This is a genomic window from Pseudomonas sp. QS1027 (assembly GCF_002814235.1).
GTDB lineage: Bacteria > Pseudomonadota > Gammaproteobacteria > Pseudomonadales > Pseudomonadaceae > Aquipseudomonas.
In genome coordinates this window covers 1-57671 of record NZ_PHSU01000033.1, presented here as the reverse complement: position 1 = coordinate 57671, position 57671 = coordinate 1, and the positions used below count along the sequence as shown (strand labels likewise).

Here is a 57671-nt window from a genome sequence, read left to right as displayed (position 1 = left end):
TGATGCTGACCACCGGCGAACACTCGGTCAGCCCGTAGCCTTCGATGATCGGCACGCCGGTCACCTCTTTCCAGCGCCGGGCCACGGCAGTGTGGGTGGCCATGCCGCCGGCAATCGCCAGCTTCAGATCGGAAAAGTCGCGGCCACGGAATTCCGCGTTTTCCAACAGCCCGTTGAACAGGGTATTGACCCCGACAATGCCGCTGAACTTCTCCTTGCGCAGGATCATCTGGACCCGCTTCACGTCACGGGGGTTGGCGATCAGGATATTGCGCCCGCCCAGACACATGAACATCAGGCAGTTCACTGTCAGCGACAGCACGTGATACAGCGGCAGCAGGGTGACGTTGGTCTCCTGCTGGCTCTCATCCAGCTGATTGCCGACCCAGGCCTTGGCCTGCATCAGGTTGGCGAGGATATTACGGTGGGTGAGCATCGCCCCCTTGGCATCACCCGTGGTGCCGCCGGTGTATTGCAGGAAGGCGATGTCCTCGTGGGCCAGCTTGACCTTCCTGGCCTTCATCCTCATCGCCTGCTTCATCATTTGTGGAAAGCGGATCGAGCCCGGCAGATGGAAACGCGGTACCTGTTTCTGGACATGCCGCAGCACAAAATTCAAGGCCGCGCCCTTGAACGTCCCCACCAGGTCACCGATCGCCGCCACCACGACGTTCTTCAGCGCGCTGCCGGGCAGCGCCTGTTCCAGGGTGTGGGCGAAGTTCTCGAAGATCACCACGGTCTCGGCCCCGCTGTCCTTGAGCAGATGCCGGAGTTCGTGGGCGGTATACAGCGGGTTGACGTTGACCACCACCGCGCCCACCAGCAAGGTGCCGAACAGGCAGATCGGGTATTGCAGGCAGTTGGGCATCATCAGTGCCACGCGATCGCCCTTCTCCACCCCGCGGGACTGCAGCCAGGCGGCGAAGGCAAAGGCGCGCTGTTCCCATTCGACATAGCCCATCTCGGTGCCGATGCTGACGTAGGCGACGCGCTCGCGGTACTTCTCCATATGCTCGAGAAACACCTCGCGCAGTGATGGATAACGGTCGATCTCGGTTTCGATATCGGCGGGAACCCCCGGCAGGTAGGCGCTCAACCAGATGCGCTGGTCGATGCTGTGCAGGTTTGCGACGCTCATGGCACTCTCCTTGTTGTTATTTTATTTTTCGACGATGGCGGTCACACCCAGCCCGCCGGCGGCACATACAGAGATCAGTCCACGGCCCTGGCCGCGCTCGTCAATCGCCTTGGCCAGGGTGGCCAGCAAGCGCCCACCGGTGGCGGCAAACGGATGCCCGCAGGCCAGGGACCCGCCATTGACATTGAGCTTGCTGCGGTCGATCGAGCCCAATGCCGCCTCCAGGCCGAGGCGCTCGCGGCAATAGTCGGGGTCTTCCCAGGCCTTCAGGGTGCAGAGCACCTGGGCGGCAAAGGCTTCGTGGATCTCGTAGAAGTCGAAGTCCTGCAAGCCCAGGCCTTCACGGGCGAGCATCCGTGGCACGGCGTAGGCCGGCGCCATCAGCAGGCCCTCGGTGCCATCGACAAAATTCACCGCCGCGGTTTCGCCGGTGCGCAGGTAAGCCAGCACCCGCTGGTTGTTCGCCTGCGCCCATTCCTCGCTCGCCAGCAGGACCACCGAGGCGCCATCGGTCAGTGGCGTCGAGTTGCCGGCGGTCAGGGTGCCGTTGCGTTTGTCGTAAGCCGGGCCCAGGCCGGCGAGCTTCTCCAGGCTGGCGTCGGCACGCAGGTTGTTATCGCGTTTCAACCCGCGATAGGGGCTGATCAGGTCATCGAAGAAACCCCGTTTGTAGGCGGCATCGAGGTGTTGGTGGCTGCTCAGCGCCAGTTCGTCCTGGGCCAGTCGGCGGATCTGCCAGCGCTTGGCCATCTCCTCGCAATGCTCACCCATGGACAACCCGGTGCGTGGTTCACCGTTACGCGGCAGCAGCGGTTTGAAGAACATCCCCGGACGCACCCCGAGCAGGCTGCGCAGCTTGTCGCCCAGGCTCTTGGAGCGGTTGGCCCGCAGGAGGATCTGGCGCAGGGCTTCGTTGATCGCGATGGGCGCGTCCGAGGTGGTATCGGCGCCGCCGGCAATGCCCACGTCGATCTGCCCCAGGGCAATCTTGTTGGCCACCAGCAACGCCGCCTCAAGGCCGGTGCCACAGGCTTGCTGCACATCGTAGGCCGGGGTCTGTGGCGACAAGGTGGTGGACAACAGGGACTCCCGGGCCAGGTTGAAATCCCGCGAGTGCTTGATCACCGCCCCGGCGGCGAATTCCCCCAGGCGCTTGCCCTCGAGACCGTGGCGATCGATCAGGCCCTGCAAGGCCGCCACCAGCAGGTCCTGGTTGCTGTCCTGGCTGTAGACCGTATTGGAACGGGCAAACGGAATGCGATTGCCGCCAAGAATGGCGACCCGGCGCACCGGCGCCGGGTTGAAAGCATAGCTACTCATGACTGATCTCCGCCGATAAAGAGTCCGCGCATATGCGGCTTGTCGCCTGCCGCGTTGCGCACTTCGAATTCATGGCGCGTGCCGGTCGGCGGGACCTTCCACAGCGTCGCGCTGCCGGGCAGGAAGATCGGCAGTTTGAACTCGCAAGCCAGTTCCGCGGCGGCCAACGGCCGCGGTGGTTGTTGCGCCGCCAGTGCCCGGCCCAGGGTCCACATGCCGTGGGCAATAGGCCGCCGGAATCCGAACAGGCGCGCCCCCAGCCAGGAGATATGGATCGGGTTGTAATCGCCGCAGATCCGCGCAAAACGCCGTCCCAGGTTCGCCGGCAAGGACCAGCGCTGGGTCCGCACCAGGGCCGTTTCGTCCAGTTCGAGGACGCCCTGCCAAGGCTCGCCCAGTGGGGAACTGACCCCGCGACGCAGATACAGGCTTTCGCTTTCCCAGACCAGGCCGCCACCACCTTTGGCCCGAGTCACGATCAGCACCGCCTGGCCCTTGGGGTGCGCCACCCAACGCTCGCAATGCACTTCCAGGCGCAAGGCCTGCCCGGCTTCCAGGCGTTGGTACTGGCGAATGCGATTGGCCAGATGGACCATCCCGCTGGCCGGCCAGGGAAAGGCCGGACTGGTCAGCAACAGCAGGTGCAGAGGCAAGGCCAGGTTATGGGGAAACGACAGCGGCACTCCGTGCTCGGGGCGAAAACCACAGGCACGGGCATAGCGGGCAATGTCCGCCTCTACCAACTCTACCGCCGGCCGCACCAGTCGCTCGTCGGACAAGCGCGGTGGGCCTTCGAGCTTGGGCTTGCGCAAGCTGCGCAGGCCGGCCCAGAGCAGGCGGGGTCCGGAAGGCGGCGGATCGATGAGACGAATGGAGGAGTCGGTTTTCATCATTCAGGCCCCCAGCAGGCTTTGCCCGCAGACGCGGACCACCTGTCCCGTGATCCCGCCGGAGGCCGGATGCGCCAGCCAGGCAATGGTCTGGGCGACGTCCTCGGGCTGTCCACCCTGGGCCAGGGAGTTCATCCGTCGTCCCGCCTCACGGATCAGCAACGGGACTTTCGCGGTCATCTGCGTCTCGATAAACCCCGGTGCCACCGCGTTGACCGTGACCTGCTGGCGCGCCGCCAACGGCGCCAGGCCCTGCACCAGGCCGATCACACCGGCCTTGGAGGTGGCGTAGTTGCTTTGCCCCAGGTTGCCGGCGATGCCGGAAATAGACGACACCCCGATAATCCGCCCGCCGGGGTTGATCGCCTGCCCCTCGAGCAAGGCCGTGCTCAAGCGCAACGGAGCCTCCAGGTTCACCGCCAGGACCTTGCGCCAGGCGGCTTCGGTCATTTTCGCCAGGGTCTTGTCCTGGGTGATGCCGGCGTTGTGCACGACGATATCGAAGGCGCCCTGCTCGCCAGCGAATGCCAGCAGTCGCTCGGCCGTCTGCGGCGCGGTGATGTCCAGGGCCAGCGCAGTGCCCCCGAAGGACGCCGCCACGCTCTGCAACTCGGCCTCCACGGCGGGAATATCCAGGCAGACGACCTGGGCGCCCTCACCCGCCAACACCTGGGCGATGGCCAGGCCGATGCCGCGACAAGCCCCGGTCACCAGGGCACGTTTCCCGGTCAGCGGTTTGTCCCAGAGGATATCCCTGGGCACATCCACCGGCTCGGCGATCCGCACCACCTGGCCAGAGACAAAGGCGGAACGCCGGGACAGGAAGAAACGCAGGCTGCTGTCCATTTCCGCCTCGGCCCCCGGCTCGACATACAGCAGTTGCGCAGTGATCGCCCGCCGCAGCTCCTTGCCCAGGGACCGCACGAAACCCTCCAGGGCGCGCTGTGCCACCGTCTGGCCGAGCGATGTGCAGTGCTCCGGCGGCGTACCGAGGACCAGCACCCGGCCGTGGGCACTCAGGCGCCGGACATTGGCGTGGAAGAAGCGGTACAGCTCGTCCAGTTGCTGCACATCGCCCAGGCCGCTGGCATCGAATACCAGCCCCCGGACCTTGACCGTGGACGGCGCATCGATGCTCGCCGGAACCGCGGCCACGGTCTCGGTGGCGGCGAAGATCCGTTGCAGCTCGCCCGACAGGCGCCCCGAAGACCCTGCTGCCAGCACCACCGGATTGAGCAGGTTGCCTGCCTGCCCCTGGCGATAGCGTTGCAACGGCAGCGGTTGCGGCAGGCCCAGGGTCCGAGCCAGCCAGTGACCCCAGGGGGTATTGACGAATGAAAGGTAACCGTCAGCCATGAATAGATTCCGATAAAAACCCGAGAAAGATCATTAAACCGGGTTGCCCGCGGCCACCCGACGCTTGCCCAGGCTCTTGTCCGCCTGATCGATATGCGCCTGGCGCCGCTGCAACGCCTCCAACAGACCAAAGTCCTGGGGAAAATCATCCACCTGGATCGCATGGTCGGCATACTCAACATAGCGCCCGAGCAGCTCGCCCTCCTCACCGCTGATCAGTTGCGCGGCCAGGGCCTTGCTCCGCCAGGGAGTAAACGCCTCGCGGGAGATCGGCAATGGCGCGAGCAGCCCTTGGCGCACGGCCGGTTTCAGGCGGGCCTCGATCAGGTCCACCTGGGGCAGCAGTCGGAACGCCAGTTCACCATAGGCCAACTTGTCGATATCCGGCTGCGGCATATAGGAGTCGGCCAACAGCCGGTCGCGGCTCTCGCCAGGGGTTTGCACCAGTTCGGCGACTTCCGCCAGCAACCGGTCGGAAGGTTTGCGCAAGGTAATGCCGAACGGAAACGCCAGGCCGCGAATCACCCGGCTGGCGGCTTTCGAAGGATAGTTGTCGAGGGTTTCACTCAAGGCTTCATAGGCACGCCACAAGGCATCCTGGGCCGCCCAGTGCACCAGCGGCAGGTCCGCCCGCGGCCGGCCGTCGTCGTCGAAGCGCTTGAGGATGCAAGACAGGATATAGAGCTGCGAAAGAATATCGCCGAGTCGTCCGGTGATGCTTTCCTTGCGTTTCAGCGCCCCGCCCAGCACGCCCATGGAAATATCCGAGACCAGCGCCAGCACCACCGACAGGCGTTCAATCTGCCGATAGTAAGGGGCCAGTGCCGGTTCGGTTTGCGCCGGGGCCTTGAGCAGCCGGCCCGCCGTCAACCCGTGCACCACGGCCCGGACGGTATTGGCCAGGACAAAGCCGATATGCCCGAACATCGCCCTGTCGAAGGCTTCCAGCCCCTCGGGGCCCTGGCGACGGGCCGCCTCCATTTCACGCAGCACATAGGGATGGCAGCGAATCAGCCCCTGGCCATAGATGATCAGGCAGCGGGTCATGATATTCGCGCCCTCCACCGTGATGGCAATCGGGCTTTGCTGGTAGGCCCGGGCCAGGAAGTTGTTCGGCCCCATGCAGATGCCCTTGCCGGCGGCGATGTCCATACCGTCGTTGACAATGGCCCGGGCCCGCTCGGTCACGTGGTACTTGGCGATGGCGGAAATCACCGAAGGTTTCTCGCCGGCATCCAGGGCCGCCACCGAAACCTTGCGCACCGCATCACAGGCATACAGATGCCCGGCCATGCGCGCCAGTGGCGCCTGCACCCCCTCGAACTTGCCGATGGGCAGGCCGAACTGCTTGCGCATCGCCGCATAGGCCGTGGTCCCGCGCACGGCGACCTTGCCCAGGCCGACATTCGCCGAGGGCAGCGAAATCGCCCGGCCGGCGGCCAGGCACTCCATCAGCATGCGCCAGCCATTGCCGACCTGCTCGCGACCGCCGATCACCCACTCCAGGGGAATAAAGACATTCTTGCCCTGGGTCGGCCCGTTCTGGAACACCGCATTGAGTGGCCAGTGCCGCCGACCATGCTGCACCCCCGGATGGGACGTGGGGATCAGCGCGCAGGTAATCCCCAGGCTGCCCGGACTGCCCAGCAGGCCGTCGGGGTCTTCGGCGCGGAACGCCAGGCCGAGCACCGTGGCAATCGGCCCCAGGGTGATATAGCGCTTGTCCCAGGTCACGCTGAAACCCAGCACTTCCTGGCCTTCGAAAGTGCCCTTGCAGACCACCCCGACATCGGGAATCGCCCCGGCGTCGGAACCGGCGTAGGGGCTGGTGAGGGCGAAACAGGGAATGTCCTCGCCACGGGCCAGGCGCGGCAGATAGTACTGGCGCTGGGCCTCGGTGCCGTAATGCAGGAGCAGTTCGGCCGGGCCCAGGGAATTGGGCACCATCACCGAGATCGCCGCCGCCGAACAGCGGGTCGAGAGCTTCATCACCACCTGGGAATGGGCATAGTGGGAGAAGCCTTTGCCGCCGTATTGGCGGGGAATGATCATGCCGAGAAAGCCGGCCTCCTTGGTGTACTGCCAGGCCTGGGGCGACAGGTCCTGCCAGACCTGGGTGGTTTCCCAGTCATTGGCCATGTCGCAGAGGGTTTCCACCTCGTTGTCGAGGAAGGCTTGTTCCTCCGCGCTCAAACGCGCTGGCGCGGCGCCCAGCAGGCGCTGCCAATTCGGTTTGCCGCTGAACAGCTCGGCGTCCCACCAGACGGTCCCGGACTCGATCGCCGCGCGTTCGGTATCGGACATGGCTGGCATGATCTGGCGGAACAGGCCCAGGGCCCGACGCGAGAGCAAGGCCCGACGCAAGGGTCTGACCGCCAGCACCACGGCCGGGGCCAGGAGCAACAGAACGCCGATGGCGGTGCCCAGTGGCCCGACCACGCCGAACAGATAACCGCCGGCCAGCCACACCAGCACGCCCGCCAACCACAGGCCCGCGGACGCCTGCCGATACCTCAGGGCCAAGGCCCCCGCCACAGCCAGCAACAACCAGAAAGTCATGAGCACACCTCTTTGAACAGTCAGGGGAAACCACGGGCACCGATCGTGAATGGCGCCTTGGGCCAGCCATCGCCACGACGACCCATTGGCTCTACCTTACAAAGAATAGGCATTATTTAAAATTATTTTTTAAAATAAATATTTAATTGTTTTGAGTGAACAGGACACGATGGCCAGGCGACACCCACAAAAAAGCCCGACCTGATTGCTCAGGTCGGGCTCTTCAGAAGACTGCCCGGATCAGGCCGTCACAGGTATCAGACCTTGACGATCCAACCCGCCGGGGCTTCGACGTCACCGGTCTGCACGCCGGTCAGTTCGCTGTAAAGGCGCTGGGTCACCGGACCGACTTCAGTCTCGCTGTGGAACACGTGCAGCTTGCCGTTGTACTCGATGCCGCCGATCGGCGTGATCACCGCGGCAGTACCGCAGGCACCGGCTTCCTTGAAGTCGGCGATCTTGTCGATCAGCACATCGCCTTCGATGACCTTCAGGCCCAGGCGCGATTCGGCCAGTTCGATCAGCGACAGACGGGTGATACCCGGCAAGACCGAAGGCGACTTCGGCGTGACGAATTCGTTGTTGTGGGTGATGCCGAAGAAGTTGGCCGAACCGACTTCCTCGATCTTCGAATGGGTCAGCGGGTCCAGGTAGATGCTGTCGGCGAAGCCGCGCTTCTTGGCCTCGGCACCCGGCATCAGGCTGGCGGCATAGTTGCCACCGACCTTGGCCGCGCCGGTGCCTTGCGGAGCGGCACGGTCATAGCTGGAGATCACGAAGTTGTGTGGCTTCATGCCGCCCTTGAAGTAAGCGCCGACCGGGATGCAGAAGATCGAGAAGATGAACTCGGGGGCGGTACGCACGCCGATGTTGTCACCCACGCCGATCACGAACGGGCGCAGGTACAGCGCGCCGCCGGTGCCGTAAGGCGGGATGAAACGTTCGTTGGCGCGGACCACCTGCTTGCAGGCTTCGATAAACACATCGGTCGGTACGTGCGGCATCAGCAGGCGCGAACAGCTGCGCTGCATGCGCGCGGCGTTCTGGTCAGGACGGAACAGGTTGATCGAACCGTCCTTGCAACGGTAGGCCTTCATGCCTTCGAAGCACTGTTGGCCGTAATGCAGCGCGGTCGAACCTTCGCTGATATGCAGGACGTTGTCTTCGGTCAGCGCACCGTTGTCCCACTCACCGTTACGGTAGTACGACAGGTAGCGCTTGTCGGTCTTGACGTAATCGAAACCCAGCTTGTCCCAGTTAATGCTTTCCTGACCCATGGCACCCTCAATCATCTGATAACCGCCTGAATCGCTCAGGCTTATGACATTTTTTTCGCAGGCAACCACAATACTCTATTCAGACAGGAAATCGCAGCCTGGACGACGTGCATGTCCTACATGCGTTTATGCCCGGTCGGGTGTGACAGAGGCTCTTCCCTGAGCCCCCTGCCCCTTCAGTGAGTCGCCATCAGTGACTGATGCACACCGAAACCGGCCATCACCCCGGCCGCCGAGGCCAGTGTGGCGTTATGCATGGGGCTGGCCGCGTCACCGGCGGCAAACACCCCCGGCACACTCGTTTCCTTGCGCTCGTCGACCCGCAGATAAGCGCCCTGGGGACCCTCGTCGAACAGGCAGCCCAGTTGCTCCGCCAGCGAGCTGGCCATATGGGTTTTCGGCCCGGTGAACAGCGCCTCGACCTCGATCAGCCGACCGTCACTCAAACGTACCGCCTCAAGTGCCGGCGCCTGACCCAGCAACTCGATCACCGGGGTCCGTTCGATCCGCACGCCGCGCGCTTGCAGATGGGCCAGTTGCTCGGCATCGGGCTCGTGGATGCCCTGGGTGAAATACACCGTCGGGCCCCAATCCGGGATCATACCGGCCTGGTGCGCGGAAAGCGGCATGGTGGCCAGCACTCCCAAAGACAGGTCACGGACTTCATAACCATGGCAGTACGGACAATGCAGCACCGTGCTGCCCCAACGTTCCTGCAGGCCGGGAATCGCCGGCAATTCATCGCGCAAACCGGTGGCCAGGATCAAGCGGGCCGCCCACTCTTCCCGTCCATCGGCCAGCACCACGCCAAACCCGGCGTCGACCTGGCGGGCCGAGACCACCTCCCCTTGCACGAATTCGACGGTTGGATAGCGCAACAACTGACGCAACGCCTCGTCCCGAATCGCCTGAGGTGACTGACCGTCCTGGCCGAGAAAGCCATGGGCCGTCGCCGCGAACCGATTACGCGGCCGACCGGAATCGATCAACAACACCCGCTGACGGGCCCGGGCCAACTGCATGGCCGCCGACAACCCGGCAAAGCTGGCACCGACCACCACGACAAAATGCGACATGAGCAGGATTCCTTGTAGATTGAACTCACGAAACCTTATAAGTTACGTAACACCTCCGCGTCAACTCCCGTAACTCATCTTGTTACGGAGAGTCGGTTTTGCTATATCTGCCACCTGAATACGCTGAAACGAAGAACTCAATGCGCAACGACAGTCGCCTCTCCCGCATGCTGCATGTGCTGATCCATATGGATCAGCACATGCAGCGCACCACCTCCGAGACCATCGCGCAGATGCTGCGCACCAACCCGGTGGTGGTCCGTCGGACCATGGCCGGGCTGCGGGATCACGGTTATGTGCACTCGGAAAAAGGCCACGGCGGCGGCTGGACCCTGTCCCGGCCCCTGAGTGAAATCACCTTGCTGGATATCCATCGGGCCCTTGGCGCGCCCGAGGTGTTTGCCATGGGCCTGTCGCGGGAAGAACCGCAGTGCCTGGTGGAACAGGCGGTCAACGCCCGCCTCACCGATGTCCTGCAGGAGGCCGAAGCGTTGCTGATCACGCGCCTGGGGCAAGTGACCCTGGCCGAGCTGGCGAGTGATTTCGACCGGCGCCTGGCGCAGAAACGCCTGGAAAACCCCGATCTGGAAATCCTGCATGGGCTACCGACCCTGGAGAAATCATGAGCAACACTGAATTGCAGGTGACCGACCTGCTGGAAGGCGACGGCAAGGCCGTGGTCAAGGGCGCGCTGATCACCACGCACTACCGCGGCACGCTCGAGGATGGCAGCGAGTTCGACTCGTCCCACAGCCGTGGCAAACCGTTCCAGTGCGTGATCGGCAGCGGCCGGGTGATCAAGGGCTGGGACATCGGCCTGATGGGAATGAAAGTCGGTGGCAAGCGCCGGTTGTTCGTGCCAGCGCACCTGGCCTATGGCGAGCGTGGCATGGGCTCGCTCGTCGCACCGGGTGCCGACCTGACCTTTGAAATCGAGTTGCTGGAAGTGCTGACGCGGGACGACTGAACACACCTGCGTCTATCCTTGAGCTTCGATCACGACGACGTGCCCGGCCCCGCCCTATCACCGCCGTGCCAGTCGCTCGATAACCGGAGATGTCCCCATGCCCGATCCGCAGGTCAGCGCGGCCCTGGAAACGCTCTTGCCACTGATGGCCGAGCAGCCCTTTCTGGTGCTCACCGGTGCCGGTATCAGCACCTCTTCCGGCATCCCGGACTACCGCGACAGCGACGGCGTGCGCAGGGGTAAACCGCCGATGATGATCCAGGAGTTCCTCGGCTCGCCTCAGGCCCGGCGTCGCTACTGGGCCCGGGCCATGCTCGGTTGGCCACGGGTGCGCATGGCCCGGCCGAATGCCGCCCACCGGGCGTTGGCCAGCCTGCAGGCGCAACATCACCTCAGCGGCCTGATCACCCAGAACGTCGACACCTTGCATGAGCAGGCCGGCAGTCACGATGTAATCGAACTGCATGGCAGCCTGCACAAGGTCCTGTGCCTGGATTGCGGCGCCCGTCTGGAGCGCGATGCCGTCCAGCTCATGCTGGAGGCGCAGAACCCTTATCTCGCGGGGGTCGAGGCGGTCCAGGCGCCCGACGGCGACACCCTGCTGGACGCCGCCTTCGAGTCGCGCTTTCAAGTGCCCCGCTGCCCGCAGTGCGATGGCGATCGCTTGAAACCCGACGTGGTGTTCTTCGGTGAAAACGTCGCCCCGCTTACCGCCGCCAGGGCCCTGGCCAAGGCCGAGCAGGCGGCGGGGTTGCTGGTGATCGGTTCGTCGCTGATGGCCTATTCGGCCTTCCGGCTGTGCAAGCTGATGGCCGAGCGCGGCAAGCCACTGATCGCCATCAACCTGGGCAAGACCCGCGCCGACGAGTTGCTCGACTTCAAGTTCGCAGCCTCGTGCGAACAGTTGCTGCCGCTGCTGGCCGAGCGCCTGGGCTGATCAGCAACGGATGGGCAGTGCCTCGATCAGCGCCTGGGTCGAGCGAACCCGGGCAATGCGCGGCATGACCTTTTCCATGGAGAAACGATGGGTGTCTTCGCCAAGGCCCGCACAAGCGTCCTCGGCAATCACCACGGCGTAGTTGTGGTGCCAGGCATCCCGGGCGGTGGACTCGACGCCGGAGTTGCTGGCGATACCGCAGACAATCACAGTGGTAATCCCGCGACGACGCAATTGCAGGTCCAGCTCGGTGCCGTAGAAGGCGCTCCAGCTGCGCTTGGTGATCTGCACTGGTGCATTCAAAGCGGCGATCGCAGGGGTCAGCAGCGCCCAGTCTTCCGGCAGCCCACCCGGTGGCACGGCCATCGGCATATCCACCGGCTGATTGAGTTTGTCAGCGTAGTCGCTGGCGAAACCCACACGCACGGCGACCACCAAACCACCCGCCTGGGTCAGGTGTTCACCAAGCCGCGCGGCCCGTTCGGCGACGGCTTGCGAGGTGTGAGGCGCAACCGGCATGGCCATGATCCCCTGCTGCAGATCGATGATCACGAGGGCACAGGTACGAGGATCGAGCGTAAGCGACATGATGATCTCCTGATCGACGAGCGTCGGCTTGCGCAACCAGGCAAGCACGAACGGCGAAGCTGTGGTTAGAATATGAGGATAGCCTCACAATCAGGATATGAGGATGCCCTCACAAACTTCAAGTAAAAAAAATGTCAGCATCCACACGCCGCGCCTGGAACGCGGCAAGCAGCGCGTGGCCGAGCTGATGGCGGCCGCCGCCCGGGTCTTTGCCGAGCAGGGTTATGACGCGGCGACCATGACCGAAGTGGCCGCCCAGGCCCAGGCGTCGATTGGCTCGCTGTACCAATACTTCCCCACCAAGGCGTTGCTGGCCCAGGCCCTCCACGGCGCGCAACTGGAGGTGCTGCGGGGCCGGCTCGAAAGCCTGGCGCAACAGGCAGCCGGCCTGAGCCCACGGCAGATAGCCGAGCGGATACTGGAGGAGTTGTCGCTCTTTCTGGAGGAAAATCCGGCGTTCATCGCCCTGGCCGAACGGCGCGATATCGACAAGAAAGCCAAGGCCGCAACGCGTTCAGGCTTGCTCTCGCTGCTGACCGGGCTGCTGGCCCAGGCACAACCGCCACTGCCGGCCGAGCGCCACGCACTGACGGCGGTGATGCTGCTGGAGCTGATGAAAATCGCCGTATCGCTCAAGGCCCGCGAGTCCGCCGAGATCGCCGAGGGCGTCGTCCAGACATTCAAAAACATGCTGGGCCAACATCTGGACTCACTGTAGAAACTGCCGAAGATCCTTCGGCAGTTCCCCTGTGCTTCCTGGGTGAGAGTGCGCTGCGATCTTCTTATGCCGACGGAATGGTCAGGCCCTTGATCACCGCCGGGCGCGCTACGAACTGCTCCAGGGCGCGGGTCACATGGGGAAAATCCTGGATGCCGACCAGGTCACCGGCTTCGTAGAAACCGATCAGGTTACGAATCCACGGGAAGGTGGCGATATCGGCGATGCTGTAGTCGTCGCCCATGATCCAGCGGCGGCTTTCCAGGCGTTGGTCAAGCACACCCAGCAGGCGCTTGCTCTCGGCGACGTAACGGTCGCGCGGGCGCTTGTCCTCGTAGTCCTTGCCGGCGAATTTATTGAAGAACCCGAGTTGGCCGAACATCGGCCCGATACCGCCCATCTGGAACATCACCCACTGGATGGTTTCATAGCGCCGCGCCAGGTCCTTGGACATGAAACGCCCGGTTTTCTCGGCCAGGTAGATCAGGATCGCCCCGGACTCGAACAACGGCAGCGGCTGGCCGTCGGGACCATTGGGGTCGATGATGGCCGGGATCTTGTTGTTGGGGTTCAACGCCATGAATTCCGGCGTCAGCTGGTCATTGGTAGAGAAACTGACCAGGTGTGCTTCATAGGGCAGGCCCAGCTCTTCGAGCAGGATCGAGACCTTGACGCCGTTGGGCGTAGGCAACGAATAGAGCTGGAGACGGTCTGGATGTTGTGCAGGCCATTTATGCGTGATGGTGAACTCGGAAAGATCAGTCATGAAAAGCTTCCAGCAAGCGATAGGGAATGCGGCAACGGGTCAGGACCTTCCACCCGTCCGGGCGCTGATTATAGGCACAGCCGATGGCCGTGCCTGTAGCGCCGGGCATGAGATTTTTCTGCGCGATGAACCGTTAACCACTGAAACAGAGAGGATGTCATGTATCTGAAAATCCTGACCTTGCCATTGATGGCAGCAGCGTTCCTGAGCTTGGCGGGCTGCTCGACGCCCACCGTGGTGACCTTGCAGAACGGCACCGAGTACATCACCAGGGACAAACCCCAAACCCACTCCGCCGATGGTTTCTATGAGTTCAAGGATATTTCCGGCAAAGAGGTGCGGGTCAAGGCGTCCGATGTGGCGACGGTCAAGCCGAAGGATTGACACCGAGAGCCGGGCTTACTTGTAGATATCGGCTGGTCTTGAGGGCCTCTTCGCGGGCAAGCTCCGCTCCCACATTAGATTTGCGCCGGGCACAGGTTTCAGGCTCGACGCGGACATTGTGGGAGCGGAGCTTGCCCGCGAAGAGGCCAGCACAGGCGCCCCACATCCAGACCTCAGCGAAAATCCCGGCTGCGCACGGTGATATCCGCGAGCATCGAACCCAGGTCGCTCAAGCGTCCGGCAATCACATGCCGTACGTCGCCCTCGGTTTCCAGGCGCCCATCGACTTTCAGCAACTGCGCGCCCACCAGCACTTGCCGCTGCCGTTCGGCCAGGTCGCGCCAGACCACCACATTGACGTTGCCGAACTCGTCCTCAAGGGTGACAAAGGTCACCCCGCTGGCCGTGCCTGGTCGCTGGCGCCCGGTGACCAGACCGACAATGCTCACCGACCGCCCATGTTCGACCTCCAGCAGTTCCCGAGAACTGCGACAGCGCATCCCTTTCAATTGCCCGCGCAACAACGCCAACGGATGCGGCCCCAGGGTCGTGCCGAGACTGGCGTAATCCGCTTGCAGGTCCTCGCCGACACTCGGGCACGGCAAGGCCACCGGGGTTTCGGCTTGCCTCGACAACCCGGCAAACAGCCCAAGCTGCGCCTCGACCCCGGCCACCTCCCAACGCGCCTGATAACGGTCACCCGCCAGGCCCTGCAAGGCACCGGCATCGGCCAGCAGTTCCTGGGCCCGGGTATCCAGTTGTGCCCGCTCGCCGAGGTCGGCGATATCCTCGAAAGCTCCAACCCCACGGGCCGCTTCGATCCGCCGCGCATCCTCCTCGCGAAACCCACGAACCATCCGCAAGCCCAGGCGCAGCGCCGGCTGCGGGCCATCGGTCGGCTCCAGGCTGCATTCCCAATCACTGGCCCGCACATCCACCGGGCGAATCTGCAGGTGGTGACGCCGGGCATCCTGAAGGATCTGGTCCGGGCTGTAGAAGCCCATCGGCCAGCTGTTGATCAGCGCACAGGCGAACGCCGCCGGTTCATGGCACTTCAGCCAGCAACTGGCGTAGGTCAGCAAGGCAAAGCTGGCGGCATGGGATTCGGGAAACCCGTAGCTGCCAAAGCCCTTGATCTGCTCGAAGATCTGCGCGGCGAACTCCGGCGCATAGCCGTTCTTCGCCATGCCCTCGGCCAGTCGCAGGCGGTGCGGTTCAAGCCCGCCATGGCGTTTCCAGGCGGCCATGGAACGGCGCAACTGATCGGCCTCCCCCGGGGTGTAGTCCGCCGCCACCACCGCGATCTGCATGACCTGTTCCTGAAACAGCGGCACCCCCAGGGTGCGTTTCAGGACCTCTTCCAGCTCCGGCGACGGGTAGGTCGCAAGCTCCTCCTTGTTTCGCCGCCGCAGGTACGGGTGCACCATGCCGCCCTGGATCGGCCCCGGCCGGACAATCGCCACTTCGATCACCAGGTCGTAGAAATTCTTCGGCTTGAGCCGTGGCAGCATCGACATCTGCGCCCGCGACTCGATCTGGAACACGCCGATGGTGTCGGCCCGGCCGATCATGTCGTAGGTCGGCTTATCGTCCGGCGGCAGGCTCGCCAGGGTCCAGCGCGGGCCGCCGCGATACTGCTGCACCAGGTCGAAACAGCGACGCAGCGCGCTGAGCATGCCCAGGGCCAGGACATCGACCTTGAGCAACCCGACCTTGTCCAGGTCGTCCTTGTCCCACTGGATAATCGTCCGTTCGGCCATAGCGGCGTTTTCCACCGGGACCAGGGTCTCCAGCGGTTGCTCGGAAATCACGAAACCACCCGGATGCTGGGACAGGTGCCGGGGAAAACCGATCAGTTGCCGGGTCAGGCCGAGTACCCGGCGCAGCACCGGGCTGTCGGGATCGAAGCCGCTTTCGCGCAGGCGTTCCGCCGCCGGCGGCTCATCGCTCCAGTGACCGCAGGCATCGGCCAGGGCATTGATCTGATCCGGCGGCAGGCCCAGCGCCTTGGCCACATCCCGCACCGCCCCCGCACCGTGATAGGTGCTGACCACCGCCGTCAACGCCGCCCGGTTCCGGCCATAACGCCGGAATACGTATTGCAGCACCTCTTCGCGGCGATCGTGTTCGAAGTCGACATCGATATCCGGTGGCTCGTTGCGCTCGCGGGAGAGGAAGCGCTCGAACAGCATGTTGGTGCGATCCGGGTTCAACTCGGTGACCCCCAGGGCATAACAGACCACCGAGTTTGCCGCCGAACCACGCCCCTGGCAGAGAATGCCCTGCCTGCGGGCGAAGTCGACGATATCCTGCACCGTCAGGAAATAACTGTCGTACTCCAGCTCGGCGATCAGCTTCAGTTCGTTTTCGATCAGGTCCCGAGCCCGGGAGCTGATCCCTTCCGGCCAGCGTCGATGAATCCCCTCCTCCGTCAGATGCCGCAGCCAGGACGTCGGGGTCTGCCCTTGCGGCACCAGCTCACGGGGATACTGGTAGCGCAGTTGGCCGAGATCGAAGGTACAACGCCGGGCAATGACCTGGGTCTCGCTGAGCAAGGCCGCCGGATAAATCCCGCGCAAGGCCTCAAGACTGCGCAGATGCCGCTCGCCATTGGCATGCAGTTGCTGCCCGGCATCGGCCACCCGGGTGTGCAGGCGTATGGCGGTCATGGTGTCTTGCAGGGCACGACGGGCCCGCACATGCATATGCACATCGCCGCTGGCTACAGCGGGAATCTCCAGTGCGCCGGCCAGGGCCAGCAAGCGCGCCAAACGTCTCTTATCGTCCTGGCCGCAATGCAACTCCACCGCCAGCCATAGCCGTTCGGGAAAACACTCGCGCAACCAGCGGCCATCGGCTTCGCTAATGCTCTGTTCAGGCAGCCACAACGCCAGCAACCCCGGCAGCTCCTGCTCGAAGTCCGCCCGCAGTAGCTGATAGCAGCCTTTTTCCGCACGACGCCGGGCCTGGGTGATCAATCGGCAAAGAGCCTGGTAACCCAGCAGGTCTTCCACCAGCAAGACTACCCGAGGCCCATTCTCGATCCGCATTTCACTGCCGATGATCAGCGGCAGGCCGCTGTCCTGAGCGGCTTGCCAGGCCCGGACAATCCCCGCCAGGGTGCATTCATCGGTAATCGCCAGGGCTTGATAGCCCTGCTCCTTGGCCCGCTCGAACAGTTCATGGGCGCTGGAAGCCCCGCGCTGGAAACTGAAGTTCGACAGGCAATGCAGCTCGGCGTATTCGCCACTCATGCGAACCAGCCCTGCAACAGCAAGGGGCCGCTTTCCCCCACCGTGCGATAGGCCCAGGCGTGGCGACCGGTACGGGTCTCGATCAGGTAATAATCGCGGCGCACATCCGCGCCGTCCCACCAGCCCGACTCGATCCGCTCCGGTCCCAGCAGGACCCGCGCCGCCTGCTCGGGCAATGGCAATGGCGCCTTTAGCAACCAACCGGGGCGCAATGGTCCCGCGGCAGCCAGTGGCTCGGCGGTGCTCGCCGGCAACGGCTGCCAGGCGCATTCGGGGCGGTGATCGGCCTGGAAACGCAGGCCCTGCACCGCGTCATCGCCCAATCGGGCACGCAGGCGTTCGCGCAGTTGCTCCCAGGGCAAGGATTGCTGTGGACGCTCGTCGAAGAGTTCGCGGTGCTGCGGGACAAAGGCCGGCAGGTCCTCGGCCTCCAGGCGAAAACCACGTACCGCCGACTCGACCTGGACCTGCTCCAGCCGCCCACGGGCCAGTTCGAAGAGCATCGAAGGATCACGCTCGGCACTCAGCAGGCCGACCTTGATCCGTGTGTCCGCGAACCCGGCATGCTCCAGGATCAGTTCAAAGCTCTGCACACCGCTGTCACGCCCACAGAGAAACGCCGACAAGTCCCCGGTCAGGCGGCGCAAGGGAAACAGCAAGGCCTGGTTCGAGGTCACGTCGAAATTCAGTTCGATCCGCGCCGCGAAGCGATCCGGCGGCAGGTAGAACGCCAGGGCCAGCGGCCGCTCGCCGAGCAAGGTATCGAGGTGCTTGAGCAATGACGCCTCGAAGCGCCGCGCCAGGCTATGCCGGGGCAAGGCCAGCACTTGCTCCAGGGTCCGCAGGCCCATGCGCGACAAGGCCGTGGCCGCCTCTTTTTCCAGCCCGACCCGGTCGATCGGCATCTGCCCCAGGGCCTGGCGCAAGGCTCCGTTGTCCGCCAGGGCCAGGCCGTCGTAGGCATTGGCCAGGACCCGGGCCGCCGCCGGATTGGGTGCGACGACTATCCGATGACGAAAGCCCAGACCGGTCAGCTCTGCGCGCAAGCGCGCTTCCAATTGCGGCCAGGGTCCGAACAGGCCCAGGCTGGATTCGATCTCGAACAACAAGGCCCGCGGATACCGCAGGCTGACCTGGGAGCTGAAGCGATAGGCCCAGGCGGCAAGCAACTGCTGCCACTGTTCGATTTCGGCGGGATCGTATTCGGCGCTGGCGAAGGCCTTGGTCAAGGCATGGGCGGCGGTCAGCGATTGCCCGGGACGCAGGCCCAAGGCCCGCGCCGACGCATTCACCGCCTGCACCACCCGGCGTTGCGGCGAGCCTGTCAGCAGCGCCAGCGGCGCTTCCGGTTCAGGGGTTCGCCGCAATACCCCGTCCAGGGCCAATTGCGGAAAAACAATACAGACCCACCGCATACCCGCCTCAATGCCCGGTGCTGAAGGCAATCGGTGTCGAATGGGCCAACCCGCCCCGGCACTTGAGCACCCGCAACTGTGCGGGCCGGCCCTCGACGGCAATCCGCAGGGCCGCCGGCGACGGGTTGATCGCCTCTTCCAGCGAGCGATAGGCGAAGGCCAGGGTCTGGCCGGTTTCCGCCGCCACCTGCAAACGCCGCAAGGCCCGGTCATCGGCCTGTTGCGGCCAGCACAGGACCGCGCCGCAACTGCCGGAACGCAGGCACTGTTCAGCCGCCCACAAGGCATCGCGCGGTGCCGCCTGGATCACCGACAACTGTCGCAGGTCCACCCCCGCGCTCAACCACGCCTGGGGATAGGGCACGTGGGGCGGCGCCACCAGGACGATCCGCTCACCCCGCGCCGATAACCGTGCCAGGGTCGGCCAGACCAGTTGCAATTCACCGACACCTTCCCCGGCGATAAGGATTTCCGTCAGCGCTGCCGGCGGCCAGCCACCGCCGGGCAAGGCCGCGTCGAGGGTCGCGTGGCCGCTGGGCTGGCGATCGGACTGCGGCTCGGCCGCCCGGCCTTTCCACACCCGCCGCTCGTCGAGCAGCGTGTCCAGGGCCACCACCGCGCCCCTCATGCCGGCCGTACCAGACCGCAGAACACGCCTTCGATGGACAGCTCCTGATGCTCGGGATCGACAACGATAGGTTCATAGGCCGGGTTGCGCGGCAACAGGCGGATGCCCGTGGCCGTCCGCTCGAAGCGCTTGATGGTGACCTCGCCCTCCAGCCGGGCCACGACGATCTGGCCGTTGCGCACCTCGCCCGTGCGGCGTACCGCCACCAGGTCACCGTCGAGAATGCCATCGCCGATCATCGAATCGCCCTGCACCTGCAGCAGGTAATCCGGGGCGCGGGAAAACAGCGCGGGGTCGAGCAGCAAGCGGCGATGCTCCTGGGCATCGACATCGATCGGCCGGCCCGCCGCCACCCGGCCCAGCAGCGGGATATCCAGCAACGCCGCCCGGGGTGCCTGGTCGAGCAGGCGGATGCCCCGCGCCTGATGGGCGTTGACCTCGATAAAACCGCCCTCGGCCAAAGCCACCACGTGCTTGCGCGCCACGCTGCGGGAGGCGAAACCAAAGGCCTCGGCGATCTCGGCAAGGCTCGGGGGCTGGCCGTTACGCACGATGCGCTCGCGGATAAAGGTCAGGATGGCGGAACGGCGGGGGCTTAAAGTCGTCATGGAGTACATTTGTACTCCTGTGGGATTTACCTGACAAGAGCCGCCAGTCGAGATACAGGCCTGCGCACCACCGTCTCGTGAAAGCCAATGGCCATGCCCGGTCGACAGAATAGGTATTCACTCTTTATGTACGAATAAAACTACAGCACTATCTCACCCATGAAACATTGAAAACCTGCCCTACAGCAACAACTAACTTTTTTCAAAATCCACCCCATTCAAACTTTCAGAAATTCAATAATTGCATATTGAAAAATGAAATCATCTTGCTATATTCACTCGGGCTTCCCCCATTGAAACAGCCCCCCGACCTGCTTCTCTATAAAGGTTTCAACCGTTATCCGGAGACCGCCATGCCCCATTCCAATACCCAGCATCAGGAACGTCTCGCCGTCATTTTGAATCGAGCAATAAGTGACGAATCATTCGCCGCGCAGTTGCATATGAACCCAACCAACGCCGGCAAAGACCTGGACCTGACCCTGCGGATCGACGAGGTGGTGGCGCTCAAGGGCCTGGACCTCGCCCAACTGGCAGCGGCCTCGAAAGCCCTGCGCAGCCCTCTCGCGGGGCGTGCCACCTTCGACCAGCAACAGGTTCGAACGGATTAGGCCCGCGCCAGCGTCCGAGTTATATCACCCGGGTGAGTATCATGAAGTTCTTGTGACACTCGATTGAACAAGCACCCCACGAACAGCCATTGATTCTCGCCGTTATCCGAACACGGCCAACACTTAAAACCCTGACATCTCTCTTTCTTGAAGGAGGGTTATTGCGCGCTCGTCATTCATCGAGTTATATCCCGAGGACACCGACATGACCACCCAACTGCAATCCCAGCTCGACGAACTTTTCCAGTACAACACTTTTTTACCCGATGCCACCCCGGACCGTTTTCACCGTTTGCTCGATCGGCTCAGCCAACAGCGCTACAGCACCTTCGCCGCACTCTATGCCGAATGTTTCCAGCGTTTCGAGGGCAGCCCCAGGCTCAATCCGTTTTTCTCCAGTGCGGTGCACCTGATCCTGCTGCCGGTCGCCCAGCGTCGCCTGATCATCAACGACCCGGTGTTCCAGATCTGGATGGCCCTGGCGTTTCAACATGCCAACGCGGTACTGACCGAACAGGCGGACGACACCGCGGCCCTGCAGGACATGCTCCTGGAGTTGCCGGCGGTGCTGCAACGCATCACCCAGACGGCGGTCGATCACAAGTATTCGAACCATCCACCGATCCGGCGCTTCAACGTCGATCCCCTGATCGCCGCCGCGACACCGCCCAGCTATGAGTTCCCCGAAGACGAAAGCACCCGCAAGCACCTGGAGCGCAGTGGTTACTCCCTGCATTTCTTCCGCGACGTGGTCAGCGTCGCCCTGTCGCGCATCGCCAATACCTGGCCGGCCTGCTACGAGCAGTTCCGGCACCTGGTCAAGCTGATCTGCTACCTGCCCGACGGGGCCTTCCGCAGTTGTTCGGCGGCGCGCTACACCGGCGTTATCCTGCTTTCGGCCAAGGACCACTCGATTCTTGAAATCGAAGAATCCCTGGTCCATGAAACCACCCACCAACTGCTGTACAGCCTGGTCGAGGTCTGCCCGATCATTGATGAGCGGCGCGCCGAGGAACGCCTGTTCAGCCTGCCCTGGTCCGGCCTGCAGCGCGACCTCCATGGTTATGTCCATGCGTTCTTCGCCGCGCTCGCCCAGGTCAAATACCTGGAGCGCGTGCGCCAGCGCCCGGCCTCGGAAATGCAACGGGCCGAAGAGCGGATGCTCGACATCCTGCGGGGCCTGATCAAGGCCCTGCCGGAGATTGAGAGCTGCGAGGCGTTCACGCCCCGGGGCCGGACCCTCATGGACAATCTTGCCCAGGAGGTGCACGCCCTGCACAGTCGCCATGCCGGCCTGCTGAGCCGCTCGAGCGCGACCACGGACAGCCAGTCGACCATGGGCATGGCCGTGTAAAAACCAGGGTGGGCGGGGAGCCTAGTTGGGATCGAGCAACCCGCCCGTCCAGTTGTGCGACACCCGGCTGCCGGTGAATTTCGCCACCACCGAACCTTGCGCTATCAGGCGGTCCCGGTGGCGGGTGACCAGTCGCCCGACCTGGGCCGCGTGGAGGATCACTTCGGAAGCGGCATCCCCGGGACGCCCCACGATCCGCGCGAAACGCTGCCCTTCCTCGACGAAATCACCCAGCTCTTTCTCGAAGACCAGGACCCCGGGCCGGGGCGCGAGAATCGTCTCCATATGCCCCATCTCCACCGCCTGCACCGGCCAGTCCGTCAGCGCCGGCGCCTCGTCGATCACCCCGACGGCACACAGCCAGGCATACAGGCCATCGGCATCCTGCCGGGCCAGGTGATCGCTGACATCGCCCTGGCCACGCAACTCCAGGGTGGCGGCAAAACGTTGCGCGGTATCCCCCTCACGGAGCCAGGGGGCGATGAGGGTTTCCTCGAAGGAACCGTCGCCGCCGTCATCCCAGATGATCGCCAGGTCCATCTTCAGCGCCGCCGCCAGCGCCTGGCCCTTGGGCCAGAACGCACGGTGGATATAGACATAGGGCAACGCTTCGTCGTCGGTGTGCAGGTCGAGCACCAGATCCGCCGTGGCCGCCAGTTCCACCAGGCATTTTTGCCAGTGCTGGACATTGGTCGCCGGCCGTATCAACGCCTGCGACTGGTCGAATGACCGATTGAAATTCTGCCCGGTGCCCTCATGAAACCGCCCGAGAATCCGCCCATGGCGGAACTGCCCGATGCCCAGCGGGTTGGCCTGGGGCACCACGGTCACACGGCCCTTGAGGCGCCCCTCGGACTCGGCTTGCTGAAGGCGGGGCATCAGCAGGTGCAGCACCAGCATGCCGGCGATTTCATCGGCATGAACCCCGGCCTGCAAATGCACTTTCGGCCCCTCGCCGCTGCCCTCGAAACGCCAGGCGCCGACCTTCAGGTCCTCACCGTTATTGCCCCGAACACTGAACGAAATATCCCGCGCCATAACCTTGCCCTCCCCTTGTAAACGTTGAAAATCAATCCATCGTCAGCCTCGACAGTGGAAATTGAACGTACGTTCAACTAAGCTCGCCAACCTGGCCTCGAACCCAAGGATTCCCGTGAGCACCGACACCCGAAAATTTCGCCGCGCCGAACCCGACGAACGTCGCGACCTGCTGATCGCCGCCGCCCTGCGCTGCCTGGCCCGGGACGGCCATGCCGGCATTTCCGTACGGCGTATCGCCACCGAGGCCGGCGTCTCCGTCGGCCTGCTCAACCACCATTTCGGCAGCATCGATGCGCTGATCGCCGACACCTACCACAAGCTCGCCAGCGAACTGACCAGCACCCTGCTCGAAGAGGTCCGCCAGGCCGGCAGCGCCGCGCAAAAGCTTGAGGCCTTCCTGGTCGGCTCCTTCTCGCCACGGATCATGGACCCGCAATTGCTCGGGGTCTGGGTGGTGTTCTGGAGCCTGATCCGCCACTCCGAACACGTCAGCCAGTCCCATGAAAAAAGCTACCGCGCCTACCTCGAGCTGATCCGCCAACTGCTCGATGACCTGGCCAGCGCCGAAGGCTTCACGATCCACGACAGCCGCCTGGCCGCCATCGGCCTATCGGCGATGCTCGACGGACTCTGGCTCGAGTGGTGCCTCAACCCCGAGACCTTCAGTCCCGCCAACGGGCTGCACATCTGCCGCTGCTGGGTAAAGGGGTTGCGTCACGGAGCATTCGGCACCGACGACGTCCTGTGAAGCGTGACGGCCGAAGACCATCGCCAGGGTGCCGCTGAGGGCGATCAGCCCGGCACCGATAATCAGCGACACGTCCATCAACGTGCCCCAGATCAGGCTCGAGAGCAGGAACGCCCAGATCAGCCCGGTGTACTCGAACGGCGCCAGCAGGGTCGCGGTGGCCCGCTGGAAACTGGCGAACAGCAGGAACTGGCCGATGCCGCCCACCAGCCCCGCGCCGAGCATCCCCAGCCAGGCCGGGGTCGATGGCGGTGTGTGGGTCCAGGGCAGCGCCACGGCCATGCAGATGACAAACACCACGTTGGTGATCAGCATCTGTTCCAGCACCGAGGTCTGTTCGTCCACCTGCCGCAGCTGGATGTAGGTAAAGGCCCAGCACAGCGCCGCCAGCAGCGTCAGCACGATGGGCCAGGGGTCGGTCATGTTGCTCGGGCGACAGGCGATCATCACGCCGACAAAACCGATGATCAGGGTGAACCATTGCCAGCCCGTGGCGCGCTCCTTGAGGATCAGCGCCGCCAACACCGTGACCATGATCGGTGCGGAAAAATACAGGGTGGTCATCTCCGCCAGGGTCAGGTCCCGCGCCGCCGTGTAGTACAGCAGCCAGGCGACGATCGAGAGCAACCCGCGGACCACCAGCAGGCATCGGCTCGGCGACCGCCAGGCACGCCGCACCAGGCGCAAGCGCCCGGCCAGCAGGCAGGCCGCGACCACCACCAGGCCGCGCCAGAACAGCACGGTGATCACCGAATAATCCGCCACCAGCCACTTGATGGCGGCGTCCTGCAGGGCCAGGAAGGCATAGCCCAGCGTGCACAGGCCAATGCCCTGCAACGAACGGTCAACCCGTGGCGTATGGTTCATCACACCGACCTGCGCATCGGCGTTCCGCGCCGTTCGGCGAAGGCAAACAGTGCCTCGATCAGGAATGTCAGGCAGACATAGACCCCGGCCACCAGCAGCAACGGCTGGTAGACCTGCAACGTCTGCGCCCGGACCACGTTGGCCGCTCCCAGCAGGTCGATCACCGCAATGGTCGAAGCCAGCGCCGTGGACTTGAGCAGCATCACCGTCTCCCCGGCCAGGGTCGGCAGCAACAAGCGCATGGCCCGCGGCAGGCGCACCCGCAACAGCGACTGGCGCGGGGTCATGCCAAAGGCCGAGGCCGCTTCCATTTCGCCCTTGGGCACCGCCAGCAAGCCACCGCGAATCACTTCACCGAGATAGGCGCCCACCGACAGCACCAGGGCGAACACGATGTACCAGTAGCCGTCCCGCAGGTAAGGCCAGAGAAAGCTGCCGCGCATCAACGGAAACTGCGCGAACAGGCTGCCCAGCCCGTAGTAGAAGATGTAGATCTGGATCAGCAGCGGCGTCCCGCGCAGCACGCTGGTGTAGAACAGGCTGGCCTTGGCGACCAGGCGGTTTTTCGACATCCGGGCCAAGGCCACCAGCACCGCCAGCCCGAAGCCCAGCACGCTGGAAATCAGCAACAGGCTGATGGTCGTTTGCAAGCCACGGCCCAACAACGCCGCGTATTCGAGTGTCCACTCTGGAATCATTTCATTCACTCAGCCAAAGGCATCCAGCGACGGATCCGTCGCTCAAGCCGTCCCGACAGGTAGTTGGACACCAGCGTCACCGCGTAATACAGCGCGGCAGCCGTGAGGTAGAACAACAGGTAGTGGCGCGTCGATCCCGCGCCCTGCTTGGCGGTGTACAACAGCTCGTTGGTGCCGACCACGCTGATCAGCGCACTGTCCTTGATCAGGTTGATCCACAGGTTGGCCATCCCGGCCATGGCGTAGGGCGCCATGATCGGCAAGGTGACCCGGCGGAACAGACCGAAACCGCTCAGGCCGAAGGCCTTCGCCGCTTCGATCTGACCGAAGGGAATCGCCTGGATCGCCGCGCGGAAAATCTCCGAGGCGTAAGCGCCCTGGACCAGCCCCAGAACCAGGATCGCCGCCAGCGGGCCGCTGACATTCAGCGCGTCATAACCGAGCTGGGCCATCAGCGAGTTGAGCAGCATGGAACCGACGTAGTACAGCAACAGGATCAGCAACAACTCCGGAACCGCCCGGAACAACGTGGTGTAGCCGCGCATCAGCGCCGCGATCGGTTTCGGCGCGCCCAGCTTGAGGCAGGCCACCACCAATCCGATGAACAGCCCGACCGCAAAGGCCCCGGCTGAAATCTGCAGGGTCATCCAGAGCCCTTTCAACAGCGCACTGCCCCATCCCTGTTCGCTGAAATCGATCAATTCGAACATTGCTGGCTCTCCAGTCGGTGGTCTTGAAAGCGCCACCTCAGTCTGTAGGAGCAGGGCTTGCCCGCGAAGCTTCTGGCGCCCTCAAGGGCCCCTTCGCGGGCAAGCCCTGCTCCTACAGGTTCTGCGTTTTCCGTAGGTTGTGTGTTTAGCCCGGGCCGAACAGCATCACCGTCAGAACGCAGGTTTCACACTGGTACCGAAGTAGCTCTGGGAGAGATCGTCGTAGTCCTTGCTCGCCAGCAAGGTCTTGATCGCCTTGTCGAGACGCGCCTTGAGGTCGGTGTCTTCCTTGCGCAGGCCGGCGCCCACGCCCTTGCCGAAGATCGGGTCATAGGGCACCGCGCCCAGGTAGGCCAGGTCCTTGGCATCCGGGGTCTTGACGAAGGCCGTCATGGCCGTGCCGTCCGCCATCATCAGGTCGATACGCCCGGCAATCAGGTCGGCGTTGGCCGAGTCCTGGGTGTCGTAGTACTTCACGTCGGCGATTTTCTCGTAGTAGGCCTTCAGGTAGCTGGCGCTCACGGTGGAGTTCTGCACGCCGATGATCTTGCCCTTGAGGTCATCCGGATACTTCTTCACCGAAGCGCCCTTGGGCCCGACAATCGCGATCACCGAGTCGTAGTAGGCCTTGCTGAAGGCGATCTGCTTTTCACGCTCCTCGGTCACCGACATGGAGGAGAAGATCACGTCGATCTTCTTCGCCAGCAGCGACGGGATGATCCCGTCCCAGGCCACTTCCTTGATCTCGCACTCGGCTTTCATTTCACTGCACAGCTTGTGGATCAGGTCGACTTCAAAACCCTTCCACTCACCGTTGGGCTGTTTCTCGGTGTACGGCGGATAGGGTTCGGCCGCGACCGCGAAGCGGATGGGCGCGGCCTGGGCCGCACTCATGCCGGCCAGCAGGACACAGGCCACGCCCGTCAACCAGTTTGCCAAACGTCGATTTCCCATGATGTTGTCCCGTCTTTTTATGTTGCGTTAGCGAGTCTGATGAGCGTTGACGAATTGTCGGCAACGCTCGCTGCGTGGGTGTACGAACACTTCATCCGGCGAACCGGTTTCCTCGATCAGCCCTTGATGCAGAAAGGCGACTTTGGAAGAGACATCGCGTGCGAAGGCCATCTCATGGGTCACCAGGATCATGGTCCGGCCTTCTTCGGCGAGGGAGCGGATCACCCGCAGCACTTCCCCGACCAGTTCCGGGTCGAGTGCCGAGGTGGGTTCATCGAACAGCATGACCTTGGGCCGCATGGCCAGGGCCCGGGCGATGGCCACCCGTTGTTGCTGTCCCCCGGAGAGAAACGCCGGGTACTCGTTGCGCTTGGCCGCGAGGCCCACGCGCTCAAGCAAGGCTTCGGCCCGTTCAATGGCCTCGGCCCGACTCTCGCGCAGGACCTGGGTCGGCGCCTCGATGAGGTTTTCCAGCACCGTGCGATGGGGCCAGAGGTTGAAGTTCTGGAACACCATGCCCAGGCTGGAACGAATGCGCACCAGCTGCTTGGCGTCGGCCACCAGCGGTGCGCCGGGGCGGTCGAAATTCAGGTGGATGCTTTCACCGTCCACCAGGATGCGACCCTGGTCCGGCACTTCGAGCATGTTGATGCAGCGCAGCAAGGTGCTCTTGCCCGAGCCGCTGGCGCCGATCAGCGAAATCACCTCGCCCTCGCGGGCCGTCAGGGAGACGCCCTTGAGCACCTCGATATTGCCGAAGCGTTTGTGCAGACGGTCGACCTCGATCATGGTCTTGGTCGCGGCAGGCTCGGCGACGCTGTCAACCGTCACGCCATTGATCAGCGGCCGCGGGGGTTCGCCCTTGAGCACCCGGACAAACTCGCGGATACGCTGGCAGGCCTGGACCAGGCGCTCTTCACCGAGGGTGAAGGAGATCCGTACAAAGCCTTGCGCCGGTTCACCGAAGGCCGCCGCATCGAGCACCGAGACCCCGGCTTCGCGAAACAGCCGCCAGGCGAATTCCAGGGAGGTCAGGCCGGTCTCGCGCACGTCCACCAGCACGAACATGCCGGCATCCGGTTTGCGTACGGTAATGCCCGGACAATCGGACAAACCCGCCACCACCAGATCACGGCGGCGCCGATAGATCTCGCTCATCCCCCGGGTCACTTCGTCATGGGCCAGCACCGCCTTGAGCGCGGCCTCCATGACAAACCCCGGCAAGCCGTAAAGCATGCTCAACACCAGGTTTTCGGCATGGGCGACCAGGACCGGGTCGGCGATGATCCAGCCAATCCGCCAGCCGGTCATGGCGTGGGACTTGGACAGGCTGCCGACGGTCACGCAGCGTTCGGCCATGCCCGGCAGCGCCGCCAGGCTGACATGCTCGCGCTCGAACGCGAGGCTTTCATAGACCTCGTCGACCACCACCCAGAGGTCATGGGCGATGGCCAGGTCAGCGATGCCTTGCAGCTCTTCGCGGCTGAGCACCACGCCGGTGGGGTTGTTCGGGTTGGAGAAAAAGATCGCCCGGGTGCGTGGTGTGATGGCCTTGGCCAACCGCGCGGCATCGAGGCGAAAACCGGCGTCCGCCGCGCACGGCACCCGCACCAGGGTCGCGCCGGAGGCCTTGAGGGTGGCCTCGTAGGTCACGTACATCGGGTCCAGGGCAATCACCTCGTCACCGGCACTGAGCAGGCACAACGAAGTGATGAACAAGGCATTTTGCGCACCGGCCACGGTGATGACGTTTTCAGCTTGCAGCGGGCGCTCCAGGCGCTGGCTGTAGCGTGCGGCGATGGCTTCGCGCAAGGCCAGGCGACCGGCGATTTCGGTGTAGTGGGTGTCGCCTTCGCGAAGCGCCTGGATGGCCGCCTCGGTAATGAAATCGGGGGTGGGAAAGTCCGGGTCGCCGACGCTGAGGATGATCACATCCTCGCCACGGCGCTGGGCTTCGAACGCCGCGTGATGAATGTCCCAGGCGGCCACACCGTCACCCGAGATCCGCTCAACAAAAGGTGAAAACCGCATGCCAGTGCCTCGTTCGAATTTGAAGAAACGCAAGCCCGCAACCCGCCGGGATGGAGCCAACATAGACGAAGCTGAACAGTCGTTCAATAGTAAAAACCGGTCAGCTTCGTGTTCAGCACAAACAGGTCGTTTTCACGACAGTCGCGCCGTTTTTCAGCACTGGATCGCCTTGGTTTCGACGAATTCCGCCAGCCCTTCCTCACCCCATTCACGACCATTGCCCGATTGCTTGTAGCCACCGAACGGAGCGCGGTAGTTGAAGGCCGCGCCGTTGACGAAGCACTGGCCGGCGCGCAACCCGCGCGCCAGTTCCAGGGCCCGGGCCGGGGTGCCAGCCCAGACCGCGCTGGACAAACCGAAGGGTGATTCGTTGGCCAGGCGCACGGCCTGTTCCTCGTCTTCGTAGGGCACCAGGCAGAGCACCGGGCCGAAGATCTCTTCCTGGGCGATGCGCATGCCGTTATCGACCTCGGCAAACAGCGTGGGGCGCACGTAGAAGCCGCGCTCCAGTCCGCTTGGCAACGCGGCACCGCCACTCAACAGCCGGGCACCCTCCTGCTGGCCGACGCGGATGTAATCGAGCACGGTGCGGCGCTGGGATGCCGAGCACATGGGTCCGAGAAAGCTCTGTGGGTCCAGTGGATCGCCGACCTTGAGGCTTTCGCTTTCGGCCCGCGCCAGTTCCAGCGCCTCGGCGTAGCGACTGCGGGGAATCAGCATGCGGGTCAAGGCGGTGCAGGTCTGCCCGGAGTTGATCATCACGTCCTGCACGCCATGGCGCACGGCGGCGCCGAGGTCGGCATCGGCGGTGATCAGAAACGGTGACTTGCCCCCCAGCTCCAGGCACACCCGCTTGACCGTCGGTGCGGCGGCCATCGACACCCTTACACCGGCGGCGGTCGAGCCGGTGAACGAGACCATATCCACGTCCGGGTGCCGGGCCAGGGCTTCGCCGACCTTGGCGCCAGGGCCGCTGACCAGGTTGAAGACCCCGGCCGGCAGGCCGATGGCGTCGATCATTTCGGCCAGCAGGAAAGCATGCAGCGGGGTTTCCTGGCTCGGCTTGACCACCACCGTGCAGCCTGCCGCGAGGGCCGGTGCGAGCTTGCCGATCAGTTGATGCAGCGGGTAATTCCACGGGTTGATAAAAGCGCAGACGCCCACCGCCTCGCGAATCACCAGGGAGTTGCCGACTTCGCGTTGCTGCTCCATCAGGGCGGCGATTTCGGCGTAGCTGAGCAGGCCTTCCAGCGGACCGTCGACCTGGACCGACTGGCACCATTGCACCGGCATGCCGAGTTCGGCGGTGATCAGCGCGGCCATTTCTCCCGCGCGGGCCTTGAGTTGCTGGCCCAGGGCGCGGATATAGCCGGCACGCTCACTGGCCGGGGTTCGCGACCAGTTGGAAAAGGCCCGGCGCGCTGCAGTGACAGCGCGTTCGACGTCACGTTCATCGCCGAGGGGGACTTGTCCGGTGACGGTTTCGGTGGCCGGGTTGATCACTTCGGCGACGCCGCTGCCATGGGGGACGACCCAGTCGCCGTTGATATAAAGATGGGTGTAGGTGGTCATTGTTATTGTTTTCCATCATCAGGGGGATGTGGTTTACAGGTGGAGTTTCAACGAGCGCAGGCGTGCTTCAGTTCGATCAGGGTCACACCGGCATGGCCAAAACCCGTCCGCAGATCACGCTCCAGTTCATCCAGGCTCTGCGGCTCACACACGCGGCAACCAAACGCCCGGGCCAGCAGGGCGAAATCCGGATTGCGCGGCAACACCCCCACCGGCTCGATATCCAGGCTGAGCATGTCGTCACGGATCTGCCCAAGGGCATCGTTGTTCCACAGCAGCACCACCAGCGGGCTGTCCAACTCCTCGACCGCCGTCGCCAGTTCCTGAACCGTGTAGAGAAAACCGCCGTCGCCCACCAGCACCAAACCTGGCCGTTGCGGGGCACCGAACTTGGCCCCGATCCCCGCCGGCAGTCCATAACCCAGGGTGCCGTAGCCGGTGGGATGCAACCAACTGCGCGGGGCCCGGCTGGCAAAGGCGTAGTTGCCCGTGTACGCCAGTTGAGTCATGTCGCTGCTGATACAGGTATTGGCCGGCATCACCGCCGCGATGCGATCGAGAATCTGCTGATGGATCGTCTGCAACGGACCGTGGCCGGCGCGCACAGCCGCGCGCAAGGCCGCCACTGCCTTGACCGATTCATGGGAATCCCGGGCCTGCGCCGGCAGGCGCTCGAGCAAGTCAGCCAGGGTCTGCTGCGCATCCCCCTGCAACGCCACGGCACAGGGATAAAAGTCGTTGAATTTGCGCGAGTCGATATCGACCCGGATCACCTCGCCGCTCAACGGCAGACGTTCACGCCAATAATCGGTATCGGCCATCTCGGTACCGACCGCGAGCACCACATCGGCTTGCGCGATCAGTTCCCAACCGGGCTCGACGCACAGGCTCGAGCCGGCATTCAACGGCGCATCCGGGGCCAGCAAACCTTTACCGGCAACACTGGTGAACAGCGGCGCGGCCAGGCGTTCGCTCATGGCCTGCAACTCGGCCCCGGCGGCCAGCGCACCACCCCCGGCGATAATCATCGGCCGTTTGGCCTGCTGCAACCGGCGGGCAGCCTCTTCCAGGGCCTGCACACTCGGCAGTCCACGTCCGGGGCGACGCACCACTTCACCGCTCCAGTCACGGCTGATCGGCCCGGCCAGCACATCCAGCGGCACCGAAATATGCACCGGCCGTGGCCGCTCGCTGTCGAACACGGCGAAGGCACGGGCGATCAGTTCCGGCAGGTCGTCGGTGCTCAGGGCCACCGCCGAAAACGCCGTGATGGGCGCGGTGATCGCCCGCTGGTCCTGGGTCTCGTGCAGGCAACCCCAGCCCTTGCCCAGGCTGGCGGTGTGGTTGACGCTGGAAATCACCAGCAGCGGAATCGAGTCGGCGTAGGCCTGGCCGATGGCGGTCGCGGCGTTGGTCACGCCGGGGCCGGTGATGATGAAGCAGACCCCGGGTTTGCCGCTGACCCGGGCATAACCATCGGCCATGAAACCGGCGCCCTGCTCGTGACGAGTCAGCACATGGCGGATGCCACTGCCGGGCAGGCCGCGATACAGCTCCAGGGTGTGCACGCCGGGAATGCCGAACACCGTGTCGACACCATAATGGGCCAGCAGGCGCACCAGGGCCTGGCCGCCGGTGAGCGTGGTGGAAGAAGCTTGCTGGGTCGATTGGGAGCTCATGCTAGCCCTCGTCTTGTTGTTATGGAGTGATAGGGGACCGCCCGACGATATTAAACACTTGTTCAATAGCATGACAATCCTTTCGAGACGTCTCCAAAAAATCCATAAAAATCACTCAACTTATTGTTTTGAAAAACAATAAGTCCGTCCCTGGCTTCTCCCGACACAGACCTGTTACATCTTTGAACATCCCTGTCCTCAGCTTTAATTACCACCCCCCGCCTTCGGCTTGCGCGTTGAATAACGGCCATCACGCAACGACAAGGATGCTCAGCATGACCCCTCCCATCACCTCGACCGATCCCCCCGCAAGCACCGCCGCGCCGGTTTCACTGGAACAGGCCATCGAGCATTTTCTCAACGACCTGCCCATCGAGACCGCCTTACGCATTCGCCTGGTCAGCGGTATCGACACCCCTGCCTTGCGCGCCGCCTACGCCGAATCCCGACAGGTACCGGCGCTGCTGCTCGACACCCGCGCGCGCTTCGAGCTGGAGCAGGAGATACAGACCTTTATCGACGGGCTGAGCCATGACTCCCCCCTCTCTGCGGTGACGCCCCTGTATTGGCAGTTGCAACTGGTCAGCCTGGAACTGATCTGGCCAACGACGAGTGTGCTGCAGGTGTACGACCCACCCGGGGACTCGGCGGCCGCCGAGTACGGCCCCGACCTCTCGCCCAGCCTGCCGAGGGTGCGTGTCAGCCGGGCCCAGGTGCTCGATGGCACGCTGTGGAGCCGCGTCCTGCAACACATGAGCCCGGCACAGAGAGCATCACTGCTGGGCGCGCAGTACGCGCCCCTCGAGACTCAGCTATCGGCGCTCAAGCGCAAGGCCGCCCCTCTACTGTCCTCTCGCCGAGGGGAACTGTTCGACAACCTCCATGCCTTCAGGCAGCAATCCCGTGATCCGCTAGTGACTCTGCTGCGTAGCCGAATCCCCCGGCTTTCCTGGGCGGCGGCCCACGAACTGCTCGCCAACTCGAGCGAGCATGACCTTCAGTCGCTGAAGCTGTCCGAGGGCGAACTGAGCGAGCGGCAGATGCTCGACGCCCACTGGTATCTGCAGGAGGAGCGCCTGAGCCAGGCCTATGAAGGCCTCTTTCTGCGGAGCCGGCAGCACAACGACGACACTCACCGGCTGCTGTTGCACACCCTGGCCACCTTGCCGGACTGGCCGTCGAGCGGTGTGCGCCTGGAACTGCGCGAGCAGGAGCCGGACGGCGCCCTGCTTGCCGGCGTCGGCGACCCGCAGGCACAACAGATCCACACCCTCCTGCGCCACACGGACGGCTTCACCCTGCATACCGCCGAAGGTCCGGCGCAAGAACCCAAGCCCGACCTGCCGGCGGTCCTGGCGACCCTGCCCGACACCCTGCGCAACCCGCTCGGGCTGACGGACCGCGAGGCCATTCAGCGCCTGCTGCGCCAACACCCTCCTCTTTCACGCGCCCATCTACGCGCCTTGCTAGGACTCTCCCCCATGGAACCATCGCAACGTCTTTCCAACGGCAACGGCTACCAGCAGGACTCACCCGCCAGCTTCGCCGCCCCCGACCAACTGGCCCAGGGCCAGCGGGAAGCCTTCGATGCCCTGGCCGCCACCAACGAACGGACCCTGTTGCTGGCGCGCCAGCAGCCTAATTTCCGCTGGTTCGCCGCCCTGATCCTGGGCCGGCAACTGCTACGTGACTTCCCCCAGGCCAGTTCGCAAGATCCCGACGGGATCTTCCTCAACACCTACGAGGAAACCCTGTACTGGCCCCTGTCGGACAGCGGTGAGCGCGGAGAACAGGTCCGCTATCGTGCTGTCAGCCAGTCGCACACGCTGACGGAGGTGTTTACCCGGCACCTGGCCGGCAATGTCCTGACCTTCGACCCGGCCACGAGCGGCTTCTACGCCAACGCCACCGACGCCTACGACGCACAGCAACTGAGCGGCCTGGACATCGCACGCTTCGGAAAAACCCTGGAGGATGCGGGCCTTGGTTTCGACACACGCTTTAGCGCAAACATCGACAGCTTCTGGACCAGCGCCGCGCCGCTGCTGCGGGAAAACCTGCAGACCCAGATTCGTCTGGAAGCGCAGTTGCGCGAACTGGATCTGAACCTGGATAAAAGCAACCGGGAGGACTTGGAGCGGGTGCTGGACCATCCCACTCACAAGCAACGCCTGAAACATTTCCCCCAGGGCGGACCGGTCCACGTCTACCGGATCGCCCTGCAACCGCAGAACCTGATTCTGCAAGGCTGCCTGGTCATCACCCGCAGCCCCGATGAGGACACTTACAAACTACCGGCATTGCTCTATCAGATCGGCCGTGGCCTGGAGCAGTTCGCTTCGTTGCAGGCACTGAGGAAGAACCTGACCCAGCGCCTCGATGACGATATCGAACGTGAATCGCTACTCGATCTGCTACCGCAGCGCCAGCGCACCTGGCGTCCCGCGAGCGCTGCCGAGCGCGGTGCACTGTTCGACTACCGGCTCGAAGAGGGCGATCCCTTCCAGCTCCTGGTGGACGGGCTGCTCACCAAGCAGAAGGAGGATTTCACCGATACCTGGCGCTTCGCCATCGGCGCTCCGGGCCTGCACAACGACGTCAACGAGTTCACCCGGCAAGTGGACGGTTCCATCAGCCTCGCCAGGCTGCTGGATATCGTCCCGGTCCTCAGGCGACGCAATCGTGACCTGATGTTCAGCGACCTGTTGAGCCGCATCAACAGCATCAGCCCGGACGAACAGACCCAGCTCGCCACCTTGTGGCGGCCGACCCTGGAAGCCAACCCGGTCCCCGCTTCGCTCAGCGACCTGCCGGTCCTGAAGGCCTATGCGGCCGACCTGCTGAAAACCCATCTGCAACAGCACTATCCGCAGATCCTGAGCCACCCTGACAGCATCGTGGTGCAGGTCACTCGCATCACCCATCACCTGAGCCCGGCCTGGCAAAGCCAACCGCCAGTCGATCGGCTACGCCCTCCGCGCACGCTGTCGTTGACGGCCCTGGCGCTGGAAAACATCAAGGGCGTGCGCCTGGGCGAATCGGTCAGTTTCAAGGCCCAGATCAGCAACCCGAGCGGGCCCACACTCAGCCTGTCGGACAAGCAGATACAGGCTATCGTCAGTGCCGTGGACGCGCCTGGCCAGTACAAGACGTTGCTCGAACAGCAACTGCTCGGCCCGGACCAGGCATCGCTGCGTGCAACCTGGCTCGAAGGGCAACGGGCGCGGATGAAGCTGCAGGCCTATGTCGCACGTCTGAGCGGAGATTTTCTCGATCCCAAGGACAGCGCCCTGGAGCGTGGCTACCGGCGTATCGAACATCTGCTCAAGTACCCGTCGGCACAGCGCCGCCCGCTGCTGGACGGCTACAGGGTCCATGCCAACTACCTGATGCTTGGCGGCACGGACCCGACACGCAACGGCATGAGTCTCGACGAGGTGCTGGTCATCAGCACCGACGCTCCCGCCAGCACCCTGCTGCTCTACACGCCACAAGGTCCCGATGGCAAAGCCTGGCGCGAGCTGGCGGATGCAGAGGCGATCAAAACGTTGCTGCACCAGCAAGACTGGAAGAACTATTGCATCGCACGGGCCGCGCGGAACGAACAGTGGGATCCGGCCAAGTTGTTCGCGCGGCAATTTCCGCTGGTCCGCTATTTTCCCATCGAAGGCGACCTGTTCACCACGCTGTACGACGCCAGGGCCTGGCATCTGATCAACAGCGTGGAGTACTTCGCGGCCAGCAACCAACGGTTGGGCCGTGACACGCTCTGGTACTGGATCAATGCGGGATCGCGCTTCGCCCTGGAGTTCGTCCTCGGCGGCGCCTCCTTGCAGCTCAGCCTGCCGGTCTACCTGTTGCGTGGTCTGTACGGCCTGGCCAACTTCGGCCAGGCACTTGCCCTGGGTCATCATCAGGAAGCCGAGGAGGCTCTGATCCAGACGCTCCTTGACGCCGTGGCGCCCTTCCCGCTGCAACTGATCAAACCCGCGTTGCGGCAGATACGGCCGCTTCCCGGCGAGAAGACTTCCCGCCTGGTCAAGACCAGCCGGGTCAGCCTGGACGGCGGCCGGCAATCGCTGCTGACCGCGGAGCCTTCGACGGCGACGTCCCTCAGGTCCCTGGCCGCGGACCTCAAGGACTATGAAATCCACACACCGCCGGAGCTGAACTATAGCCGCGACGGACTGTTCGTCGACCGTACGGCACGCCAGGACCAGTACGTGAAACTGGAAGGCAAGTGGTACCGCACCGGCTCCCGGGACGGCAAGCGATACGTCCTCAAGAAACACCACTGGGCGGAAGACATCGAGCTCGTCAAGGTCGGCAGCCATTGGCAGGCCTTGCCCAGGAGTCGCCTGTTGGGCGGCGCACCCGAGACGGTCGGCACCGCACGTTATGAGATCCCGGCCACCTACCGGAACACGCTCGAAGAGCTGATTCGCACGACCACCAGAACGCTTGATCCCACCTGGGTCTCTCCGGCTGCTTCCGCACTGGAGCGCCAGGCCGCCCCTCACGTGTACTCACTCTCAAAACGGATGCTTGAAGACGCCCAAAGTTTCTTCGCCGAAAACCCGCCCCCCGTGGCCAGGACACTGGCGCCCGACCTGCTGGACGCCGCGCTGGCGACACAACTGATCGAGCGTGGCTATCGGAACGGGAACGGTATTGTCCTCGGTGCACCCTACCAGGCAAGGAGCGGCCGCCAGTTCCTGATCGACAACATGCAGTCGCTTGCCACGGAACACCAGGTCAAGACCCTGTACATGGAAAACCTCCTGACGGACTTCGATCAGGTTCATCTCAACAACTTCCATCGTAGCGGCGTCATGTCCCAACGCCTGAGGGACACCCTGAGACGGCAAGATATCGAACATCACATCGACCCGAGCGGCCCCCATGCCTTGCATGAGGTAATTAACAGCGCACATGCCAATGGCATTCGCGTCCAGGCGATCGACTGCGCCGCCAGTTACCGCCAAGGCCTGCGCAACTACAGCCCGGATCGGGCCAGGGCCCTGAAATACTATGCCCGCCAAGTGATCAATGCGGACCAACTGCAGCAAGGCCCGCATCGCTGGATTGCCCTGAGCCAGGATTCACATGCCAGCGGCGTACACGGCGAGACGGGCCTGGCCGACCTGTTGGGGGCAGTCAACCTGCGGACCGTCGACGTCGGCGGGCAACCCTTGCCGCTGCGTGTCCTGCGTGATCCGGGAGAGTTCACCCAAGGCCAATATGCACGTGATATTCAGTTCGTCCAAGCCGATGCGAAGCTGGAAGTGAACGTGGCGCCCCAAGCGCTGCCACAAGTCAGCAAGCCTCACAGGGGGCTACTGGTCCGGCAGGGGGATTTCCTGATCGAACAAAGCGGCGATCAGTACACGCTCGTCTACCGGCCGGTCGATCCCCAGCACCCCAACCGCCAGCTGGTGACGACGGAGCAGCCGGTGACACGGAGTCGGCCTGCCGACGGTTCACACGATGTATTCCATCTCGAGGCCCCTATAAACCTCAATATCCGAGAAATCAAATACAGCAGCATCGACGACCTGATATGGGGACTCAGGCAAGGCAATATGAGGCAGGTGGTCGAGCTCAACACCGTCACCTACCTGCGCCAGCCCAAGCTCGACACCCATCCGCAACTCAGTCGCGCGGGTATGTTCACGGTCGAAACGTCTCCGCAAGGACCTGTACTGATCAATCGCTCCAAGGATCGATCCCTGGTCACGACGGTCATCCGAACCGACAGGAACACCGGCAAGTTCTATATCGTTCACCAGCGCTGGGGATTCAACGACGCACGACTGTTCGCCAGTATCGACGAGCTGACCCAGGCACTGGTCCAGGAGGTGGGGCTGACGCGTCTGGTCGAATCCACCAGCGTCTGATTCAAGCCGCCCTTGAGGTCCGGGCGGTAAACAGGTAGCCCGCGCCATGGATGGTCATGATCAGTTCCGGCGCGGCCGGGTCGTCATGGAGCTTGCGTCGCAGACGCCCGACCAGGACATCGATGGAGCGATCGCTGGGCAGCCATTCACGGTTGCGCAATTGCTCCATCAACTGATCGCGGCTCAGCGTATGGCCAGTGTTGCGCATGAACACGTTGAGCAACTGGAACTCGCCGTGGCTGAGCAGGGTTTCACGGCCGTCGCAGGCCTTCAGGCGACGGCGGTCGGCGTCCAGGGTCCAGTCGGCGAAATGCTTGAGGTGCGGGCTGGGCAGCGCCGGCGTGGCCGGTTGCAGGTGAGACACCCGGCGCGTCAGGTTGCGGGCGCGGGAAACCAGCTCGCGGGGATTCAGGGGCGTATCCAGGTAGTCGTCGGCACCGCATTCCAGAGCGGCGATCCGCTCGGCATCGTCGTTGCGCCCGCCGATCAGGATGATCCCGACCTCAGAGCGCCCACGCCATTGGCGGGTCAGGTGCAGGCTGTCCGCGCCCGGCAACTGCACATCGAGCAGGACCAGCGACACCGCGAAGCGGCTCAGACAGGCCTCGGCCTGCTCGGCCGACTCGACGCAATGGACTTCATACCCATCCTGGGTCAGACACGCCTCCAGCTGTTCACGGATCAGCGGATCGTCCTCGACGATCAGCACGCGCGGCATCACCTTCATTACCTGGCTCCTGTTCGTGCCGCGAGCGGCCGATTCTTGGAATTATGCGAAGCGGTAGGAATTTGCGATGCACTGTAGCGATTGCTGAACAGTTGATCAACAAGCCGCAAGCCCCTAGGAGATGAAACGTCGGTAGCCGCCCATTTGCAGGCCATCGACCCAGGCTTCGCAGATCTGCACGCCCTGGGCCGGGGTGAAGGTGCTGGGGTTGAGCCCGCATTCCAGCCACAGGCCGTCGAGCAAGGCGCTCAGGCCGATGGCCGCCAGGCCGCTGTCGAAACCGCTCCAGCCCTCCTCCTCGGCCAGCAGGGTCAGGGCCTTGCCCATGATGGTGCGGTACTCGCCATAGGAGTGATCGTGGGCGCGGTTGATGGCCTCGGCGGTTTTCACCGCGCCCCAGAACGCCAGCCAGGCTTCAAGCAGTTCAGGGTCGAGCATGCCTTCGGAAAACGACGCCTCGAAAAACGCCGACAGGTGCCGGCGGGCGCCGCTGCCCGCCTTCGCCACCGACTCACGCAGCAGGCTCATGACCTGCCCGGTGATATGCAGGTAGGCATCGGCCACCAGTTCGTCCTTGCCGGAGTAGTGATGGCTGATCAAGCCCACCGACACCCCGGCCTCGGCGCAGATCTTGCGGATCGAGGTGCCGACAAAGCCGTACTTCTTCAGGCAGCGCAAAGTCGCCGCCACCAGATTGGCCTTGCGCAATTCAGGGTCCATACGCAGAAAACGCGTTTCCTCGGCCATAGTGCTCCTGCCCTCTTCAACGTCGATGGCTGACTGTACAGCGTGCGGTCAGCGGATGGGATACAGCGCCTCGTCAAACTGTGACAAGCGCGGGAAGACCAGGGGACTGTCCTGTTCGAGGTTTTCCAGGCGCTCATGGTAACCGACCCGGAATTGCTCGCGAGCCTCGGCACTGATATAGGGCACGTGCCAGGCCACGAAGGGTGGCAGCACGTCGAGACCGACATAGGCCAGGGTGCCACGTAGCAAGGGGCGCAGCATGTCTTCCAGCGGGCCATGGATCGCGCCTTCGCCGAACATGTGTTCACGGCCGCCGAGGGTGACGGTGACCAGCGCCTTCTTGCCCGCCAGCCCCCCTTGGTCGTAAAAACGCTTGCCGCCGTAGCAGACACCGGAGACCAGCACGCGGTCGATCCAGCCCTTGAGAATGGCCGGCACGGAGAACCAGTAGATCGGGAAGTTGAGGATCAGCAGATCGGCCCAGAGCAGTTTGTCGAGTTCTTCCTGGATGTCCGGTGCCAGGCTTTGGGTCTTGACGCCGAGGCGTTGTTCCAGGGCGTAGACCAGGTAGTCGGGGTTGTCCCGGTCGGAGAAATCCGCGGCACTGGCCACCGGGTTCCAGTGCATGGCGTAGAGGTCGGACACCTGGACGCGGTGGCCTTGGGCTTGCAGGGTCTCGACGGCCTGGTCACGTAGAGCGGCGGTGAAGGATTGCGGTTCGGGGTGGGCGTGGATGATCAGTACGTTCATCAAGGGTCCTTATACGATTCTGAAGTCAAATAACCTTGTAGGAGCAGGGCTTGCCCGCGAAGCTTTTAGCGATATCGAGGGCCCCTTCGCGGCGGTGCGGCGTCCCGACAAGCCCTGCTCCTACAGGACAGTGGTGTTCGGAAGAATGGTGTCTACTCAGACGCTCGCTCGTTGCTGGAGAATCCGGTCCAACCAATCCGGGTCCATCTCCGGTTCCGAGGAAAACAGCAGGCCGGTGTAGTCGCGATGGGGCGGCGTGAAGATCACGTCCCGGGCGCCGGCGTCGACCACCTTCCCGCGCTGCATCACCACCACCTCATCGGCAATCGCCCGCACCGTCGCCACATCGTGGGTGATAAACAGATAGGACACGCCCAATTGCCGCTGCACCCGATCCAGCAACTTGAGAATCCCCTCGGCCACCAGTTGGTCCAACGCCGAAGTCACCTCGTCGCAGATGATCACCTGCGGCTCGGCGGCCAGGGCCCGGGCGATGCAGACCCGCTGCTTCTGCCCGCCGGACAGCTCCGACGGCAGTCGCTCCATGAACTTGCCCGGGTCGAGTTCGATCATCTCCAGCAACTCGGCCACCCGCTGACGCAGGGCCTTGCCCTTGAGTCCCAGGTAGAACGCCAGCGGTCGGCCGATGATGTCGACGATACGCTGACGTGGATTGAGGGCCGTGTCGGGGATCTGGTAGATCATCTGGATGCTGCGCAATTGCGCCTTGCTGCGGCGGCGATAGTCCGCCGGCAAGACTTCACCGTCGAACAGCACCTGCCCGCTGCTCGGTTGCAGCAGGCCGGTAATCAGTCGCGCCGTGGTGCTCTTGCCGCTGCCCGACTCGCCGATCACCGCCAGGGTCTGGCCCCGATAGAGACGCATCGAGACATCGTGCAGCACCGGCTGCTGGCTGTAGCTGGCCGAAGCGTTACGCACTTCGAGCAAAGGCCCACCCTGCTCCGGCCGGCCCTTGGGGTCGGTACGGAAACAGCGCACCGCCCACAGCGACTTGGTGTAGTCCTGGGTCGGCGCCTGGAGCATCTGCCGGGTCGCCGCCTCCTCCACCCGCTTGCCATGGCGCAGCACCATGATCCGGTCGGCCATCTGCGAGACCACCGCCAGGTCATGGGTGATGTAGATCGCCGCCATGCCGAAGCGCTTCACCGCATCGCGAATCGCCGCCAGCACTTCGATCTGGGTGGTGACGTCGAGGGCCGTGGTCGGCTCGTCGAAGATGATCAGGTCCGGCTGGCAGGCCATGGCCATGGCGGTCATCGCCCGTTGCAACTGGCCGCCGGAAACCTGGTGCGGATAACGCTGACCAATGCTTTCCGGATTCGGCAGACGTAGCACACGATAGAGCTCCACCGCCTGGGCTTCGGCCTCGGAGCGTTTCATCCCGCCATTGATCACGGCGGTCTCCACATGCTGGTCGATCAGCCGTTGCGCCGGGTTGAACGAGGCCGCCGCGCTCTGCGCCACATAGGCGATGCGCAGGCCACGCAGTTTGCGCAGGGCCTCGGCGGAACACTGGCGCAGGTCCAGGCCGTCGAAATGAATCGAGCCGCCAGTGATCCGGCAACCGTCGCGGGTATACCCCATGGCGGCGAGGCCCAGGGTCGACTTGCCCGCGCCGGATTCACCGATCAGGCCCAGCACCTCGCCCCGGGCCAGGGTCAGGTCGATGCCCTGCACCAACGGATGCCAGGCATCGTCGTAGTACCCTTCGATATGCAGGTCGCGGATCTGCAACAAGCTCGGGTTCGCTGCGTTCATGCTCAACATTCCTTCAGCCCGCTGGAGCGATAGAGCATCCAGTCGACGACAAAATTGACCCCTACCGTGAGCAACGCCACCGCCAGTGCCGGGAGCAAGGGCGTGAGGTCACCGAAGGTGATCAGCACCGCGTTGTCGCGCACCATGCTGCCCCAGTCGGCGGTCGGCGGCTGGATGCCCAGGCCGAGAAACGACAGCGCACTGATAAACAGGAAGACGAAGCAGAAGCGCAGGCCGAACTCGGCGATCAGCGGCGCGGCGGCGTTGGGCAGGATCTCCCGGGTCACCAGCCAGACCGTGCCCTCGCCCCGCAGCCGGGCCGCCTCGACAAAGTCCTGGACCACCACGTTCATCGCCACTGCCCGCGCCAGGCGGAACACCCGGGTCGAATCCAGCAGCGCGATCACCAGCACCAGCGAGGTCGCGGTAGTGCCCACCACGCTGAGGATCAGCAAGGCGAAGATCAGTTGCGGAATCGCCATGAGGATGTCCACCAGTCGCGACAGGCCCATGTCGACCCAACCGCCCTTGAGCGCCGCGATCAGGCCGGCCAGGCCGCCCAGCAGAAACGCCAGCATTGTGGTGAGAAAGGCAATGCCCACGGTATTGCGGGCGCCATAGAGCAGGCGGCTGAGCATGTCGCGCCCGAGGTTGTCGGTACCCAGCGGAAACTGCGCGCCCCAGGCGGCGAAGCCGTCGCCGACCACCTGGGTTTCCCCGTAGGGCGCCAGGTGCGGGGCCAGCAGCGCCACCGCGACATACAGGATGATCACGCAGAAGCCGAATTTTGCGCTCCAGGGCGCGTGGACCAGCTCTTTGAACACGGATTTCATGGGCTACCCCTTCGGATGCATCAGGCGTGGGTTGCTGGCGATGGACAGCACGTCGGCCAGGGTGTTGAGCACGATGTAGGTCGCGGCAAAGATCAGGCTGCAGGCCTGGACCACCGGGATATCGCGCTTGGCCACCGAGTCCACCAGCAATTGCCCCAGGCCCGGATAGACGAACACCACTTCGACCACCACCACACCCACCACCAGGTACGCCAGGTTCAGCGCGACCACGTTGACGATGGGCGCCAGGGCATTGGGCAAGGCGTGGCGAAAGATGATCCGGCCCTGGCTAATGCCCTTGAGCCGGGCCATTTCGATATAGGGGCTGGCCAGCAGGTTGATCAGCGCGGCGCGGGTCATGCGCATCATCTGCGCGACCACCACCAGGCTCAGGGTCGCCACCGGCAGCACCGAGCGCTCCAGGAGCATGCCGAAGGAAGCATCCGGCGGCAGGTTCGACAGGCTCGGCAGCCAACCCAGCTTGACCGAGAACAGCAGGATCAGCAGGTAGGCGACAAAGAACTCGGGGAACGACACCGCACTCAGGGCCAGGGTATTGAGCAACCGGTCGAACCACGAATTGCGGTACAGCGCGGCGAGCATCCCCAGCAACAGCGCCAGGGGCACCGACACCAGCGCCGCCAGGCCGGCCAGGCACAGGGTGTTGCCCAGGCGACCGCCGACCAGTTCGGCGATGGGCCGTTGGTTGGCCAGCGACGTTCCCAGGTCGCCGCGCAGGAGATGGCCGATCCAGTGCACGAAACGCCAGAATGGCGGTTGGTCCAGGCCCAGTTGGGTGCGGAACGCCGCCAGGGTCTCAGGGGTTGCCGACTGCCCGAGCATGGCCTGGGCGATATCCCCCGGCAGCAGACCCACTGCCAGGAAGATAATCACCGATACCGCGAACAACGACAGCAGCCCAAGCGCCAGGCGCTGGGACAGTAACTTCAGAATGCTGTTCATCTCGCGCTCCGCCTCAGGCCTGCCACCAGCGCTCGATCAACCGCAAGCCATCCAGCTCGCCGTAAGGCGCGGTGAGTCCGCCGTGGGCCACACGGGTCGAGCGTGCCGCCACGGAGCTGGCGAACAGCGGGATGATCGCGCCGCAATCGTCGCGACAGATCGCCTGCATTTCGTTGTACATCTCGCGCCGCAACGGGTCGTTGAGTTCACCCCGGGCCTGGTTGAGCAGGACGTTGAAGCGCGGGTTGTCCCAGTGGGATTCGTTCCACGCCGCGCCCTTGGCATAACCGATGCTGAACATGCGGTCGGCGGTCAGGCTGCTGTACCAGAACGAGGTGGTGAACGGCTGCTTGTTCCAGACGTTGGAGAAGAACCCGTCCGCCGGCTCGCGTACCACGTCGATATCGATGCCACCTGCCCTGGCCTGTTCCTTGAACAGCACCGAGGCATCAACGGCCCCGGAATAGGCCGCATCGCTGGCTTGCAGGCGGACCTTGAGGGAATCCACCCCGGCCTTGCGCAGGTAGAACTTCGCCTGCTCGGGGTCGTATTTGCGCTGTGGCAGTTGGGTATTGAGGAAACGGCTGCCGGGCTGGATCGGATGGTCGTTGCCCACCGCGCCGTAACCCTTGAGCACCGAGGAGAGCAGCGCTTCGCGGTCGATGCCATGCTTCATCGCCATACGAATGTCGTTGTTCTTGAACGGGTCGCTGTCGCAGAGCATCGGGAAGGTGTACTGCTGCGCCCCCTTGGTTTCCTCGATAACCATATTCGGATTGCGCTTGAGCAGGCCGACGGTCTTCAGGTCGACCTTGTTGATCACATCGACCTGCCCGGTGATCAGTGCATTGACCCGCGCCGCGCCGTCGGAGATGGCCAGCAGTTCCGCCGCATCGAAATGCGCGCGACCGGCTTTCCAGTAACCGGGGTTGCGTTCCAGGGCCATGCGTACGCCGGGCTCGAAGGACTTGAGGCGATAACCGCTGGTGCCGACGCCGGTACGCCAGTCGGCCAGGCCGTCCTTGGCGGGCATGATCACCAGGTGATAGTCGGCGACCACATAGGGGAAGTCGGCATTGCCCGAGTGCAATTCGAAGGCCACGCTGTCGTTGCCGGCGGCGCGCACCGCGACCACTTCGCCGAGCACGGTCTTGGCCGCGGAGGTGGATTTCTCGCCCAGGTGATGCTCGATCGAGGCGACCACGTCCTCGACGGCCAGGGGCTTGCCGTTGTGGAACTGCACTCCGGAACGCAGCTTGAAAGTCCAGATCCGCGCATCCGGCGAGGACTCCCAGCTTTCGGCCAGCTCCGGGATGGCGGAACCGTCCACGGCGATTTCCACCAGGGTGTTGTAGATGGCCGAGAAGCCGACGAAGGTGAAAGTGTCGCTCCAGGAACCGGGATCGTAGGAGTCGGAGGTGCTGCCGCCGGCCAGGCCCAGGCGCAGGGTGCCGCCGGGTTTTGGCGTGGCGTCGGCGGCCCAGGCGCTCAGCGGGAAGCCCATGGAAGCGGCGGCACCGGCCAGCCCGGCCACGGCACCGAGCTTGAGAAAGTCGCGGCGTTCCAGTGAGAGGCCGTGGGAAAGTTGAGGAATCTTGTTGTTATTATCGCTCATCGAATTGCCCCTGTTACGTTGCGGGAAAAGGGTTCGTTTGCTGATTCGGTATCTAGGCCAAACGGATTAACGCATCCACTGCCACCGCTCCCTCGGTGTTGACCAGCAACGGATTCACATCCAACTCCAGTAATGATCCGGCGTTCTCGCAGGCGTAATCCGCCACCGCGCGAATCGCCTTGACCAGGGCGGGCATATCCACCGCAGGGCCGCCGCGAAAGCCGGTCAGCAACGGTGCACAGCGCAAGCCCAACAGCGCCTGGTGAATGGCCTGGTCGGTGGTCGGCAGCAACAGGCTGCAACTGTCCTTGAGCAGCTCCACCAGAATCCCCCCGGCACCGATCACCAGTGCCAGACCGAAACCCGCTTCACGCTTGACGCCGACGATCAGCTCCGCCAAAGGCACCGATGCCATGCGCTCCAGCAGCACCTGATCGAAAGCGAGCCCCGGCGCATGCCGGGCCAGATTGCTGCGCATGGTCTCGAGTGCCGCCTGCAACGCCGCCTCGTCCTTGAGGTTGAGGGCGACACCACCGGCCTCGGTCTTGTGCGGCAAATCGGCACTGACCACCTTGAGCACCAACGGGTAACCCAGGCTGCGGGCCTCGACCAAGGCTTGCTCCGGCCGACACAACCGACCTTCGGGCAAAGGCAGGCCGAAGGGCCGCAAGGCTTGCTTGGACTGCCACTCATCCAGCAGCCGCCCGCTACCCAGCACAGCATCCGGACATACCGGCGACAACGCCGCCTCACCGCCATTCAACAAGGCCTCGCGCCGCTGGCGGTAATGGGCGATCCGGCCCCAGGCCGCCAGTCCATCTTCCACCCCTTGCAGTGCCGGTACGCCGTGGGCGTGCAGACGCTCACGGGCATGGGCCGGCAGCAACTCGGGAAAGGCCGAGGCAACGAAACCGGTCTTGCCATGCCGCTCCAGGCACTCGCAATACAGTTCCAGCAAGAGGTCGCACTCCTTGCGCTCGCCGGTAAATTGCGCCGGATAATCGAGCACCAGCAAGGCCACATCGGACGGGGTACGCAAGGCCGTTTCCAGCATCTTTTCCAGAGCCGTACGGTCGCCCCAGATCGCCGTGGTGAAATCCAGCGGATTGACCAGGTTGGCGTAGCTGGGCAACACCTGCGCCAGTTCGCCGCGCTGGCCTTCGTCCAGTGCCGGCAAGGTCAGGCCGTTGCGCTCGGCATAGTCGGCGATCAGCCCCGCATCACCGCCGGAGCAAGCCAGCCCGGTCAGGCTCGGACCCGCCGGCAAATGACCGCAGGCCGCGGCCTTGAGGGTTTCGACAAAGCTCACCGGGCCACTGACCCGAATCACCCCGAGACGCTCGAACAAACTGTCATACAGCGCATCGGAGCCGGCCAGGGAACTGGTATGACTGAGGGCCAACTCGGCACCGATCTGTGACACCCCGGTTTTCAGGGCGATCACCGGAATGCCTTTCTCCAGCGCCTTGTACGCCGCCCGGGCAAACCCCTGGACGTTCTTCAAACCTTCCAGGTGCAGGCCGATGGCGGTGACCCGCGGCTCATCGAGCAGCACGTCCATCAATTCGGCCACGCCCAGTTGCGCCTGATTGCCCACCGAAGCCATATAGGCCAGGGGCAAGGAGCGGTCACTCATGGACAGGTTGTAGGCGAAGTTGCCGCTCTGGGTCAGCACCGCCACGCCCTTCTCCACCGCCTTGCCGCCGTGGGCCACCGGCCACAGGGCGACGTTGTGCAGATAGTCGAGCAAGCCATAACAGTTGGGCCCGAGCAGCGCCATCTCGCCCGCCGCCTGCAGCAGTTGTTCCTGCAGGGCCTGCCCCGCCTCGCCGGTTTCGGCAAAGCCGGAGGCATAGCAGATCGCCCCACCCGCGCCCTTGGCCGCCAGTTCGGCGACACAGGTCAGGGTCAGTTCACGGTTGGTGGCGATAAACACCGCGTCAGGCCCGCAGGGCAGTTGCGCAACCGACGCCACGCAGGGAATCCCGTCGAGTTCGGCATGCTGTGGGTTGACCAGCCACATCTGGCCCAGGAAGCCGCCGTCGGCACAGCGCTTGAACGCCCGCGCCATGCTGCGCCCACCCACGAACGCCAGGTGGCGCGGCGCGAGCAGGCGCTTGAGGTTGTCTCTGATGGACATACTGTTCTCCTGGTCCGATCAGCGCAGCAGCGGCCGCAGCAGTTCGCGGGAAATGATATGGCGCTGGATTTCCGAAGTGCCTTCCCAGATCCGCTCGATCCGCGCGTTGCGCCAGATCCGCTCCACCGGTCCTTCGTCCATCAGGCCCATGCCGCCAAAAATCTGCACCGCTTCGTCGGCGGCGCGGCCCAGTACTTCGCTGGCAAACAGCTTGGCCATGCCGGCTTCGCCATCGGTCATGGTGCCCTGGTCCATTTTCCAGGCGGTGTGCAGGGTCATCAGTTCGGCGGCGCGGATTTCCGTGGCCATGTCCGCCAGCTTGAAGGAGATACCCTGGTAGGTACCGATGGCCTGGCCGAACTGCTTGCGATCGGCCGACCACTGCAACGCCACGTCCAATGCCCGCTGGGCCTGGCCGACACAGTTGGCGGCGACCATCACCCGCCCGGCGGTCAGCCAGGCATTGGCGACTTCCCAGCCCTTGCCGATTTCGCCGAGGACCTTGGCCGCTGGCACGCGGCAGTCGTCGAAGAAGATTTCGCTGGTGTGATAGCCGCGGTTGCTCACACATTTCGGGCCACGGCGGATGGTCATGCCGGGGGTGTCGCGATCCACCAGGAACGAGGTCACGGCGTTGCGCTTGCGGCCGTTATGTTCGTAGGTGTCGGTCACCGCGAAGACGATGGCGAAATCCGCGTGCCCGGCATGGCTGATGAAATGCTTGCTGCCATTGAGGACGAAGTCATCGCCATCGCGTACCGCGCGGGTCTTGATGGCATTGGCATCGGAGCCGGCGCCCGGTTCGGTCAGGGCAAAACAGTCGACCTTTTCACCGCGCACGCAGGGCAACAGGTAGTCTTCGATCTGCGCCCCGGTGCAGGCCATGAGGATCTTCGACGGACGCGCGACAAACACGTGCAGCGCCCAGGACACCTTGGACAGCTCGCGCTCGATCAGCGCCTGGGACAGGTAGTCGAGGCCGCCACCCCCGACTTCTTCCGGCATGTTGAAGGCATAGAAGCCCGCCGCGATGGCCTTGGCGCGAATCTGTGCGGCCAGTTCCGGCGACACCGCGTCGGCGCGGTCAACGGCTTCCTCATGGGGCAGCAGCTCTTTCTCGACAAAGCTGCGAACGGCGTCCACCAGCATGTCCTGCTCTTGGGTCAGTTGGAAATTCATGGGGTACCTGCTGTTCGGTTACTGGCCGATAAAATGAGGGGCGCGTTTTTCCACCGCGGCCTGGAGCGCTTCGGCGCCATCGCGGCTGCGGCCGCAGAGCAGGCCGGCGGCCTGTTCGGCCTGGAGCTGTTCGGCCAGGTTGCGCTCGGCGCCGTCGCGGATCAGCACTTTGCTCTGGGCAAAGGCGAAGGTCGGGCCTGCCGCCAGTCGGGCGGCCAGCTCGGAGGCGGCGGATGCCAGTTGCTCATCGGCGCAGACTTCGCTCACCAGGCCGGTGGCCAGGGCGCGGTCGGCGCCCCAGAGTTCGTCGAGGAACAACAGGCGCTTGGCCTGCTCGCTACCGATCAGGCGTGGCAGGTGCCAACTGGCCCCGGCGTCCGGCGAATAGGCCATGCTGGTATAGCCGGCCTTGAACCGCGCCGATTGCGCGGCCAGGCGGAAATCGCAGCACAGGGTCAGGTCCATCCCGGCCCCCACCGCCGTGCCGTTGATGGCGGCGATGGTCGGCTTGGCGAAGGTATGCAGGCGATTCATCAGGACATGGGCGGTTTCAGTCCAGCCGTAGCTTTCGAGAATCCCGCGGCGTTCGGCATCGGCCCATTCGGCCAGGTCCGCGCCGGCACAGAAGCTGCGACCGCTGCCAGTCAGTATCAGCACCCGCACCGCCGGGTCGGCTTCGAAGCGTTCCAGCAGGTCGATCAGTGCCTTGAGGGTGGGAATGTCCAGCGCATTGCGTTGCTCGGGACGGTTGAGGGTGATCCGGGCGATGCCGGCCTCGACCGCGTGAAGCAGTGTCGGGTGGGAGGTCATGAAGGGCCCTCGTCTTATTGTTTTTGAGCGTGAGGTGTAGCGTTGCGGTCGATACTAAACAAGTGTTCAGTAACACCGCAATCTTTCGAGAAAATCCGCAGATGCGCGGACTTAAAGGGCAAGTCATTGATTAAAAATGGGATTTTTAAAATCGAAGGCGAGGCTGCGGGCAAGTTGTTACATCTTCGAACAACTCCCCCTGATGGCCGCCGAATAATCAACGTGGCTGATATCGACTATGCCTGTGACCCTCTTACACCGCCGCCCGCCAATGTCTAGACTCGCTCTCCGTCCGTTCCAGAGCCTTCGCCGATGAAAAACCACCCCGCCCCCATCATGACCCGCGCCCTGGTGATGCTGTTCGCCTTCTGCTGCGGCGCCATCGTGGCCAACATCTACTACGCCCAGCCGATCATCGAACTCATCGCTCCGGACCTCGGTATTTCCGCCCACAGCGCCAGCCTGATCGTGTCCCTGACCCAGATCGGCTACGCACTGGGCCTGTTTTTCCTGGTGCCGCTGGGTGACCTGCTGGAAAACCGCAAGCTGATGATCGGCACCGCGCTGATCGCGGTGATCAGCCTGGTGGCCGCCGGCCTGGCCCGGCAACCCGGGGTGTTCCTGGTGGTGTCGCTGTTGATCGGCTTCAGTTCGGTCTCGGTACAGATCCTGATTCCCCTGGCCGCGCACCTGGCCCCTGAAGAATCACGTGGGCGCGTGGTCGGCGGCATCATGGGCGGCCTGCTGCTGGGCATCCTGCTGGCGCGGCCGCTGTCCAGCGTGATCGCCGATCACTTCGGCTGGCGCACGGTGTTTATCGCCGCCGCCGTGCTGATGCTGTTCATCATGCTGGTGATCCTCACCACCATGCCCAAGCGCCAGCCCAACCACAGCGCCACCTACGGGCAACTGCTGGGGTCGCTGGGGAAACTGTTCCGCGACCAACCGGTACTGCGCCAGCGTGCCTGGTACCAGGGCCTGATGTTCGCCACTTTCAGCCTGTTCTGGACCGCCGTGCCCCTGGAGCTGTCGCGGGTCCATGGCTTGTCGCAGTCGCAGATCGCCCTGTTTGCCCTGGTCGGAGCGATGGGGGCCATCGCCGCGCCGATGGCGGGTCGACTGGCGGATGCCGGGCATACGCACCGGGCGTCCTGGCTGGCAATGCTGCTGGCAACCCTGAGCTTTGCCCCGGCGCTGATCCATCCGGCCTACAGCGTGATCGGCCTGGCCGTGACCGGCGTGTTGCTGGACTTCGCGGTGCAGATGAACATGGTGCTCGGGCAGCGTTCCGTCTACGCCCTTGATGCAGCCAGCCGCGGTCGCCTGAATGCCTTGTACATGACCAGCATTTTCATCGGCGGCGCTACCGGCTCGGCCCTGGCCAGCGTGTTGTATGAGCAAGGCGGTTGGCTGGCGATCATGGCGCTGGGCAGCGCGATGCCGCTGGTGGCGCTGTTGAGTTTCCTCGTGGTCGCCAATCGCCAGAAGCGGCAGATGGCGGTGGCATAAACTTGTATGATCTGCGCTTTGCATACCACAGGGCGTGGATCATGACCGCAACGAAAGACCGGGTTCGTATCATCGACAGCACCGTCCTCTCGGACGACTGGTACCTGTTGAAGAAAACCACCTTTGACTTCCTGCGCAGCGACGGCACCTGGCAGCGGCAAAGCCGCGAGACCTACGACCGTGGCAATGGCGCGACCATCCTGCTGTTCAACCGCGAAAAACGCAGCGTGGTGCTGACCCGGCAATTCCGCTTTCCGGTGTTCGTCAACGGCCACGACGGCATGCTGGTGGAGGCCGCCGCCGGCCTGCTGGAAAACGCTTCACCCGAAGACCGCATCCGTGCCGAAGCCGAGGAGGAAACCGGCTACCGCGTGCAGAACGTGCAGAAGATCTTCGAGGCCTTCATGAGCCCCGGCTCGGTAACCGAGAAACTGCATTTCTTCCTCGGCGAATACGACGGTGACAGCAAGGTCAGCCATGGTGGCGGCCTGGAAGCCGAGGGCGAGGACCTGGAAGTGCTGGAGTTGTCCCTGGACGACGCACTGCAAGCCATCCGGCGCGGGGAGATCGTCGATGCCAAGACCATCATGCTCTTGCAGTATGTGGCCTTGAACAACACCCTCGACACCCCACGCTGATCCCGGCTCACACCGGCGAGTACGGCAAGGCCCGTTTGTGCGCGGTCCTGGCGTAGGCCGCTTCGATGATCGAACTGGCCTGCGCCGACACGGGTTGCCCCAACAGGTAAGCGTCGATCTCGGCGTAGGTGCAACCATAGGCGACCTCGTCCGGCTTGCCCGGCACCAGTTCTTCCAGATCGGCTGTCGGCGCCTTGTACACCAGTTGTTCCGGCGCCCCCAGGGCCGAAGCCAGCCGTCGTACCTGCCCCTTGGTCAAACCGGACAAGGGCGCCAGGTCGCAGGCTCCGTCACCGAACTTGGTGAAAAACCCCATCAGCGCCTCCGCAGCATGATCGGTACCGACCACCAGCCCATTGACGAAGTTGGCGAGCGCATACTGGGTCATCATCCGCGCCCGGGCCTTGACGTTGCCCTTGACGAAATCCACCTGCGCCGGCGCTGCCTCCAGGCCCTCGACCTCAAGACTGCCCATCAACCCCTCCACGCAGGCCGAGATATTCGCGCTGCTGACCTGGTCCGGCCGGATAAAGGCCAGGGACGCCTGGGCATCGTGTTCATCCGCCTGGGTCCGGTACGGCAAACGCATGGCGATAAAACGTGCCGTGCCGCCCTCCTCGCGCAACTGCTCCACCGCCAACTGACACAGCCGGCCGGCGGTCAGTGAGTCGACGCCGCCGCTGATTCCCAACACCAGCGCCTCGCAACCGGAGCGCTTCAACAGGGCCTTGATGAAGTTGATGCGGCGGGCCAGTTCCGCTGCCTCGTCGCCCGGTACCAACTGCCGGTTCACCCCAAGCGCCTTGGCAATACGATCCTGATTCTCGGTTCCCATCTCACACCTCCAGCTTCTGGTTGAATTCAGTCACGTTGAACACCTGCGCCGCATAACGCAGGAACGACGGGTCTTCACACACATTCTTCACCGGGTCATCGGAAAACTTCACCACCGGCTCGCCGTGGACCCGCACCAGCTTCATCACGATGCTCAGCGGTTCGACCCCATCGACATCGCAGGCCAGGCTGGTCCCCATACCGAAGCCGAACCGGGCCTTGCCACGGATGTGACGAAGGATCGGCAGGCACCTCTCGAAATTCAGCCCATCGGAAAACATCAGGTCCTTGGTCATCGGATCGATTCCCAGCTGCACATAACGCGCCAACACTTTGTCGGCCCAGACAATCGGATCACCCGAATCCTGGCGCAGGCCGTCGTAGAGCTTGGCGAAATACAGGTCGAAGTCCTTGAGGAAAAAGTCGGTGCTGATGCAGTCGGTCAGGGCGATCCCGAGACGGCCGCGGTATTCGCGCACCCAGTTCTCCAACGCCGCATTCTGGCTTTCCCGCAGGCGACCGAGTTGCTGGTGCACCATCAGCCATTGGTGGGCCATGGTGCCGATCAGTGGGAGATCGAACTCGTAGGCCAGGTGCGCATTGCTGGTACCGACGAACACCCCGGGGAAATCCCGTCGCATGATGTCCACCACCTCGCGCTGGGCGCGGAACGACAAACGCCGGCGGGTCGAGAAGTCCGAGACCCGCAGGTCGGCCAGTTCGTCGCGGCTGAGGTTTTTCTCCAGCCACTCGAACTTCTGGTAGAGCTTGCGGGTAACGTCTTCCAGGGTCACCTCCGGGTATTTGTCGCGGTTGCGCAACTCGCTGACCAGGGCCAGCACCGGCTGTTCGAACATGATGCAGTGCAACATCGGGCCACGGACGCGGATGCTCAGTTGGCCGTCGATTTCGCTGACATGGATATAGCTCAGGTTGAACCGGAACAGCCCGAGGAACTGCTCGAAGTCCGGTGTCAGGTATTCGCGAAAACGCCGGTTGAACAGAAAGCGCAGTTCACCGTCGCGCATTTGCAGGTCGGCGAGCTTTTCCAGCTCGAGGCGCAGCTCGGGGATCAGGTGCGTGAGCCTCTCCCGGGAACGCACGATGAACTGATATTCCACCTCGACATTGGGGTACTGGTGCAGCACCGCCTGCATCATGGTGAAGGTGTAGTAGTCGGTATCCAGCAGTCCCTGGATGATGCCGCCTTCGCGGTTGAATGCACTTTCCATGAGTTACTCCTTGTGGCTCGCCACGCGGGCCAGCTGTTCGCGACTGTTGACGAGTTCGATACGCGCCTGTTGCAGGTCGTGGACCGCCTGCTGCGCGCCATCGGCGCTGATGGCGCGACAGGCCGGCAGGTAGACGATGACTTTGAAACCCGCCCCCGCCAGTTGCAGCGCGGTGGTCTTGACGCAGAAATCCAGGGCCAGCCCGCCGACGATCACCTGCCGGACGTGCCGGGCATTCAGGTACTCGATCACGCCGGTGGAGAGTTTGTGCTGGAGATCGTGGAAGCAGGCGCCGTAAGGGTGCAATTCCGGCTCAACGCCCTTCCAGACGAAATAGTCGTAGTCCTGGGGCGCCGGCAGCTCATCGAGCAGCGTGAAACCTTCGGTGCCGGGGACGCAGTGGCTGACCCAGGTCAGATCGGCGTGCTCCAGCCCCGTGGGCTTGAGCATCTGCTCGTGGGAGTCCACCACCCAGGGGGCCAGGGGACTGTGGGCGTCCTTGCTGCCGACGCGGATATCGGCCAGCGAGGCCATGAAGTTCAGCTCCGCACCGATCAGATGGCCGCCCACCACCGGCAACTCATCCGGGCAGAGTGGCGTGAAACCCTTCTGGGCATCGACATCGAAGGCGGCGGTCTTGATCACTTGAGCGTTCATGGCGAGTTCTCCCTTGGCGATGAAACAAAGGTACATGTCATGTACTTTCAAATCAAGCACGATTTCACCGATAGCAAACCTTTCAAATTTAATAAGGATTCCTTCGTGAGAAAGCCGCTTGATACGTAAGTACATGACGAGTACCTTAAACACAAAGGAGACCCACCCATGTACGAACTCGCAATCTACGGCGGCGCCTTCAATCCTCCCCATGCAGGTCATGCCCAGGTGATGATCGAAGCCTCCCGTCACGCCCGCTCGGTGTGGGTGGTGCCGTCCTTCAGGCATCCCCACGGCAAGCGCATGGCCGAGTACGAGCGGCGCCTGGGCTGGCTGCAAGCGATCGTCGAACGGGTGCGTCCGGCCTGCTCGTCGGCGATTTCGCTGTGCCGGATCGAGGAGCAACTGGCCCGGGAGACCGAGTCTCCCATCTACAGTTATGAGTTGCTCTGCGCCCTGGCCGAGATGACCGGCCTGCCCACCCGCCAGATCGCCCTGGTGGTCGGGCACGACGTGGCCGCGCAGTTGCCGGACTTCCATCTGGGCGCACAACTGCTCGAACGTTTTTCAGTGCTGTGCGTGGAGGAACAGGCCGGTGTACGCAGCACCTTGCTGCGTGAACGACTGGCGCAGGGCGAAACATTGCCCGCCCACTGGATGGCACCCGGGATGGATCCGGTAGACTACGACCTCTATGCCGCACACAGGACTTGATATGCCGGACCGTTCCCCCACCGCGCCGAGGAAAAGCGACTACCTGCACACCGTCGACTTGTGCGTGCTTTTCTACTGCCGTGACTCCCAGGCACTGCAGATCCTGCTGCACAAGCGTGAAGCCGATCCCTTCCAGGGCCATTGGGCACTCCCGGGTGTGGTGGTCAACGGCGCGGTGGCCGACCTGACGCTGGACGACGCGGTGGAACGCCTGCGCGCCAGCGACAAGGTCAATCTGCCGCTGGCCTGGATCGAACAGGTGGGCACCGTCGGCGATGCCTTTCGCGACCCGCGCTGCTGGTCATCCTCGACCTTCTACCTGGCCATTGTCAGTGAAGAGCCGATCCTGAACGAGCAACAGGCCTGGTTTGCCCTCGACAGCGTCGCCGATGCTTCGGTGCGCCTGCCCTTCGATCACAACACGCTAGTGGCGGCGGCACAGGAGCGGCTGCTCTCCAAATCGCTGTACAGCAGCCTGCCGCTGATGTTTCTCGGTTCCGAGTTCAGCGCCCCGGAAGCCACCTCGATCTTTTCCCGGGTGCTGGCGCGGCCGGTGCTCAAGACCAGCACCCGGCAACGCTTGCTGAAGATGACCGAAGCCGGCTACCTGCGGGAAACCGGACGCAAGAAACAGGGTGACGGCGGCCGCCCGCAAGCCACCCTGGAAAACCTCAAACCTGACGCGCTCTATCTGTTCGACCGCTGCTTTCTGGAGTAACACCGCGCATGAAGCCCGACACCGAATCCGAATGCCTGCTGCACACGCCCTACTTCGACGTGGTCAAGGAGCGGGGTTATTTTATCGTCAAGGAAGCCCAGGCCATCAATGGCGTGGTCGCGGTGCCTGTCCTGCCGGATGGCCGCCTGATGCTGGCGGTGCTGCAACGCCGGGCCATCGGCGCCCAGTCGATCGAGTTCCCCCGTGGCGCCATCGACCGTGGTGAGACCGCCAGCGATGCCGCTGCTCGCGAACTGCTGGAAGAAACCGGCTGGCCGGCCCTGAAGGTCACCGAACTGGGCCTGCTGCACAGCAATACCTCGCTGATCGCCAGCGCGGTTGCCGTCTGCCGGGTGGACATTGACGGCGAAGCGGTGGAAGGCACCGATGGCGAGGTCGACAAGGTGCTGTTCGTCAGCCTGGCCGAACTCAAGGCGATGATTGCCGCCGGCAAGATTACCGACGGGCATACCTTGTCGGCGGCGATGATGCTGATCGCCCAGCCCTTATAGGTTCAGGCTGCCGGTGATGCAGGTCACGGCGGCACCACCGACCCAGATCTCGTCACCCACCTGCTCCACGCGGATCCGCCCGGCACGGCCCATCGCCGTGCCCTGGCTGACCCGATACGACTGCGGCGCCCGTCCCTCTCCCAGCAGCCAACGCGCAATACCGGCGTTCAGGCTACCGGTGGCAGGGTCTTCGCACATGCCGTCACCGGCGATAAAGGCACGCACCTCGAACTGACATTCGTCGCCGTCCAGTGCTGGATTCCAGGGTGCGACCAGCCCTACCGCCAACCCTTTCAATTGGGCGTAGTCAGGTTTTACCGCCAGTACCCGCGCCCGATCGGGCAGCATCAGCACCAGCCAATCGACGCCGTTGTCGACCCACTGGGCATCGAGCACCTCCTCCGGAGCCAACCCCAGCCCGAGACGAACCTGCTCGCGCAACGCCTCGTCCAGGGGACCTGCGCGACGCAGCGGCGGTGCGATAAAGGCCAGGTCATCGCCCTCGCGCCGAATCCGCACCAGACCGATCCCGCACTCCTGAATGATCTCCTCGCCCTGGGGCACGCCACCGGCCTCCAACCAGGCATGGCATGAGCCCAGGGTCGGGTGCCCGGCGAAGGGCAGCTCCCTGGTCGTGGTGAATATTCGTACCCGGTAATCCGCCCGAGGGTCCTGGGGCGTTTGCAGGAAGGTGGTTTCGCTGAGATTGGTCCAGGTCGCGAAGGCCTGCATCTGCTGGTCAGTCAGCGGGTCGGCGGCGAAGACCACAGCCAGTGGATTGCCCTTGAATGACTCGCGGCTGAAAACATCCAGTTGCTTGAAATCGTGCTGGCTCATGGTCGGGCTCTCCGGTGAAAAAGGGTCGGCGGTCAGTTCAGGGATTTCATCACACAACCCTGCTTTTGAACCCACACAGTCGAACCCTTTTCAGCCCCTACACCTGTCAGGCAGCTCCATCATTGCCGTCGATGGTCACCATCGACCCAATGAAGTTCTCTTAAAAATCCAGGCGCGTAACCTTCGCTCCATACCCAACACATAACACCCGGAGCACACCACCATGAAACGCCAACTCTTTCTCGGCCTCGCTTTCTCGGTACTGGCAGTCAACGCTTTCGCCGCCTCCTCGGCTCAACCCGTGGTCGCACATACTCAACAAGCAGTGGCTGAAGGTGGTTCTGATCGTTTGATCGACCGCCGTGTCGCCGAAGGTGGATCTGACCGTCTGATCGACCGCCGCGTCGCCGAAGGTGGTTCTGACCGTCTGATCA

Annotated in this window: 48 protein-coding genes and 2 pseudogenes (1 of these 50 running past the window's edge); 15 read left to right on the top strand and 35 right to left on the bottom strand. The window is 63.8% G+C overall.

Features of this window, described 5'->3' with window-relative positions:
- From CWE01_RS27130 to CWE01_RS27100, 7 genes are all read right to left on the bottom strand, one after another.
- On the bottom strand, positions 1-1138 hold the 5' portion of the coding sequence (locus tag CWE01_RS27130; RefSeq protein ID WP_100943635.1) for an AMP-binding protein. The gene continues 584 nt to the left of window position 1, outside the view; only the first 1138 of its 1722 coding nucleotides appear in the window; its start codon is at positions 1136-1138; its stop codon lies beyond the left edge, outside the window.
- Between the two features lie 21 nt (positions 1139-1159).
- Positions 1160-2458 (bottom strand): acetyl-CoA C-acetyltransferase, encoded by a 1299-nt coding sequence (locus CWE01_RS27125; RefSeq protein WP_100943634.1) that lies wholly within the window; start codon positions 2456-2458, stop codon positions 1160-1162.
- A complete protein-coding gene (locus tag CWE01_RS27120; RefSeq protein WP_100943866.1) occupies positions 2455-3348 on the bottom strand; it encodes a MaoC/PaaZ C-terminal domain-containing protein in 894 nt (297 codons plus the stop codon). Before CWE01_RS27120 ends, CWE01_RS27125 begins: the two co-directional genes overlap by 4 nt.
- 3 nt (positions 3349-3351) lie before the next feature.
- The gene (locus tag CWE01_RS27115) at positions 3352-4704 is read right to left on the bottom strand and encodes a 3-oxoacyl-ACP reductase (protein WP_100943633.1); all 1353 of its coding nucleotides are present in this window, start codon (positions 4702-4704) and stop codon (positions 3352-3354) included.
- A 33-nt stretch (positions 4705-4737) separates the two neighbouring features.
- Positions 4738-7263, bottom strand: a complete 2526-nt coding sequence (locus tag CWE01_RS27110; RefSeq protein ID WP_100943632.1) for an acyl-CoA dehydrogenase — start codon at positions 7261-7263, stop codon at positions 4738-4740.
- A gap of 257 nt (positions 7264-7520) precedes the next feature.
- Positions 7521-8540, bottom strand: coding sequence for a branched-chain amino acid aminotransferase (locus CWE01_RS27105; protein WP_100943631.1), 1020 nt, complete (start codon positions 8538-8540; stop codon positions 7521-7523).
- Positions 8541-8716: 176 nt separating this feature from the next.
- A complete protein-coding gene (locus CWE01_RS27100) occupies positions 8717-9616 on the bottom strand; it encodes an NAD(P)/FAD-dependent oxidoreductase (RefSeq protein WP_100943630.1) in 900 nt (299 codons plus the stop codon).
- A gap of 140 nt (positions 9617-9756) precedes the next feature.
- Between CWE01_RS27100 and CWE01_RS27095 the strand changes: the two genes are divergently transcribed.
- The 3 genes from CWE01_RS27095 to CWE01_RS27085 all read left to right on the top strand — a co-directional run bounded on the left by CWE01_RS27095 (position 9757) and on the right by CWE01_RS27085 (position 11520).
- Positions 9757-10242 carry an Rrf2 family transcriptional regulator gene (locus CWE01_RS27095; RefSeq protein ID WP_100943629.1) on the top strand — a complete coding sequence of 162 codons (486 nt, stop codon included), beginning with the start codon at positions 9757-9759 and terminating at the stop codon, positions 10240-10242.
- Complete coding sequence (locus tag CWE01_RS27090) at positions 10239-10583, top strand: FKBP-type peptidyl-prolyl cis-trans isomerase (RefSeq protein ID WP_100943628.1); 345 nt, start codon at positions 10239-10241, stop codon at positions 10581-10583. The genes CWE01_RS27095 and CWE01_RS27090 overlap by 4 nt, the downstream gene beginning before the upstream one ends.
- Positions 10584-10680: 97 nt before the next feature.
- Positions 10681-11520: an NAD-dependent protein deacetylase gene (locus CWE01_RS27085; RefSeq protein ID WP_100943627.1), complete on the top strand. Its 840-nt coding sequence runs from the start codon at positions 10681-10683 to the stop codon at positions 11518-11520.
- Here the strand turns inward: CWE01_RS27085 and CWE01_RS27080 are convergent, their stop codons facing one another.
- Complete coding sequence (locus CWE01_RS27080) at positions 11521-12108, bottom strand: hydrolase (RefSeq protein WP_100943626.1); 588 nt, start codon at positions 12106-12108, stop codon at positions 11521-11523.
- Between the two features lie 103 nt (positions 12109-12211).
- On the opposite strand from CWE01_RS27080, the gene CWE01_RS27075 reads away from it, so the two are divergent.
- Entirely contained in the window at positions 12212-12826 is a 615-nt protein-coding gene (locus CWE01_RS27075) for a TetR/AcrR family transcriptional regulator (RefSeq protein ID WP_157815285.1), read from the top strand.
- Positions 12827-12890: 64 nt separating this feature from the next.
- Here CWE01_RS27075 and CWE01_RS27070 read toward each other — a convergent pair whose 3' ends face one another.
- Positions 12891-13592, bottom strand: a complete 702-nt coding sequence (locus CWE01_RS27070) for a glutathione S-transferase N-terminal domain-containing protein (protein ID WP_100943624.1) — start codon at positions 13590-13592, stop codon at positions 12891-12893.
- A gap of 159 nt (positions 13593-13751) precedes the next feature.
- Between CWE01_RS27070 and CWE01_RS27065 the strand changes: the two genes are divergently transcribed.
- A complete protein-coding gene (locus CWE01_RS27065) occupies positions 13752-13976 on the top strand; it encodes a YgdI/YgdR family lipoprotein (RefSeq protein ID WP_100943623.1) in 225 nt (74 codons plus the stop codon).
- Between the two features lie 173 nt (positions 13977-14149).
- Here CWE01_RS27065 and CWE01_RS27060 read toward each other — a convergent pair whose 3' ends face one another.
- The 4 genes from CWE01_RS27060 to lexA are packed head-to-tail and all read right to left on the bottom strand — an operon-like array spanning position 14150 to position 19890.
- Positions 14150-17230: an error-prone DNA polymerase gene (locus tag CWE01_RS27060; RefSeq protein WP_100943622.1), complete on the bottom strand. Its 3081-nt coding sequence runs from the start codon at positions 17228-17230 to the stop codon at positions 14150-14152.
- Positions 17227-18645, bottom strand: coding sequence for a DNA polymerase Y family protein (locus CWE01_RS27055; RefSeq protein ID WP_100943621.1), 1419 nt, complete (start codon positions 18643-18645; stop codon positions 17227-17229). Before CWE01_RS27055 ends, CWE01_RS27060 begins: the two co-directional genes overlap by 4 nt.
- Positions 18646-18652: 7 nt before the next feature.
- Complete coding sequence (imuA, locus tag CWE01_RS27050; RefSeq protein ID WP_100943620.1) at positions 18653-19273, bottom strand: translesion DNA synthesis-associated protein ImuA; 621 nt, start codon at positions 19271-19273, stop codon at positions 18653-18655.
- Positions 19270-19890, bottom strand: a complete 621-nt coding sequence (lexA, locus tag CWE01_RS27045) for a transcriptional repressor LexA (protein WP_100943619.1) — start codon at positions 19888-19890, stop codon at positions 19270-19272. Before lexA ends, imuA begins: the two co-directional genes overlap by 4 nt.
- Positions 19891-20234: 344 nt before the next feature.
- On the opposite strand from lexA, the gene CWE01_RS27040 reads away from it, so the two are divergent.
- Positions 20235-20492 (top strand): Os1348 family NHLP clan protein, encoded by a 258-nt coding sequence (locus CWE01_RS27040; protein ID WP_157815284.1) that lies wholly within the window; start codon positions 20235-20237, stop codon positions 20490-20492.
- 205 nt (positions 20493-20697) lie between these two features.
- A complete protein-coding gene (locus CWE01_RS27035) occupies positions 20698-21846 on the top strand; it encodes an HEXXH motif-containing putative peptide modification protein (RefSeq protein WP_100943617.1) in 1149 nt (382 codons plus the stop codon).
- Positions 21847-21867: 21 nt separating this feature from the next.
- Here the strand turns inward: CWE01_RS27035 and CWE01_RS27030 are convergent, their stop codons facing one another.
- Entirely contained in the window at positions 21868-22884 is a 1017-nt protein-coding gene (locus CWE01_RS27030) for a succinylglutamate desuccinylase/aspartoacylase family protein (protein WP_100943616.1), read from the bottom strand.
- A 115-nt stretch (positions 22885-22999) separates the two neighbouring features.
- Here CWE01_RS27030 and CWE01_RS33980 point away from each other — a divergent pair.
- Positions 23000-23539 (top strand): annotated as a pseudogene (locus CWE01_RS33980) (TetR/AcrR family transcriptional regulator); the annotation flags it as partial.
- Here the strand turns inward: CWE01_RS33980 and CWE01_RS27020 are convergent.
- From CWE01_RS27020 to CWE01_RS26990, 7 genes are all read right to left on the bottom strand, one after another.
- Complete coding sequence (locus CWE01_RS27020; protein WP_100943614.1) at positions 23495-24502, bottom strand: DMT family transporter; 1008 nt, start codon at positions 24500-24502, stop codon at positions 23495-23497. The pseudogene CWE01_RS33980 and the gene CWE01_RS27020 overlap by 45 nt on opposite strands.
- A complete protein-coding gene (locus CWE01_RS27015; RefSeq protein ID WP_100943865.1) occupies positions 24502-25200 on the bottom strand; it encodes an ABC transporter permease in 699 nt (232 codons plus the stop codon). Before CWE01_RS27015 ends, CWE01_RS27020 begins: the two co-directional genes overlap by 1 nt.
- A gap of 5 nt (positions 25201-25205) precedes the next feature.
- The gene (locus CWE01_RS27010; RefSeq protein ID WP_100943613.1) at positions 25206-25910 is read right to left on the bottom strand and encodes an ABC transporter permease; all 705 of its coding nucleotides are present in this window, start codon (positions 25908-25910) and stop codon (positions 25206-25208) included.
- A gap of 171 nt (positions 25911-26081) precedes the next feature.
- Positions 26082-26864, bottom strand: coding sequence for a transporter substrate-binding domain-containing protein (locus CWE01_RS27005; protein ID WP_100943612.1), 783 nt, complete (start codon positions 26862-26864; stop codon positions 26082-26084).
- A gap of 27 nt (positions 26865-26891) precedes the next feature.
- Positions 26892-28895 carry an aminotransferase class I/II-fold pyridoxal phosphate-dependent enzyme gene (locus CWE01_RS34080; RefSeq protein WP_100943611.1) on the bottom strand — a complete coding sequence of 668 codons (2004 nt, stop codon included), beginning with the start codon at positions 28893-28895 and terminating at the stop codon, positions 26892-26894.
- A gap of 153 nt (positions 28896-29048) precedes the next feature.
- The gene (locus CWE01_RS26995; protein ID WP_100943610.1) at positions 29049-30467 is read right to left on the bottom strand and encodes an aldehyde dehydrogenase family protein; all 1419 of its coding nucleotides are present in this window, start codon (positions 30465-30467) and stop codon (positions 29049-29051) included.
- 47 nt (positions 30468-30514) lie between these two features.
- Complete coding sequence (locus tag CWE01_RS26990; protein WP_100943609.1) at positions 30515-32146, bottom strand: 5-guanidino-2-oxopentanoate decarboxylase; 1632 nt, start codon at positions 32144-32146, stop codon at positions 30515-30517.
- Positions 32147-32421: 275 nt separating this feature from the next.
- Here CWE01_RS26990 and CWE01_RS26985 point away from each other — a divergent pair, with 275 nt between their 5' ends.
- Entirely contained in the window at positions 32422-38043 is a 5622-nt protein-coding gene (locus tag CWE01_RS26985) for a membrane-targeted effector domain-containing toxin (protein ID WP_100943608.1), read from the top strand.
- A gap of 1 nt (position 38044) precedes the next feature.
- Here CWE01_RS26985 and CWE01_RS26980 read toward each other — a convergent pair whose 3' ends face one another.
- The 10 genes from CWE01_RS26980 to CWE01_RS26935 all read right to left on the bottom strand — a co-directional run bounded on the left by CWE01_RS26980 (position 38045) and on the right by CWE01_RS26935 (position 49586).
- A complete protein-coding gene (locus tag CWE01_RS26980; protein ID WP_100943864.1) occupies positions 38045-38764 on the bottom strand; it encodes a response regulator in 720 nt (239 codons plus the stop codon).
- Between the two features lie 120 nt (positions 38765-38884).
- The gene (locus tag CWE01_RS26975; RefSeq protein WP_100943607.1) at positions 38885-39517 is read right to left on the bottom strand and encodes a TetR family transcriptional regulator C-terminal domain-containing protein; all 633 of its coding nucleotides are present in this window, start codon (positions 39515-39517) and stop codon (positions 38885-38887) included.
- A 48-nt stretch (positions 39518-39565) separates the two neighbouring features.
- Positions 39566-40267 carry an NAD(P)H-dependent oxidoreductase gene (locus CWE01_RS26970; RefSeq protein WP_100943606.1) on the bottom strand — a complete coding sequence of 234 codons (702 nt, stop codon included), beginning with the start codon at positions 40265-40267 and terminating at the stop codon, positions 39566-39568.
- A 156-nt stretch (positions 40268-40423) separates the two neighbouring features.
- Entirely contained in the window at positions 40424-42046 is a 1623-nt protein-coding gene (locus CWE01_RS26965) for an ABC transporter ATP-binding protein (RefSeq protein ID WP_371917163.1), read from the bottom strand.
- Positions 42047-42048: 2 nt separating this feature from the next.
- The gene (locus tag CWE01_RS26960; protein ID WP_100943604.1) at positions 42049-42879 is read right to left on the bottom strand and encodes an ABC transporter permease; all 831 of its coding nucleotides are present in this window, start codon (positions 42877-42879) and stop codon (positions 42049-42051) included.
- A gap of 3 nt (positions 42880-42882) precedes the next feature.
- Positions 42883-43842: an ABC transporter permease gene (locus tag CWE01_RS26955; protein WP_100943603.1), complete on the bottom strand. Its 960-nt coding sequence runs from the start codon at positions 43840-43842 to the stop codon at positions 42883-42885.
- A gap of 13 nt (positions 43843-43855) precedes the next feature.
- Positions 43856-45457 (bottom strand): ABC transporter substrate-binding protein, encoded by a 1602-nt coding sequence (locus CWE01_RS26950; protein ID WP_100943602.1) that lies wholly within the window; start codon positions 45455-45457, stop codon positions 43856-43858.
- Positions 45458-45509: 52 nt separating this feature from the next.
- Positions 45510-47597, bottom strand: coding sequence for an acetate--CoA ligase family protein (locus CWE01_RS26945; protein ID WP_100943601.1), 2088 nt, complete (start codon positions 47595-47597; stop codon positions 45510-45512).
- An 18-nt stretch (positions 47598-47615) separates the two neighbouring features.
- Positions 47616-48776, bottom strand: a complete 1161-nt coding sequence (locus tag CWE01_RS26940; RefSeq protein WP_100943600.1) for an acyl-CoA dehydrogenase family protein — start codon at positions 48774-48776, stop codon at positions 47616-47618.
- Positions 48777-48794: 18 nt separating this feature from the next.
- Entirely contained in the window at positions 48795-49586 is a 792-nt protein-coding gene (locus tag CWE01_RS26935; RefSeq protein ID WP_100943599.1) for an enoyl-CoA hydratase/isomerase family protein, read from the bottom strand.
- A gap of 312 nt (positions 49587-49898) precedes the next feature.
- Between CWE01_RS26935 and CWE01_RS26930 the strand changes: the two genes are divergently transcribed.
- Positions 49899-51095, top strand: coding sequence for an MFS transporter (locus CWE01_RS26930; protein ID WP_100943598.1), 1197 nt, complete (start codon positions 49899-49901; stop codon positions 51093-51095).
- A 41-nt stretch (positions 51096-51136) separates the two neighbouring features.
- A complete protein-coding gene (locus CWE01_RS26925; RefSeq protein WP_100943597.1) occupies positions 51137-51733 on the top strand; it encodes an NUDIX domain-containing protein in 597 nt (198 codons plus the stop codon).
- Positions 51734-51740: 7 nt separating this feature from the next.
- On the opposite strand, the gene nadE is transcribed toward CWE01_RS26925, so the two are convergent.
- From nadE to CWE01_RS26910, 3 genes are read right to left on the bottom strand one after another with little or no spacing between them, the layout of a single operon-like run.
- A complete protein-coding gene (gene nadE, locus CWE01_RS26920) occupies positions 51741-52568 on the bottom strand; it encodes an ammonia-dependent NAD(+) synthetase (RefSeq protein WP_100943596.1) in 828 nt (275 codons plus the stop codon).
- Position 52569: 1 nt separating this feature from the next.
- On the bottom strand, positions 52570-53799 hold the full coding sequence (gene pncB, locus CWE01_RS26915) for a nicotinate phosphoribosyltransferase (RefSeq protein ID WP_100943595.1): 1230 nt from the start codon (positions 53797-53799) through the stop codon (positions 52570-52572).
- A 3-nt stretch (positions 53800-53802) separates the two neighbouring features.
- Entirely contained in the window at positions 53803-54456 is a 654-nt protein-coding gene (locus tag CWE01_RS26910; protein ID WP_100943594.1) for an isochorismatase family protein, read from the bottom strand.
- Between the two features lie 168 nt (positions 54457-54624).
- Between CWE01_RS26910 and CWE01_RS26905 the strand changes: the two genes are divergently transcribed.
- The 3 genes from CWE01_RS26905 to CWE01_RS26895 are packed head-to-tail and all read left to right on the top strand — an operon-like array spanning position 54625 to position 56400.
- Complete coding sequence (locus CWE01_RS26905; protein ID WP_100943593.1) at positions 54625-55170, top strand: adenylyltransferase/cytidyltransferase family protein; 546 nt, start codon at positions 54625-54627, stop codon at positions 55168-55170.
- A 1-nt stretch (position 55171) separates the two neighbouring features.
- Positions 55172-55888, top strand: coding sequence for an NUDIX hydrolase (locus tag CWE01_RS26900; RefSeq protein WP_100943592.1), 717 nt, complete (start codon positions 55172-55174; stop codon positions 55886-55888).
- 8 nt (positions 55889-55896) lie between these two features.
- The gene (locus CWE01_RS26895) at positions 55897-56400 is read left to right on the top strand and encodes an NUDIX hydrolase (protein WP_100943591.1); all 504 of its coding nucleotides are present in this window, start codon (positions 55897-55899) and stop codon (positions 56398-56400) included.
- Here CWE01_RS26895 and CWE01_RS26890 read toward each other — a convergent pair.
- Positions 56395-57237: a PhzF family phenazine biosynthesis protein gene (locus tag CWE01_RS26890; RefSeq protein WP_100943590.1), complete on the bottom strand. Its 843-nt coding sequence runs from the start codon at positions 57235-57237 to the stop codon at positions 56395-56397. The genes CWE01_RS26895 and CWE01_RS26890 overlap by 6 nt on opposite strands.
- A gap of 223 nt (positions 57238-57460) precedes the next feature.
- Between CWE01_RS26890 and CWE01_RS26885 the strand changes: the two are divergent.
- A pseudogene (locus tag CWE01_RS26885) lies at positions 57461-57671 on the top strand (phage infection protein); the annotation flags it as partial.

What these genes read in the sequence shown, in the direction of transcription:
- CWE01_RS27075 (WP_157815285.1), top strand. Translation starts at nt 12,212, where the DNA reads ATGCCCTCACAAACTTCAAGTAAAAAAAATGTCAGCATCCACACGCCG.
- CWE01_RS27015 (WP_100943865.1), bottom strand. Translation starts at nt 25,200, where the DNA reads ATGATTCCAGAGTGGACACTCGAATACGCGGCGTTGTTGGGCCGTGGC.
- nadE (WP_100943596.1), bottom strand. Translation starts at nt 52,568, where the DNA reads ATGGGAACCGAGAATCAGGATCGTATTGCCAAGGCGCTTGGGGTGAAC.
- CWE01_RS27110 (WP_100943632.1), bottom strand. Translation starts at nt 7,263, where the DNA reads ATGACTTTCTGGTTGTTGCTGGCTGTGGCGGGGGCCTTGGCCCTGAGG.
- CWE01_RS26990 (WP_100943609.1), bottom strand. Translation starts at nt 32,146, where the DNA reads ATGAGCTCCCAATCGACCCAGCAAGCTTCTTCCACCACGCTCACCGGC.
- CWE01_RS27080 (WP_100943626.1), bottom strand. Translation starts at nt 12,108, where the DNA reads ATGTCGCTTACGCTCGATCCTCGTACCTGTGCCCTCGTGATCATCGAT.
- CWE01_RS26970 (WP_100943606.1), bottom strand. Translation starts at nt 40,267, where the DNA reads ATGAACGTACTGATCATCCACGCCCACCCCGAACCGCAATCCTTCACC.
- CWE01_RS26965 (WP_371917163.1), bottom strand. Translation starts at nt 42,046, where the DNA reads ATGAACGCAGCGAACCCGAGCTTGTTGCAGATCCGCGACCTGCATATC.
- CWE01_RS27005 (WP_100943612.1), bottom strand. Translation starts at nt 26,864, where the DNA reads ATGGGAAATCGACGTTTGGCAAACTGGTTGACGGGCGTGGCCTGTGTC.
- CWE01_RS27030 (WP_100943616.1), bottom strand. Translation starts at nt 22,884, where the DNA reads ATGGCGCGGGATATTTCGTTCAGTGTTCGGGGCAATAACGGTGAGGAC.
- CWE01_RS26895 (WP_100943591.1), top strand. Translation starts at nt 55,897, where the DNA reads ATGAAGCCCGACACCGAATCCGAATGCCTGCTGCACACGCCCTACTTC.
- CWE01_RS27095 (WP_100943629.1), top strand. Translation starts at nt 9,757, where the DNA reads ATGCGCAACGACAGTCGCCTCTCCCGCATGCTGCATGTGCTGATCCAT.
- CWE01_RS26910 (WP_100943594.1), bottom strand. Translation starts at nt 54,456, where the DNA reads ATGAACGCTCAAGTGATCAAGACCGCCGCCTTCGATGTCGATGCCCAG.
- CWE01_RS27020 (WP_100943614.1), bottom strand. Translation starts at nt 24,502, where the DNA reads ATGAACCATACGCCACGGGTTGACCGTTCGTTGCAGGGCATTGGCCTG.
- CWE01_RS26890 (WP_100943590.1), bottom strand. Translation starts at nt 57,237, where the DNA reads ATGAGCCAGCACGATTTCAAGCAACTGGATGTTTTCAGCCGCGAGTCA.
- CWE01_RS27040 (WP_157815284.1), top strand. Translation starts at nt 20,235, where the DNA reads ATGCCCCATTCCAATACCCAGCATCAGGAACGTCTCGCCGTCATTTTG.
- CWE01_RS26955 (WP_100943603.1), bottom strand. Translation starts at nt 43,842, where the DNA reads ATGAACAGCATTCTGAAGTTACTGTCCCAGCGCCTGGCGCTTGGGCTG.
- CWE01_RS27055 (WP_100943621.1), bottom strand. Translation starts at nt 18,645, where the DNA reads ATGCGGTGGGTCTGTATTGTTTTTCCGCAATTGGCCCTGGACGGGGTA.
- CWE01_RS26950 (WP_100943602.1), bottom strand. Translation starts at nt 45,457, where the DNA reads ATGAGCGATAATAACAACAAGATTCCTCAACTTTCCCACGGCCTCTCA.
- CWE01_RS26925 (WP_100943597.1), top strand. Translation starts at nt 51,137, where the DNA reads ATGACCGCAACGAAAGACCGGGTTCGTATCATCGACAGCACCGTCCTC.
- CWE01_RS26935 (WP_100943599.1), bottom strand. Translation starts at nt 49,586, where the DNA reads ATGACCTCCCACCCGACACTGCTTCACGCGGTCGAGGCCGGCATCGCC.
- pncB (WP_100943595.1), bottom strand. Translation starts at nt 53,799, where the DNA reads ATGGAAAGTGCATTCAACCGCGAAGGCGGCATCATCCAGGGACTGCTG.
- CWE01_RS26985 (WP_100943608.1), top strand. Translation starts at nt 32,422, where the DNA reads ATGACCCCTCCCATCACCTCGACCGATCCCCCCGCAAGCACCGCCGCG.
- CWE01_RS27060 (WP_100943622.1), bottom strand. Translation starts at nt 17,230, where the DNA reads ATGAGTGGCGAATACGCCGAGCTGCATTGCCTGTCGAACTTCAGTTTC.
- imuA (WP_100943620.1), bottom strand. Translation starts at nt 19,273, where the DNA reads ATGAGGGGCGCGGTGGTGGCCCTGGACACGCTGCTCGACGAGCGGCGG.
- CWE01_RS27090 (WP_100943628.1), top strand. Translation starts at nt 10,239, where the DNA reads ATGAGCAACACTGAATTGCAGGTGACCGACCTGCTGGAAGGCGACGGC.
- lexA (WP_100943619.1), bottom strand. Translation starts at nt 19,890, where the DNA reads ATGTACTCCATGACGACTTTAAGCCCCCGCCGTTCCGCCATCCTGACC.
- CWE01_RS26995 (WP_100943610.1), bottom strand. Translation starts at nt 30,467, where the DNA reads ATGACCACCTACACCCATCTTTATATCAACGGCGACTGGGTCGTCCCC.
- CWE01_RS26945 (WP_100943601.1), bottom strand. Translation starts at nt 47,597, where the DNA reads ATGTCCATCAGAGACAACCTCAAGCGCCTGCTCGCGCCGCGCCACCTG.
- CWE01_RS27010 (WP_100943613.1), bottom strand. Translation starts at nt 25,910, where the DNA reads ATGTTCGAATTGATCGATTTCAGCGAACAGGGATGGGGCAGTGCGCTG.
- CWE01_RS27120 (WP_100943866.1), bottom strand. Translation starts at nt 3,348, where the DNA reads ATGAAAACCGACTCCTCCATTCGTCTCATCGATCCGCCGCCTTCCGGA.
- CWE01_RS26905 (WP_100943593.1), top strand. Translation starts at nt 54,625, where the DNA reads ATGTACGAACTCGCAATCTACGGCGGCGCCTTCAATCCTCCCCATGCA.
- CWE01_RS26975 (WP_100943607.1), bottom strand. Translation starts at nt 39,517, where the DNA reads ATGGCCGAGGAAACGCGTTTTCTGCGTATGGACCCTGAATTGCGCAAG.
- CWE01_RS26930 (WP_100943598.1), top strand. Translation starts at nt 49,899, where the DNA reads ATGAAAAACCACCCCGCCCCCATCATGACCCGCGCCCTGGTGATGCTG.
- CWE01_RS27085 (WP_100943627.1), top strand. Translation starts at nt 10,681, where the DNA reads ATGCCCGATCCGCAGGTCAGCGCGGCCCTGGAAACGCTCTTGCCACTG.
- CWE01_RS27070 (WP_100943624.1), bottom strand. Translation starts at nt 13,592, where the DNA reads ATGACTGATCTTTCCGAGTTCACCATCACGCATAAATGGCCTGCACAA.
- CWE01_RS27035 (WP_100943617.1), top strand. Translation starts at nt 20,698, where the DNA reads ATGACCACCCAACTGCAATCCCAGCTCGACGAACTTTTCCAGTACAAC.
- CWE01_RS27115 (WP_100943633.1), bottom strand. Translation starts at nt 4,704, where the DNA reads ATGGCTGACGGTTACCTTTCATTCGTCAATACCCCCTGGGGTCACTGG.
- CWE01_RS27065 (WP_100943623.1), top strand. Translation starts at nt 13,752, where the DNA reads ATGTATCTGAAAATCCTGACCTTGCCATTGATGGCAGCAGCGTTCCTG.
- CWE01_RS27105 (WP_100943631.1), bottom strand. Translation starts at nt 8,540, where the DNA reads ATGGGTCAGGAAAGCATTAACTGGGACAAGCTGGGTTTCGATTACGTC.
- CWE01_RS26900 (WP_100943592.1), top strand. Translation starts at nt 55,172, where the DNA reads ATGCCGGACCGTTCCCCCACCGCGCCGAGGAAAAGCGACTACCTGCAC.
- CWE01_RS27100 (WP_100943630.1), bottom strand. Translation starts at nt 9,616, where the DNA reads ATGTCGCATTTTGTCGTGGTGGTCGGTGCCAGCTTTGCCGGGTTGTCG.
- CWE01_RS27125 (WP_100943634.1), bottom strand. Translation starts at nt 2,458, where the DNA reads ATGAGTAGCTATGCTTTCAACCCGGCGCCGGTGCGCCGGGTCGCCATT.
- CWE01_RS34080 (WP_100943611.1), bottom strand. Translation starts at nt 28,895, where the DNA reads ATGCGGTTTTCACCTTTTGTTGAGCGGATCTCGGGTGACGGTGTGGCC.
- CWE01_RS26960 (WP_100943604.1), bottom strand. Translation starts at nt 42,879, where the DNA reads ATGAAATCCGTGTTCAAAGAGCTGGTCCACGCGCCCTGGAGCGCAAAA.
- CWE01_RS26940 (WP_100943600.1), bottom strand. Translation starts at nt 48,776, where the DNA reads ATGAATTTCCAACTGACCCAAGAGCAGGACATGCTGGTGGACGCCGTT.